Origin of the sequence: Aeribacillus sp. FSL K6-8394 (assembly GCF_038008865.1) — a bacterium.
GTDB lineage: Bacteria > Bacillota > Bacilli > Bacillales > Aeribacillaceae > Aeribacillus > Aeribacillus composti.
This window is the reverse complement of the sequence record NZ_JBBPAA010000001.1, coordinates 288,357-346,027: the sequence shown is the minus strand read 5'-3', so window position 1 is coordinate 346,027 and position 57,671 is coordinate 288,357. Positions and strand designations below refer to the sequence as shown.

Genomic DNA, 57,671 nt, shown 5'->3' with positions numbered 1-57,671 from the left:
ACGGCGATTGTATCGGGAACGTTCGAGAAACTGCCCGTTTGTGAACAAATTTCCGGTGACAAAGCGATGCCATGCCCGTTCGGAAGAAAAGCCAAGCAGCTTCCCCAAAATGTGAATCGCTATGATCACGTCATCTTCTTGCTTTACCAAATGGCGGTTGCGGCGTTGAAGATGCGTCTGAATCAATGACAGTTGAGCGGAGACAAAAAAGAAAATGGCGGCATATTGCTTTTGAATCTTGGCCCGATCTGTAGTAAAATGAAAGTGCTCTTGCATGGGGATTCTCCTTTCGAATGGTAGGTCGCACTTTCATTTTAAGGAGATCCGCCAGGCAAGGGCTATTTTTATGCTTGATCAAGTTTATCTAGCACCACGGGTTTGATAATAATTTTCCAATCTACTTATTCTTTTTTAAAGGGAATGCAGGATGAGTAAAAGGAATAAAGAATATACTGAGAGCAGTCCGAAAATGAAATTTCTTAAATTGATGCAATAAAAAAACAGTTTGCCATCATTAAGCAAATGGCGAGGAACTTCATTTTTCTCTTCAGACTTTTTGAGAGGATTTTTCTCGCATCCCGGACAAATTTTTTATCCTTTCACACTTCATCTATTGCTAGTTTATATTTTCATTGACAAAGTCTTAGTAGTTTTTTGAAAATATAGAAAAAATTTTGTTGAAGTGGTAAAATAAGATGAAGTATGCCTATCAGTTGAAGGATGGTTTTAGCAATGACAGAAAATAAAAAACATGCACAAATTCAGTCTTTGCTTGTAGGATTCTCAATTATTGACCTGATTGCCAAAAACGGCAGTCCGATGAAATTTAACGACATTCATCATTATACTAATATAGCAAAAAGCAATTTATATAAATATTTAAATACCCTTACGAATCTCGGTGTCCTTCATCGGGATAAAGGAAGCGGCTTATACTCTTTAGGGAGCACACTCATTCAATATGGAATGGCAGCTGTCAATCAAGAGGACCTCATTGGCAAAATCACGCCATTTTTGCATGAAATTAATGCCAAATCGAAAGAAACGACTCTCCTTGCCGTATGGACAACAAACGGCCCAATGATCGTCAAAATGATCCATAGTCATTTAGGGCTTAACTTAGGCGGACAGGTCGGAACAATCCTTCCGATCTCCTCGGCAGCCGGAAAACTTTTTGCGGCATTTAAAAACGATCCAAGTGTAAACGTTTGGAAGGAATCGGAGTTGTCAAAGCTAAGCAAACAGGCGAAAGACGAGCTAATGACAGAGTTTCAGCTTATTGCCGATCAAAAAATATCGTTTGCGCAGGAAGCTTTAGCGCCAAGCATCGCTTCTGCCGCCATTCCGATTTTTAATTTTGAGCGGGAAATTTTAGGGTCTATTATTGTTGTCGGCTTTGAAAAATCGATTCCAGACACTATCGAACATGAGCTAAGCGAATATTTGCTTATAAAAGGAAAAGAAATTTCCGCCGTTTTCGGATGGAAAGAAGAATAAAAAAGAGGCTTTCTGCACCCTTTTAAAGTAGAAGTGAGATGGAATTTTAAAAATAGGAATTGATTTTTACTATTTCATATGTTTCAGTAAAAAAGACGGTGTTCGCCTTCTTGTCATTTATAAGGTCAGATGTTATTTTTATCCTTATATGAAAAACCGAGCGTTAAAAAATCAACGCCCGGTTCTTTTGTGTACATACGAAACCCTCTTTTATTGATAACAGAAAATTTTGCTATCATCTTGTCGGTACTATTCTCCCAATAATAATTGATTAATCTCCTCATTTCAGAATCCCACAGCTTTCAAAGCTGTGGCTGACACAAAACTTAATACTCTCTTATTGTTAAATTTAAAATAAAAACATCCATGAGTAATTTTACTCCCCACCCATGCATGAAAATCCATCATTCCTTCCCATAATGGATATGAACGCAAACAGTTTTGAAAGACGTTCTCTTTAATGGTGGTTCGACCCTGTAATAAAAACTGTTTGAGTCCATTTGGTGTTCCACCCATTGTCAGCCCTTTTCGTGTGAAAAGGTGACTACGAACAGAAAAATGCCTAACGTGCAAATGGACTCCCTGTTTGCGAATTTATCGATGGAAGGAGTAAGAATCATGGATGTTCTTTATCATCGTTGTGCAGGATTAGATGTCCATGCCGAAACAATTGTCGTTTGTGCTCTTCTTGGAGAGGAAGAACACGTTCAAAAGGAAGTTGAAACATTTCCTACTTTCACGAAAGACTTGTTTCGTCTTCTGAAATGGTTAGAAGATCGTGGTGTCACTCATATTGCGATGGAGAGTACGGGCGTTTACTGGAAACCTGTGTTCAATATTTTGGAAGATTACTTTGACATTACACTTGCCAACGCTCAGCGAATCAAAAATGTACCGGGGAGAAAAACCGATGTTTCCGATGCAGAATGGATCGCCAAATTGTTGCGTTACGGATTGATCGAGAAGAGTTTCGTACCTCCTGAGAACATTCGAGAATGACGGGATTTAACTCGCTTGCGCAAAAAATGGATCGGGCAGTTAACCGCGGAGAAAAACCGCATTCAAAAAGTGTTGGAATGTTCCAATATCAAGTTAAGTTCCGTGATTTCGGATGTATTTGGTGTATCTGGGCGAAAGCTACTGGAACGTTTAATGAAACAGGGATACATCGAAGAAACCGAAGTCGATGCTTGCATTCACAGGAGTATGAAGAGGAAAAAACAACAAATTCAGGATTCTCTCTTTGGTACATTGACCAACCATCAACTGTTCATGATTCGCCAATCGTGGAAGCACATCGAATCGTTGGAAAGTTTACTTCGAGACATCGAAGAACGAATCGACCAACTCTTACAAGTATACAAACAAGAGATGGAGCTTCTTGTGACCATACCGGGGATCAAGAAGGAAACCGCTGCCGTGATTATCGCTGAAATCGGAGTCGATATGGGACAATTTCCAACGTCTCAACACCTCGCTTCATGGGCGGGAGTCGCGCCGGGAAATCATGAAAGTGCTGGAAAACGAAAAAGTACCCGAACGACGAAGGGGAATCCGCATATCAAATCGGCGTTATGTGAGGCGGCTTGGGCTTTGTCTCGATGTAGGAATCAACGTTTGGCAGCGAAATATTGGTCATTGGCGGCACGCAGGGGAAAGAAAAAAGCACTCGTTGCGATCGCGCACCGAATGCTTACCATCATTTACTGCATCATTTCTCGAAAAGAACCGTTTCGAGAGCAGTAAATAAATTAGTATAACCAAAAAGGTTCAGAAATATACGAGATACCTAAAAATAAGGTAACTCTGCTTTCCTATTGCCTTTTTTTGGTCGTTAATAGGGTATCCAATTTGATTGTGGGGTATACCGCTTCAGCCATGGTTAATTGATTTTCACAGAAAAAAGAGTTTGAGTATAAAAACTCCTATTTTGATAAATCAGGACAGCAACCTGCTCTTATGCTAGTTTACATTTTCCATTAATGGATCTGCGTACGTACCCTCTTTCGGTAAATCCAATTTTTCATCAACTGCTTTCGAAGCTAATAGATTTACTTCCGAAAAAGCTTGATTCTCATGCCGAAACATTGCGTAAATCAACGCAACACAGATGCCGATCGCAGCTATAATCGATAACACAACTCCTATAGAATGCGGGCCAAAGGTAAAATAAGCACCGACATGCTCCCAATTTGTTATAGGACTTGTATTCATTTACTATTCCTCCTTTCCATTTTTATCCTTTTTTAACTAGTTTTGCTCTTTGACATGATCATTTTTAATCTTCCATTTTCTTGAGTAGATGGAATTCCTTCCGGAAAAGCTGTTGCAGATATTTCAGTTAAATCAATACCAAGCATCTCTGCTTGCTTTGGTATTCTCAACATATTAAGCTTTTTCAAAAGCAGTGATGTCCAGTAGCCGGGGAGAAATCCTAGAAGGATCACAACCGCTGCACATACGAGTTGTCCAATAAAAGAGATTTCCGGGCCGTTTATATTGGGATAGCCGGAGGCAAATATCCCGACTGCAAGGACTGACCAGATCCCGATAAATCCGTGGACGGTAATAGCACCTACAGGATCATCAATCCCCTTCCTTTCGAGAAAATTTCCAATGAATGGACACATCAATCCTCCAATGACAGCTATAATAAATGCAAGCGCTGGATGATATAAATCTAAACCCGAACCTACTGAAATAACCCCGGCCAGCCCGCCTGAAGCGACCCAAAACGGTTCCCCTTTTGAACCTAAATATGCCCCTATTAAACCTCCCGCTAATCCCATTAAAGCATTGAATACAAAAGCTGATAAATTGGTGGGAGTACCGTAAATCGTCATCCATTCCCCATTTGTAACAGCGATTATACAGCCTCCGAGGAAGCCGAAAAACCCAACATAAATGAGCATCAGTCCTAATAAAGTGGACGGAAGATTATGCGGCAGAATATTAACAATTTTCCCATCCCCTGTATATTTGCCGATTCTAGGTCCTAAATTGATCACGACTCCTAATGCAAAAAAACCAGCTATTGCATGAATAACGCCTGCAGCAGCAACATCATGATAACCAAATTGCGTTAAAAACCATCCTTCTCCGTGCCAGCCCCAAGAAGCAGCTAAATTCCAAATAACTGATCCAAGAATAGCGGCAAGAATAAGAAATCCACTTAATCGGACCCGTTCGATCAGCACGCCGGATAAGATGGAAGCTGTCGTAGCAGCAAACAGCGCAAAAGCACCCCAGAAAACTCCACTCGCATGATCCGTTATATTCGGACCCATATTTTCACTCCAAGGCAATGCAGCTAATGCCGCTTCACTCATTCTCGGAATCAAACCGTCTGGAAACGCATTGTATATCCACCAGCCAACAAAATAGAAAGCAGGTAACACGACTGCTAACGTCATTATATTTTTCAAAGCCGTCGCCAATACGTTTTTTACACGGGAGATGCCGACTTCAAGAGTCAAAAACCCCGCATGGATCTGCAGCATGATTGCAATGCACCACCAATAGAATACTTCTATTTGGATTGCGGCAAACTGTTCAAATCCCTCCACATGATCATCCCCTTATTCTAAAGATTTCAAAGCCTTTAACCTACCATTTTTCATGCCCTCCTTCTTCTGTTTCATGAAATTATTTTTAAATAACCTAAATATGCATCATGGAGCCTAGAATAGTGTCTTGAAACCTCTAACGATGCATGACACTTTTCACACGTTACTTGTTTTTGTGCTGTCAGCTTGTTCAGATGATAACACTTTACACAAAATACCCTTTCCTCTTTCTCCCCCCATCCTTGTGCCTGGATCTCATCTTCATTAAAACCGGCCCGCAATGCCAGTTTTTTCAGCTCTTTTAACATTGACCATTGAACTGAAAGAAATAGCTTTGTACCGATAAATTGACTTTCAAATATTTTGTAAATTTCCTCACTGGATGTTGATGAAAGGACAGTCGCTTCATTCGGAAAAAATTCTGTCCCCTTATACGAATGAAGGCTGCTATCATTTTTCTTCAATATATAGATTTGTTTCTTCGTCTGTTCTGGAATTTTTTTAATAAACATCAACGTTGGCAAAATCATCGGTTCATCAATGATAAACAAAAATTGTTTCCCAGTGATGAATTGAAATAGATTGCCAGCTTGCTGATTTTGCGCAAAAAATTCATCTGCTTCAGAAGCGCTTGTTTTCCCATCTGCTGTTTTAGTCATTTTTCAACCTCCCTTGTTTGTTTTTCAACATGGTCGAATCGAATAAGCAATTTGTAATTTTCTCAATTCGAATTTTTCGAATATCAGGATATTCTCCAACGATAAGCTGCAGCTAGTTCGAATCAATATTAAGCAAACAAAGCATTGCCGTAACTTGATTTCTATCAAATTACAACAAAGAAAGATAACGGCTAGTTGTGAAGCCCGGACCGTTCGAGCGTGTAAGCATATAAAGAGCATCTGTTAAAGGAATCCGGCGATAAGTTTCAATAACACGCCCATTGACAAATAGATTCTCCCGTTTTTGTTTTAATTGGGCAGCCGTTTGTTGAAAAAGTTTCTTAGATCTATTAAACGAGTCAAAAACGAAGCGTTCTGCTGCTGGACAGCTTGCAATACTCACATCGCCGAAATGAACCCGTCCTGACGGTGAATATGCTATCGCACTGACGATTCGTTGCTGCGCACTGCTGATGGTTTCTTGTAAAAAAGTCGCATGAACGGGTTTGATATCTTCCACAATCAGCCGGGTGATGCCCCGATCGTTAATCGCTTCTAAAATTTGTTCAGGGTCATCCTCCACGATAACCTCTTTATGGGGCGGCCATATATCCATCCAATAATGATCTAAGTGCTGTTTTCCGACATGGAAAATGAAATAATCAGGATAAATTCGAAGTCCGCCCTCCTCATCTGTTAAATCCTGACGATAAAAATCATAAAATCTGGTGACAGCTGCCATAAGCAAGGCGCTAGCACCAGCACTTCCTGCCGGTTCCCGTACGACTATTCCTAGTCGATCATATTGATGAAATCCCGGCAGCAACTCCTCAAAAGAACATTTCACGTCGTTTATCTTGAATTCAAAATCATCGATTCCGATAACCTTTGTTGTGTGCACAATTCCATTTGCTCCTTTCTTGTATGCTCTTAAAGATCTAAAACAAGACTGCCGGATTTTGCCCTTGAAACACATGTTAAAATGACATTGCTTTCTTTTTTCTCCATTTCGGTAAGAAAAAAGTCTCGATGGTCAATTTCTCCTTTTAAAACATGCAGCTGACAGCTGCCGCATCCCCCGATTTTACATGAATATGGCACATCAATATGAAGCTGTAATAAAGTGTCCAGCAAGCTTTTCCCTTCAGGCACCTCAATCACTTTGTTGCTTTTATTGAGTTTTACCCGAAATGGCTGCATCGGTCCTGATTTTGGCGGTGTAAAGAGCTCAAAGTGGATGCTTTTTTCAGAATAACCAATGACTTTGGCAGCATCGGCAAATTCTTTGATCATGGCCTCTGGACCGCAGAAATAAACATGGGTTCCTATCGGTTGATTTTCCATTAACTTTGCTGACATTTTCTTGTTTTCCTTTGAAAAATAAAAATGAGTTTCCTCTGAAAAAAAAGTGGAGAGATGGCGATAAAAGGCACATAATTCCTTTGAAGGAGCGGCATAATGTATTTCAAATGGAGCCTTCTTCTTTTTTAATTCCTTCGCCATCGAAAGAAAAGGTGTAATGCCAATCCCAGCTGCAAAAAACAAATGGCGTTTTGCTTGAAAGCTTAGCGGAAAATAATTTTTCGGATAACTAATGGAGATCTTATCCCCTTCTTTCACATGATCGTGCCAATAAATTGATCCTCCATTTGAATCCTCATTGCGGCGAACGGCAATTCGATAGTAGCCTGTATTGTCCGGATCACTTGTAAGAGAATAGTGGCGTTCGATTAAGCCTGTTTCAGTTTGCAAATAAGTCGTAATATGAGACCCCCCACTAAAACGAGGCAATGGCGAACGGTCTGCTGACACTAGCTTAAAACTTTTAATCGCAGCTGTTTCATGCGTAATTTGTTCTACAATCACTTCAAGTGTTCGCGCCATCATGTAATCCTCCCTTTCATGTTTTTTAAAAACAGCTTCTTCACACGCTATTTTCTTCCAATTTTCCCAATTTCAATCTGTCAAGCTTTTTTCTAAATAGCGAATGATTTCTCCTTTGTATAAACTAAATCCTTTATATTCAGCCATATAGTCAGGTAAATCCTTTAAAACTCGAAAAAAACGTTTCAACCAATCTTCATTTTTTTTCAGCTCATCAAGTGATATTAAATGAGTATGAATACTAAATAAAATCCCATTGCTTCGCGGCATACGAAATAGCCTTTGATCCTCCACTCTTAAGTGGACAAGCTGACCGGCATTTTCTGAAGTTACCTTTTCCTTTTTTGGACCCCATTCATCAAAATTCTCAGGGAACGTGTCAAGGATTGGCTCCACTGTTAAAGTCCAGTTTAACCGTGTCCACGGTTTCCCTGCCTCGATTCTCAAAAGAAAATTGAGGACTTTTTTCGCTAAACCGCTGTCGAAAAAAACCGGTACAGGAGAATGGAACTCGGTGTAAGTCATACCAATATCAAAGGCAATCGACCAATTGGCAGGAAAACACAATTGTCCTGCATCCATATATAAATCACCGTCTCTTTGCCCCATAAAAATGAGATCCTCTTGAACGTGTCTGCCGATAAAATCTAAAGGCTCGTAGGGCAATGTCGATAGATCGCCAAAAGTAAATGTATGTTTCTCATCCAAAAGCTTATTTTCAAACGTCCATTCATGACCATTTTTTATAACCGAGAAATACTCAGGGTAAATAAAGGCAAGTTCATCTATTAAAAATTCCAGCACTTCCCACTGTCCATCGATTGAATGTTCTAAAGATTGAAAAGCACGTTCATGGTGGTTTAATAGTATTTGACGCTTTTTATCTATTTCTTCAAAATATTCGGGAGTAATATCTGCAAGTTTCCCCGATTCTAGAGGCCTCGCATTATTAGAATACCTGTAAGAGTCCTTTTGAAATGGAAATGGGAACCTTTTAATAAGCGGAATTTCTTTGATCATATGTTGGTTAGTCGTTTTTACACTCACTGCCCTCTCTCCTCCTCACGATCAAAACTGGATGAAAGAACCTCCCCATGAAGCCGCGCTACGCAAGGGGAAATTCTTTCATTTGTTTAATTTAAAAATGTTGGCTCCGGCAATCGATGTGCCGTATAAATCGCATCTCCATCGCTTTCAGCATCAAAGATCACTTTCGTTTCAGGGGTAAAGATAAAAACATCTCCCGCTTCCCCTACATATTTGTTTCCTTGTTCATCTCTGACGATGATTTGCCCCTTTATAATTACCTTTACTTCTAAGTAAGTATACAAAAATTCAAACTCTTCCGACTTTTGCATAGAGAAATATCCAATTGTTAAAGGCTTCTCTAATGGGCTAATCGGAACGTCAATAATTTGACTTTTCAAAGCCGGTATACTCAAAACATTGTTCAACTCAATTTTTTCATACGTTCCAGCTTTTATTAGCTGAATTCCTGGCTTTTGACTTAAAAATTGATGATCCATAGCTGTTACCGCTGATTCACTCATTCTTTCCACTCTCCTTTTTCAATTTTTATAATCAGAGTTATGTTATGTTTTGTAACAAAAAATGTATTATTTTATAACTCTGATGATCCTATCATAATAACAACCGTAACGTTCTCACAACCGTTTTTTCTCAAATGGCGGGAATATTCGCAAAAATCTGTAAAATGTTCTGACAATTAGAGCTTTTCCTTTCGGATCATTCAACATGAGCAGGCAATGAATTTTTTTTCTTTGAGAACTTAACATTATTAGCGCCAATAATGAGATCAGCAACGATGTTTTACACGGAAAGGAGACAGGGAGAGTACAGAATCATTGTAAAATGTAATGACAAGGTTTTTGATTTATTCCCACTATTTAGGAAATCTCTGTTTCTTTGAAAGAATCGTCTATGTAAAAATAAAAGCACAATATTCATAATATTGTAATTTTTGTTAACATTCTTAACAGTAACCTTTAAAAAGGAGTGATGTCAATGGTAGTCAATCAGACAGAACTGCAGGAAGAAATTATGCAAATTCCAAAATGGTGGTCTTACCCAGAAGGATTCGAAAAACTAATTGAAAAAGCACATGAATTAGGCAAAAAGGAGCTGCTGCCCCGTGCTTCTATTTCAGACAAGGAGTGCCGTTATCCTCGGGAAAGCTTACAAGCAATTGCGGATGCTGGATTTGGAGCAGTTACAATCCCTGTTGACGACGGAGGCCTTGGCGCTGGACTAACTGGATTTGCTTTGTTAGCCGAAAGTTTTTCTCAATATTGCGCTTCCACTACTATGTGTTGGGTTATGCACACTGCTGCCGTCCAAACGCTTTATACAGCTGGAACTAGAGAGCAGCGGCAGCGTTATATTCCTGGGGTGCTAAAGGGAAAGATTGGCGCATTAGCCTTTAGTGAACCAGCGACTGGAAGCCACTTCTGGAATGTTGTTAGTTCGGCTCCCCGCAAAGGAAACGGATATTTGTTAAATGCGGAAAAATCATTTGTCACCAGTGCGGGCGAGGCGGATTGGTATATTGTTTGCACCAATTATCCAAATAGCATAGAAGACGATCCATTAATGTTTTTAATTGTAGATCATAATCAGAAGGGAATCGAATATTTTCCTTTTTCAGCTATGGGGCTTCGCGGAAATTCAAGCGGACCGATGAAGTTTAAAGATGTCTTTGTCCCTATTGAAAATCGTCTTGGGACTGAAGGCGGAATGAATGTTTATAATGAAAACGTCATTGATCCGCTCTTTTTATTAGGCACAAGTGCTTGCTGGGTTGGTATTGCTCAAGGAGCCTTGAATGCAGCAATTGACCAGGCAAAGAAAAAAGTCCATAAAGATACAGGAAAATCAGTTGCCGGCTACCAAGTCATTCGCCACGAATTGGCAAAAGCGCAAATTTTAATCGATAGTGCAAGAAGCATGCTTTATCGTACAGCTGAAGGGATGGATCAATGTTTAAATAGTGGAAAAGAATTGTCAGAATGCTTATACCCGCTTTGGGAACTCAAAACTCATGCAGCAGATATAGTCATACAAGTTACAAATCAAGCATTACAAGTTTCTGGAGGAAGAGGATATCTAACCGGGCAAGTGGAAAAATTTTTGCGTGACGGTCGAGCAGGTGCAGTCATGGGACCCACAAACGAAATATTGCGTGAATGGATTGGCCGCACGCTAATTGGTGTTCCTTGGTTTGAATAATTTGTATCACTTGATCTGAGATATAACTGTTTGTGCCAATAACTTGTTTCTGAAATGCAAAAAAAGAGATTCGTTAGCCGAATAAATCGCCTGACGAGAGGAGGGAGCCCCATACCCGTCAAGTTAGCGGTATAAAATTTTTTAGGATGATACGCATGTTCGAAAAATCAATCAAAGGATGAAGAGAAAACCAAATGCTGGGCATGCCAAATAACCCTCAAGAAGAGGGTTATTTGGCATTTATATCCATGACCCACACTACCATATCCCCAATTTCTTTAAAAGATCCGATACCGTTTCCTCTCCTTTCCTTCGGTCTTTCCTCGCGTGTTTCCTTAACAGAGACAGGAGAGATGGAAGGGCGGTTTCCATCGCTTGGGGATGCAAAAGAAACCGATGCCAATACGATTGGAGGATATTAAGCGCTTTCCATTCACTGATCTCGATTCCCTCCCGTTGATGCCAATACCTTCGGGCTTGGAACAGAAGAGTCTGCGTGACTAAAATGGCAATCAATGTCCCATATAAGTGGCATTCGAATCGTTCCTTCTTCATCTTTTTGACACGGTCAAGATCAAATAAGGATTTCCAGCCCTTAAATAACAGCTCCACTTGCCAGCGCAGCGAATACAGCTCATAAACTTGTTGCGCATCAAACGATTCTTGTGGTAAATTGGTCAGTAAGATGTGATATTTCTTTTGTTCAAGGGTTTGGCGTGACAGCGCCTTCCCTTTCTTTTTTCCTTTTTCCGCACGTACGCCAGCCGTTTTTCCCATTCTTCCGCCGTGAGACGGCGAAAAATCAGACGCGGAACATACAGGCGTTGGTGTCCGATATACACGTGTTCCACTTCCACGGCTTCCCCCTCGCCCAATCGATTTCCTATCGATTCCCAATCCCATTCGTGCCACTCCCCGTCCTGCTTGATATAGACTTTGATATCGGAACGCAACCGGGTAATATAATAAGCACCTCGAGCATCGATCTCCGCCAGCGTGGCGAGTGAAAAAAACCCAGATCCCGAATGCAAAGGTCATTCGGTAAAATCGTGTGCTGGGTATGATAAGCAAAACGGGCATCGGAATCATTGGCCTGTTGAACGCACAGCTGAAGACAGGTTCCCGATTCTAACACATTAATGGGGGCGTCTATAAGCCGTAAAAACGACTTATTCGACACCCCCTTCTTTTATGCGTATACAATTGAATTAGTCATAGCTTTGCCGTTTTGACAACCAATGAAAAATACATTGCCATGCTAGGACATTTGAGAAGCAATATCGTTTGATTTACCCTTCTCTTCTATCGACTGATCAACATCTGAATAAGCCGGTTCTTGATGAAAGCTTAAATCAAGGCCAAGCAGCTCGTCTTCTTTTTTCACACGCAACGGTGTAAACAGCGAAACAATTTTCAAAACAATATATGTTCCTACTGCCGCAAGCAAAACAGCCACAATCACTCCTATAACCTGATGGAACAGCTGTTCAGGATTTCCATAAAACAAACCGTTATTCCCTGCCGGATTCACTGACTTAGTAGCAAAAAGTCCTGTTGCAATGGATCCCCATATTCCGCAGATGCCATGTACTCCAAAAGCATCTAACGTATCATCATATTTTAGACGTGCTTTCACAAAATGGATAGCAAAATAGCAGATAGGGGCGGATGCAAGTCCAATAATCAAAGCTGAAGGGATTGTGACAAATCCTGCTGCTGGAGTTATGCCAACAAGACCGCCTATTGCCCCAGTGGCAGTTCCTACTAGCGTCGGGCGCTTGCGAACCATCCATTCTATGATCAGCCATCCCAAGCCCCCGGCTGCTGCGGCAACTTGTGTATTGGCAAAGGCAAGAGCGGTAATACCATTTGCACTAAGTGCACTTCCTGCGTTAAAACCGAACCAGCCAAACCAAAGAGTGGCCGCTCCAATAAGAAATAAAACAATATTATGAGGAGCATCATTTTTCTTCATATGTTCATATCTCGGCCCAATTACGAGTGCAGCTGTTAATGCGCTAACACCGGAAAGTATATGAACAACCGTACCTCCAGCAAAATCAAGTTCGCCCATGGCAAAAAGCCATCCGCCTCCCCATACCCAATGAGCCATTGGTGCATAAACAAAGGTGATCCATAAAACCGAAAACATTACCCATGCAGGAAAAGAAATACGCCCTGCAATTCCTCCGGAAATAATCGCAACCGTTATAGCAGCAAATGCACCTTGAAAAATGGCAAATATATAATGAGGGATGGTTAATGAACCAAAAGCAGCCTCTCCTCCTACTCCGTTAAATGCCAGGTAGTCCAGTTTTCCAATGATTCCCCCTACATCCTGTCCAAAGCTTAGGCTGTATCCCCATAGCACCCAAACAATGGTCACAGTTAAAAGACTGACAAAGCTGTGCATCATCGTTGATACAACATTCCGTTCGTTTACAAGCCCTCCATAAAAGAGAGCCAAACCAGGTACATGCATAAAAATAACGATAGCCGCTGCTACGAGCAACCAAGTTGTATCCCCCGTATCAACCACCGGCTCGTTCTCTTGCGCAAAGGCTGAAATCGGAAAAAGGAATAAAAGATAAAGAAGAAAAACGAAAAATATTGAAGCTCTTTTCTTTACGAAACCATCCATAGGAATCCTCCTCCTTACTTTTTTCATTACTCTAGCTTTCGGTAGCGATTTGTTCAAAACGATTTAATCGAAAAAAGGAAATATCATGTTTTGTTTTCCCAAGCGTGACTAAATCTGCTAAAATGCTCCCAACGATGCTGGCAAACTTAAACCCATGTCCGGAAAATCCACCGGCTAACAACACATTGCTGAAGTTTGGATGAAAATCGATAATAAAGTCGCTATCAGGAGTAAGTGAATATAAACAAATTTTACCATCGGTCAGCTCGCCGGCAGCCTGCGGCATATATTTTTCAAGAAAGCTTCGTACATCACGTTCATCTTCACAGTAAGAACCAAATAGTCTGTTCACGGAATCTGGATCACTTTCAATCCCCATGTCATGACGTCCTATTTTTACACCTGTTTTCCGAAAATTCGGAAAACCATAATAATGACCTTCTTTTGTGTCAAAGACAAAAGCAGGAAATTGACCAAAATCATATAGTCCATCCTCCAACGGTGCAAACCATGCAACAGGTTTTCGGATCACTTGGATCGGAAAATCGAGTTCCGGCAATAATTTCGGAATCCATGCACCAGCTGTGATCACTAAATTGGCTGCTTGAAAACGTCCCTTCTCCGTAATGACCTCCGACATATCCGATTGAATGGACAGCTTTAAGACAGGATTGTTTTCCAACAGTTTGGCTCCCAGTTTTAAAGCTTCTTCTTTATAAGTTTGAATACATACTTCACATAACAAAAATCCTGCTTGGGGATCAAAACAGGCAGTAAAATCTTCGGGAATTTGAATGCCTTGCCATTTGTTCATCACCATGCTTGCTGTGAACATTTCAATTGGGAGGTTGTGATGAATAGAGCTTTGAATCGTTTCATTGACAAAAGATGAATCGCGTTCGCCGACAACTAAAGTGCCTGTTTGATAAAATAACGTTTTTCCTGTTTGCTCTTGCAGTTCCATCCATAACCGGTATGCTTCTTTAACTAAATCAACATATTTTTCCCCTTGGCCATAACCAAATCGCAGCATTCTTGTTTCCCCGGCGTGGCTTGCAAAGGAATTTGGAACAGAAAATTGATCAATCATCAACACGCTTTGACCATTTTGGGCTAAATAATAGGCTGCAGCACTTCCTGCAGAACCTGCTCCAATAACAATCACATCGTACATCCCGTCATCATTCATACGAATTCCTCCATATAAATCAATACGATTTGTTTTTAGTAGCCTTTTAAATATTTTTCAACTTCCCATTCGCTGACATAGTCATGATATTCTTTCCATTCAGCCTTTTTTCGTTTCATAAAGGTCTCCATAAATGTTTCCCCTAGTGCCTTGACTAACACTTCATCGCTTTCTAATGCTTCAATCGCTTCATTCAATGTAGAAGGCAATTTGTCAAATTCATTTTCTATCGAATGGAACATGTATAAATTTCCGTTAAATGGATCTCCTGGATCCATCCGCTTTTCGATGCCGTCCAATCCCGCTGCTAAAATCGCAGCAGTCGCCAGGTACGGATTACAGGAACCGTCCATGGCCCGAAACTCAATCCTTCCAGCATCAGGGATGCGAATAAGCTGTGTGCGGTTATTCCCTCCATAAGAAATAAAATTAGGAGCCCATGTAGATCCAGATGAGGAATTTAACGCTCCTAGCCGCTTGTAAGAGTTGACAGTTGGACAGACAATAGCCGTTAGAGCTTTTGCATGATTGAGAATACCTGCAATAAAATGATACGCGACGGCAGATAACCCAAAACCTTTTTGATCACGGACATCTTCAAACACATTTCGTTCTTCCCGCTCATCCCATAAGCTTAAGTGCATATGGCAGCCATTCCCGGTCAGATTGGAAAATGGCTTCGGCATAAACGTGGCGATTAGTCCTCGTTCCTCTGCCATGGTTCTAATCATATATTTAAAAAATGTATGCCGATCAGCAGACGTCACCGCATCTGAAAAATCAAAATTGATTTCAAATTGTCCATTGGCATCTTCATGATCTGCTTGTGTGACATTCCATTTCAATTCATTCATATACTCAATCAAAGTGCCTAAAAATTCGATATTTCTCATAAGCGCCTGCTGTTGGTAACATGGTTTCAATTCTTTATCCTGTTCATCAAACGGGGCAATTTTCCCGTCTTCTCCCTGTTTCACAAGGAAAAATTCCGGTTCCACTCCCGTTTTCATCGTATATCCCATGCTTTTTGCTTGCGTCAGCACATTTAACAAAATCGTTCTCGTACAAAACGGCCAAGGAGTTCCATCTTCCGTTAAAGTTCCGGCAAACCAAGCAATCTCTTTATTCCACGGTAATATAGTCATAGAACGCAAATCAGGGATGCACAATATATCGGGATCATGCGGTCCGTGGCCGAGATCGCCTACAGCAAAACCGGCGAATCCAGCCCCTGATTGGCAGACTGACTGTAAACGGGAGGAAGGAATTAATTTCGCACGTAAAGAACCGTTCAAATCCGAAAAGGAGGCTAACGCCAATTTGATCTTTTTACCTTCGATATATTTTAACGTCTCCTCCAACACCTTGTTATTGCTTTCCACTATACCGATCAATGATCATCACCATCCCTTATTTTTTACACTTTTAAAAGATCTTTAAATGAACTCCCATGGTCAAGGCTTGCAAAATACGGTTTTTTGCCCCCTAATCCTACTAGAGGAACTCCTGTAATATAGGAGGTGACTAATGTTAACGAGCGCAAATCGGTAGGATCTAAATCACTGACTCTGCTTTTTCCGCACGATCTTGCAAAAATTTGCATTTCCATCGTGATCGAATTGATATAATTCTCCACTCTTTCAGCGGCAGCTGTAGGATCTAATCTCGCCATTAACTCAGGATCTTGTGTCGCAATACCGACCGGGCATTTACCCGTATGGCAATGATGGCATGCACCAGGTTCTGTCCCTAAGGCATGGTAGTCTTCTATATAAATTGGCCGCTGGCAATTAAGGGCAATTAACATTGCTGAACCCATATAAACGACATCCGCACCTAGTGCGATGGCTTTCGCTGCATCAGCGCCATTGCTGATTCCGCCGCCGATAATTAGCTTTACTTCGTGCTTCATACCGATATCGTAAAGTGCTTGAGCTGCTTCAACTACAGCGGAAATGGTCGGAATCCCTGTATGATCCAATTGGATTTCCGGTGAGGCAGCGGTTCCTCCTTCCATTCCATCAATGACGACTGCTTCCACCCCAACCTTTGCCGCCAGCTTTACATCATCATAAACGCGTCCGGCCCCAATTTTAATAAAGATCGGCACTTCATAATCAGTCGCTTCCCGAATTTGCTCTACTTTTACCCCTAAATCATCTGGCCCCATCCAATCGGGGTGCCGGCACGGGCTTCGTTGATCGACTCCTGCAGGAAGATCCCGCATTTTTGCCACTTCTTCAGAAACTTTATGTCCAAGAAGCGTTCCGCCCGTACCTGGTTTGGCACCTTGGCTCACGACAATTTCTACCGCATCGGCTTTTTTCAAATCATAAGGATTTAAACCGTAGCGGCTCGGAAGCAATTGGTAGACCAATTTCTCCGAATATTCACGTTCTATCGGATGCATGCCCCCATCGCCCGTACATGTACTGATGCCGCATCTAGTCGCTGCAATGCCAAGCGCTTTTTTAGAATGAGCATTAATCGCCCCAAAACTCATCCCTGCAATCATGATCGGTGTTTCGAGTACGAGGGGACGTTTCACCTTTCCTTCTCCTATAACAACTTTTGTATCGCATCGCTCCCGATACCCTTCCAGCGGTACCCTTGACAGTCCTGCCGGAGTAAAGACGAGATCGTCAAAGGAAGGTAAGTCCATTCTTTTTGTAGCTTGGCCGCGGATGCGATATCGTCCAATCTGAGCTTTTTCTTGAATTTCTTCAATTTTTTCCGGACTCCACACCTTGCTTTTTCTTATAAGATTTCTTTCCATACGCGAAACTCCTTTTTATTAAAATGATGAAGCAAGCCGTTAGGAACAATTTTTTGAAAAGAGGGCGGCGGTTCTATTTGATAGAAATCAAGCAAACTCTTTATCTCATCTTTTTCCTCTTCCGACACTTCCTCTACCTTTGTTCCATTCCCCAGCTCCGCAATTTTCCCGCCAACATAGATCACTCCATCATACATGGAATCTCCCAGCGCTTTCCCAGCATCTCCACAAATAATTATTTTTCCTTTTTGCATCATAAAACCGGTCATATATCCGGTATTACCGCCAATAATTAAAGTCCCTCCCTTCATGCTGATTCCCGCCCTGGCACCTGCCTCTCCTTTGACAACTACGATACCGCCTCTCAGCGAAGCTGCACAGGAAGACGCTGCATTTCCATTTACGACAATTTCTCCGCTCATTAAATTTTCACCAACTGCCCAGCCGCAATTCCCGTTTATGGTCGCTGTCACCTTATCACATAAACTCACTGCATAGTAGCCGACATCTCCGTTATAAATGAGGTGAATCGGATCGGTAATACACACCCCGAGGTTATGGCGCGCGAGAGGGTTTTCAATGACAACCTCCTTTATTCCATTTTTTGCAAAATCCCGAATCATTTGGTTGATTGAAGTCACCGTTTCACTCTTGCAATCAATTACTATACTTTCTTTCACAGATTCCATACCAATACCTCCTCTGCCCCTGGTTCTCTTACCGGCAAGTTTTTTCCAAAACCATTTGTAATTGCTAAGCTTTCAGAAGCAAAAGCGATGAAATCATCAGTTTCCGCAAGCACAATCGGCTTCATACTAAAAGGTTCTTTTGCTAAACCGACTGCTGTCGGCGTAACAGCAATATAGCTAAAAGAGCCGTCTAAATCATGAACAGATGACGTCATGGCTTCTTTTAAGCTGGCTCCTTTCTTCATTTCATCTACTAAATAAACGGCAATCACTTCCGAATCGTTTCCTGTTATAAATTGATAGCCTTTCTTTTCGTAGTATGCTCTCAATTTAATGTAGTTTGTCACATGGCCATTGTGGATAATGGTTAAATCTTTATAAGAATGACAGCAGAGCGGCTGCGAGTGGGAAATATCGACTTTACTCTCTGTCGCCATTCTTGTATGGCCTACCGCAACTTGCCCGTCATATACGGAAAGTTTAAATTGCGCATCTAAAAGATGAGCTCCCCCTAAAGATTTCAACACTTCAATCGATTCTCCGATGTTTGCGACTGAAATGTCTTCGTCCAGCTGACTGATTTCATGAACAATATGTTGTATATCCCCTGAATAGAAAATTTTTGCTCTAACATAGTTGCCATGATCAGATGAATACAGCACATCTGCTTTATCTTTTAAGAAGGAAATGATTTTCTCCCCGTTGCCCCTTGTTTCATAATTCACATCAACATATAAGACGTTCTCTTCCTTTGGATGGAGAATGGCAACTCCTGTTGAATCAGGACCTCTTCGAAACAAACTGTCCAGCATTGCCAATATGACTTCGCCTGTTTTCCTTTTGTGATTTGGATTTTTAAAGATGACACCACCGATCCCGCACATCTTTTTCCCTCCAGTCGTTGAAAATTTTTTGGAACTTTTTGTGAGAGGTTGTGGTTATATACAATATTCCATAATTTTTTCCCAAAAAAAAGCTTATTTTATCGAATATTGAGAAAATTACAAAAACCATGTTACCTTTTCTTCCATAGGATGGACTTTTTCATCCTTTGGTCATCTGTTTGGTACCCAGCCTAGTTCTTCGGAAATTTCATTTGCGGCTCTGATTGTGGTAGATATTAAACCGGCTAACTCATCTTTCGTAAAACGCGTTTCCGGCCCGGCAACACTTAAAGAGGCGATCACTTTATTTTCCCAAGAGAAAATAGGAGCTGCCACACTGGCGGTTCCTTCTGTTGTTTCCCCGAAAGAAATACAATATCCATGCTTTCGAATTAACATTAAATGTCGGTTAAGATGATCCACGTCTTTTATCCTTCCATTTTTTACAAGATCTTTAATCACTTGGCTTCTTGTTTTCTCTTCCAAGTATGCTAAAATCACTTTTTTCGAAGCACCTACGCATAAAGGAAGACGCATTCCAATCGGTTCGACAATTCTAAGCCAATGCGGCGAATCAACACAATCAATAAACACGCCTTCACATCCTTCCGGTACGGTCAAGTACACACTTTCCTTTGTTTTTTGGGCCAGCTTTTCCATAATTGGTACTGCAGCATTACGAACCGATAGATTGTCTCGTATGGAAAGACCTAATTGAAGCAATGTAAGGCCTAGACGGAATTTTCTCGTTTGTTTGTTTTTATACACAAATCCATACTCTTCTAAACAAGTCAGCAATCGGTGCACCGTTTGAACGGGAATACCGAGCTTTTTACTGATTTCCGTAGTACTCCACTCTTCTTTATTTTCGTTCGGCTGAATAGTTTGCAATAATAAAATCGTTTTCCGAATCACCTCTGACATCTAAACCCCTCCTATGTAAAAAAATTTACATAATGAGAATGGAATGTTTGCTTTTATATTAACGAAATAAAAAATGATACAACGTTGTTTTGTCAGATCGGCCAACATACTTTTTATATTTTTTCCCATATAATGAGATTTTTTACCGGAAGAGGTTGAGGGAGGAATTTAATAAACGAGCAAGTTGAGTTAATTTTTCTCTTCTCCATTTTCTGTGGTTCTCTAGAGGCGAACTGGGGATGTATATCGGATCATGTAACAATTTGCGAATTTTTTATCCAAGCAATATACGACAAAATAATCCGTCATTTGGATGCACTTGTTGAAAAAGCGCAAATTGCAGCTGGTTGACCTTGTATCCTGAAGGTCTCATAAAATGGGGGTGTCTAATAAGTCGTTTTTACGGCTTATTGACGCCCCCTTTAATGTTTTAGAAACGTTGATATATCGATGTTTATGATTTTTGTTTTTAATGGGATTTGATTTTCTGGACAGCCCCATGTCTCTCTCGTGTCGTAATGAAAATACCAGCCAAAACGAATAGTACACCAGCCAGGATGCCCTTAATAGTTCTTCTTTAGTTGAATGGTTTTAGTGTACTCGATTACACTTTCGTGAAAAGTTCGTATTGACAACAAATTCCGCTTAGGATAAGGTCAATCCGTTTCGAAATTCACTTACATATTTAAATTGTCGGTTTTGTATAATATTGTCTTTCAGTTACAAAATGCCTAAATAAATCCAAACCTTCATTATAAAATAAATGCTTTGATAAAAATTGAAACGTTTATCCTTTCTTTGCTTTAAAAAAATCCCCTCCCATGTAGACGGTTAGGAGCATAAAATCATTACATTTAACTGTCTACCTGTTAGGGGAAAATACGAGACCTGCTCAATTTTTAAAAATGGTAACATACTTACCATTTTGGAATATAAAATTAAGCAAACTTATCATAACGTTTTTTAGATGCGGCAGCCCCCTCGGAAATCGATGTAGATGACATCCCCTTTTTTCGTTTGCCATACCTTTTAGTGATGTCTCTTTTCATTCTGGCAATAGTCATAATTTCAAATTTGTCGCCGTCATCCAATTGACGGAGGATTTCGATTAGTTCCTGCTCTTCTGGAGAAAGTTCGTTTTTGTCATTTTGTTGATCGATCATTTCGTTTTCACTAACTTTTATAGATGGATCGGCAAAAAGAGCAGCTGAGGCTTTAAATAGATTCATTAGTGCTTCAGGATCTAAGCTGACCGAACTGTTTTCGCCTTTCAAGCATTTTATGGTTAAATCCTGAAATCTTTTAAACAATGGAGATTTTTTAATTTTATCGTCTTCAGCTGAAGCACGGTCAGTCATTTCTTGTAAACAAGAATCTGACGTAAATTTATCATTAGTTTCAGAAATCGGAACACTAGTCAAATAAGCCTCGCCGTATAGCAAGTAATCATTACTCACTCCTAAAACTCTGCTTATTAATGATAGATTCTCAGCAGAAACTGAAACTGCTCCTCTTTCAATTTTGCTTAGTGCGCTATTCGTAATACCAGTAGCTTTTGCCATTTCCTCAAGTGTCAAACCTTTTTCTTTACGAATTCGTCTTACCCGACTGCCCAATTCCTTTTTGAAATCGCTCATTTTCTGTCAACCTCTCTATAATCTTCCTAAAAGAAACATTTTTAGTCCTAAAGGAAAATTTTGTTGATTTTCGTCTTATAGGAATATATAATGTAATCAAAAGTGGTAACCGATTACCTTGTCAAACAAAAATAAAGTGTAAATAGATGTAAAAGTTCGACAATCTGCGTAAGTTTCCTAGTCCATTGGTCCAAAAGAACCGTCATAGGTCATTTCATGAAGGTTACCGATGGACTATATATCCGTTTGAATAATCAGCGCGCTCTATATTAATCATCACAACCGCTTTTGCAGCCTTGAAACTGAACTAGCAGTTGAATCATTGTACAACAATAGCATCGCGATCCAATGATTGGAATAAGCAAGCTGTTGTTCCGGTGCAGATGCTTTGGATGAAACAGGTACAGCGTGCTGACTGAAAAATGCAGCATATCAAATGTTCTATATGCCCGGAAAGCCTTCTGATTATTGATCTTAACAATGAAAGAAATAGACGAGCTCAATCAAAGGCTATACCCATTCGAAGCATCAAGCAGAGTTTTGCTATCTAAAATAGTTCTTTGAGCTTTCAAATTCATACATAAACTGTTGAATCATCTGTCCTTTAAAAATTGCCAATTTGAAGCATCGAGAAAACAACTTGTTCCAAACTACATCAATCAGTTGAAGATATACAAATGGAAATGCTTCACTGTTTTTTAATACCATCTGCATTAAATTCTCCGAAATATAGATAGTCTCTAAATAGAGCTAGTACTGGCATGAATTGAGGAACTTGGTTCTTTTATTTGTCCACAGTTTGGTTTTACAACATGATGAGCAGGCTTAATCTCCTGAACAATCTGGTCGATGTGAAGCTTTAAGGATGATAAAAGCTCCTGCTGCGTTTCTCCGTCCTCGTTATACATGAAAATCTTTCGGAGATAGCACCAGGACATAGTTAATCAGCAATAGATTTTTGAATCAACATCTCATAACGAATTCTAATCCTCAATATAGTTATGACTCCCTTTCATTCTACCAAAATTCGGCATAGGGAAACAGAATGATCATAGAAAGGAGTGATTTTAATGGCGGTTCGCAAACAACGCATCACTCCGTTAGGGTGGAAAATCAAGCGGCGCTTGGCAGAACTTGAAATGACCCATAAGGAGTTTTGCGAGCAGCATAAAATCCCGTTAAGCCGCCTTTCTGAAATTATTTCAGGAACACGTCAAAACCGAAAATATCGCGATAAAATTTTAAGAGAGTTGGAAATCGAAGAGGAGGGTCAACCCCATGCCGAACAAGTGCAGCATGTCGGTTGAAACTGAATAATTTATAACAAATTAAGCAGAAGAAAAAACTCATTTGGTACGATGGTTAAAATGGTGGAAACTATTATTTCTGCTCTAGCCGCTCAATATCGTTTCACTGCCATCCGTACTCGCAGCGTGAATAGGTACATAAAGAAGCTAAATGATATTTAATTGCCTTATACAGCTAGTTAGATAATAGGGTTGGTTATCCAAAATCATCCCAACATTTTTGGAACGGATGATGTAAAATATTTTCAAAAATGTTATGTATTGTTGTATTTTTCGGGATTTATTCGTATTGGCACATGCCTACATGTTGTAACGGGGTGAAATATAGGTGATTTTCAAAAGAACAAAGCAAGAAAATTCGTATTTTAATTTTGATCAAGGGAAAGGCAATATAAGTATCACGAAAGGCAGTGAAATTGAAAGGCAAATCTTAATGATCGACCTAACAGAAAAAGATTTACAGATTATTAATGCTATACAGCCATTCGTAATAGAAAAAATTGATTTAATTGCTGATAGATTTTATAAGAACTTGGAAAAAGAACCATCGCTTTTAAAAATTATTAATGATAACAGTTCGATAGAAAAATTAAAAAAGACGCTTAGACAACATATTGTTGAAATGTTTAACGGAAGAATAGATGCAGCTTTCACCGACAAAAGAATTAAAATTGCCCATATGCATGTAAGGATAGGTCTTCAAACGAAATGGTATATGTGTGCATTTCAGGATCTATTTTTAGCACTTATGGATATTATCCAACAAAACATCATCAATAAGGAAGATTGCTTTCTTGCCATAAGAGCGGTCTCTAAAATTATAAACTTAGAACAACAATTGGTATTAGAGGCGTATGATACTGAATCAATAAGATTAAAGGAAGCAATTGCAATAGAGGAACAAAAAAGGTCAGTTCGTAAAAATGTTGCAAAAGCATCTCAAAATCTGGCTGCAATCTCGGAGCAGACAAATGCTTCTTTCCAGCAATTAATCGCGCAATCAAACGAAATCGTTTCCCTTGCAAAAAACGGAACTAGTCTATCTCTATCCGCACAAGAACGTGCCGAAAAAGGAAAAGAACATATGCATCAACAGACATTAAACATGTCGAACATTTATAGTGCCGTTGATAATATATCAAATGATGTCCATTTATTATTGGAAATATCAAATAAAATGCAAGAAATCGTCGGCATTGTTACTGGAATTGCTGACAAAACCAATTTATTATCGCTTAATGCTGCCATAGAAGCTGCAAGAGCAGGTGAATCTGGCCGCGGTTTTGCTGTTGTAGCTGAAGAAGTCCGTAAATTGGCCGAACAAACTAAGAATTCAGTTTCAAAAGTATCTTCTCTCATTCAAAATACCCAAAAACAAGTAGAGGATCTTACAAAGTCGCTTGAAAAAATAAAAACAGAAGTGAATAACGGCCATCAAAACATGCAAGAAACAGAGAAACACTTTGAGCAAATTTTGGACACAATGGCTAAAACAATGGAGCAAAACAATAAAATCGAGATGGAATTGATATCGTTTGTAAATGTGGTAAATGAATTAGGAAAAGCGTTTGAAGAAGTGTCCCTCTCTGCAGATCAATTGACGATGATTACAAAAGAAATGAACTAATCTTTCGAAGAGAGAGTTGGAAAATTGCCCAATCGACTACTTAAGAGATGCTGTAATTATACTGTGTCTCCCCCTTTGTAAAAGAGTTCTCACCTGTTGCATCGAAGCATGAGAAGCTGGAAAAAAATGCATACTATACAAGAACCGGGAGATGTTCTGTTGGTACGTGTCTCGGTTCTTTTTTATTTGCAAAATAAGTCTGCTTATGCAGTTAATGAAGCGATTTAAAAGGTCGGAAGCATTCAACTATTCGGATGCGGTCATTCACACATTTTAACAGATGAAGTACTTTAAAGCGTGCGGATCAATCCATATCGAATCACCAATACTTAATGAAGGTGCGCTTCGTTCGCCAACGTTGGATTTAATAGTTGATGTGCGAATTTTTGTAGATCTGTTGCGAAAAACACAGTTTAAAAACTCTCAAACTCTTGATAACAAGGTTTTAAAATTTTTTTCAATATTTCCACAAAAATATATAAAAATCAACGTTTAAATATGGAATTTTTTACACTAATTCCCTTATAATCAAAATGATAGCAGCTACTAAGCAATATGAAAGAATATTAGAACAGCTCCAATTAGAACAAGCTGACAAATATACCATTTTATTTAATGGAGGATTTATGATGTATGGTCAATAAAAAGAAGCTTGCGTTTTTCTCCCTGTTATTTTTTATAGCCTTCACAATTATAGGGGACGCATATATTTATTATTTAGATGGAAAAGTATTTGAAAGTGATTTTAAGTATACAACAGATGTGAAAAGTGAGAAGTTAAATCGAGAGTACATACAAGATTTAGACCGACTGAGCAAAGAACTAAATTTAAAAATATATGTCGTATCATCAACCGTTAATTCTAGTAATTCTGCTACCTATACGATCTATTCTACAGAGGAACATAAAAATTATTTTAAAAAAAGAATATTAGTAAAGAATGATCATTCTATATTTAAATCGTTAATTAGCGGCAAGAGAGAAATTATATTTAAACCCTTTAGCGATATTACTGAGATAAAAAAAGAAGAGTACTTTTATGTTTTTGGCACTAAAAAAAGCGTGGAAAAATTGCGTTCTGAAACAATTGATAAATACGGAATGAGCAAACCCGAAGAAAACCGCTATCAAAATGATGCAATATTTATGATTATTTCGGCTTGGACCTTCGTGTTTTTCATTATATTCTTATATACCATGTTTGAGGTGAATAGCCTAAAAAAGGAAGTTTTAATTAAATATTTTAATGGGTCTGATAAGAAAAGTATAATTGTTCCCTTGATGATTACAAATTCAGTAACTATTATTAGCAGTGCTTTTATTGGTATGTTACTAGCGATTTTTATAACTGAATCATCTAAGTTTCTATTAATATCAGTTCTCATGTTGTTTGTTATCGTACTTTCTACAAATATTCTCTATCTTATGCTTCGCAATTTGGATATTAAGAAAACATTTGTAAGAAGCTATTACACATTAGGATATAAAATATTAGCCTTTTTTATATTGTTTATCATAACTGTAACCTTAATCTTAACTTTAACCTTCAATCTGAAGACGATTTACGATGCTATATTAACGATTAACCAGAGGGATCATTGGGAAGAATATTATGATTACGATAATGTCCTCTTTTTATTAAAAAACTATACCGAAACTACGAACTTTGAAACAGATAGAGAATATGCAGTTAAATTTTATAATGATTATCTCGATAAATACCGAATTCATTTATCATTTGATTTTTCAAACAATGGCGGTATTTCGTCAAGTATGGTGAATGTAAATGAGTCTATAGTGTATTTGAATAAATATGCGAAAAAGGAAATTAAAGATTTAGGAATTGATTTAAATAAACTGAAAGAGGACAGATATTATCTCATTTCTAGATATACAGATGCGGAATTAAAAGAAAAAGGTATATTTGATCCATCAACACCTAATGAAATTACCAACTTGTTACAAAATGATGACGGGATTTTTGAAACAATAACTATTAAAAATCCTTACACATTATTAATACATGATATTAATATGGCAAATTTAGCTGATAATTATAAGAAAAATCCTATCATTATTTTTGATACCCATAGTAAATTACCTAGTAATGAAATGGGTTTCTATGTCTTTAATTCATTAGTTAAATTTAACAATGACAATAATTTTGAAGCTTTTATTAAAAAAATTGGCTATGAAGATGAAATTTTCTATAAAAATAACATAAAAGATTTATATTTAGAAAAACGTGCTGAAAAAATATTAGTTTTATTAATCAATATCATTTTAAGCATTATGTTGTTAATCTTATTTAACTCAACTTTCGCAGTCCAAAATCTTGTTTAAATGCTTGATGTAAATGGTTTTGGGAAGTACAAAATTATCATTTGACATTTTTTAAAACATAAAGAAAGACACCTATTCTTTTGGTAAAATATTGGTGACGAAACCAAATCCAAAAGAAAGGTGTCACCACTATGATAACGAATAAAGACTACTTTGCGCAATTACCAAAAGAAATTAAACAAGGATTTTCCGAATTAAATATTGGATATCATTTAAGAAAAGCGAATATTACGAAACTTTCCGGGTATTCTTGTCTTACTGTTTTCAAACTGATTTTTCTTTTAGTCTTCCAATATAAGAACTGGTTTCGTGCTTTTATGAGTAAACGATCTCAGGATCTGCCCGGAAAGGATACAGTCTATCGCTTTTTAAATACACCAACCTATCATTGGAGAAAGTTTCTGCTTTCATTAAGCAGTGAAATGATCCGTCTGCTTCAACCATTAACTTCAAAAGATCGTGTCACAGCTTTTGTGATTGATGATTCTGTCTTTTCAAGAAACCGTAGTAAGTCGGTTGAACTGTTGGCTAAGGTTTTTGATCACTCTACCCATCAGTACTTGAAAGGGTTTCAAATGCTTACCCTTGGCTGGACCGATAGTTTTACTTTTATTCCCGTTGATTTTGCTCTTCTAAGTTCACCGAAAAAGGAAAATCGCCTGCAAGAAATCAATACCAATATTGATAAACGAACATCTGGCTATAAGCGTCGCCAGGAAGCTCTGAAATCAAAACCGGACGTGGCTTCAGCTTTACTTGATCACGCGCTTGAAAAAGGGATTGTAGCTGACTATGTTCTCATGGATTCCTGGTTTACACAAGCGCCTTTAATTGAGAAGATTACGAACAAAGGGTTATTTGTCATTGGCATGGTGAAGCAATTAAAGCAGCGATACGTTTACAATGGTGAACGTTTCACACTGAATCAACTTTACAAATTGGCAAAACCTCACATGGGTAAAAAAGACATTCTCGGATCCGTTTATGCTACTTTAGACAATGGAATTCCAGTAAAAATTCTATTTGTACGAAACCGTAATAAACGGAGCGAATGGCTTGCCATTCTCAGCACAGATACAACATTAGAAAATGAAGAGATCATTCGTATTTACGGCATGCGTTGGGACATTGAAGTCTTCTTCAAATGCAATAAATCCCTTTTAAATTTAGAGAAAGAATTCCAGGGACGTTCCTACGACATGTTAATTAGCCATACAACCATTGTTTTTACACGATATATTCTCATTGCTTGGCAAATGCGAAAAGAGGAGGATCCTAAGACGATTGGCAACCTTTTTTACATCCTTTGCGAAGATGTAAAAGACATAGATTTTATTACTGCCCTTCAATCACTTATTGACCTTTTCCAAACTTTGGCGGAAGCCGAGGTTTCTTTGAACATGGACATCTTTAAAAATCAAATGAATAAATGGTTGGCCACTATACCTAATTATATCAAGCAATGCTTAAATATTTCTGTGTGCGAAAGTTGAGTTATTTAATATTTCTTTATCTACCATTTTAAAAATGGATTTTAATTCTAGAGCCATTGAAATAGCACTTCATAAAGTATTCGGAAAAACTTTTGTTCAAAGGTATAAAGGTGTATTCAGATTGTTAATTGGTGCCTTCATTTTAGGTGTGGGAATTGCCTTAGCGGGAAAAATTATGTTCTATCATTTCTCTTTCCTTTATATTTTTTTCGCGAGTACAATTGTGCTGATAAATACTATTGTCATTCTTTCACTGTTTATAAATAAATTTGAACAGATAAGCATATCCCGCGTATTAAAAGGGGGTATATAAAATGCTGGAAATCAAAAATATAACGAAAAAATTCGGGAATCGTGTTCTATTCGAGGATTTCTCTTGTTCTATCAAGCAAGGTGAATTTGTCGTATTCAGTGGAAAGAGCGGCAGCGGAAAAACGACACTTTTAAATATAATAGGAGGGATTGAAAAGGTAGATGCAGGGAAAGTATTTATCGACGGCTTAGATCTTTCGAAAAACGATGATATTCTTAAGGCATATAGAGAGAAGCTCGGATTTCTTTTTCAAAACTTTGCATTAGTAGAAAATAAGACTGTTGAAGAAAACATTCTGATGATCGACAAGAAATATAGAAACAATACCACTGTTTCAGCAGCATTAGAAAAAGTTGGATTGAATGGTTACGAAAAAAGAAAAATATATACTTTGTCCGGTGGAGAACAGCAAAGAGTAGCCATTGCGCGTCTGTTTATGAAAAAATGCAGTATTATATTGGCAGATGAACCGACAGGAAGCTTGGATAAATATAACGCCAATCTAGTGATGGAACATGTAAAAGAACTTAATAGATTAGGAAAGACCATTATATTGGTTACACACGATGAGGAATTAAAAAAGATGGGAGATGTTATCATTGAATTATAAAAAAGTTATTTTTAAAATAATGATTGGAATTGTTGGCATATTTGCTTTATATTTTGGCATCCACACTTATGCCAATGGCCAATTGATGAAAACATATGCGAAAGGATTCGAACAAAACCCATTAGGTGATTATGCGAAAAACGAATCAGATATGGTTCTTACAGTATATGAAGCCCCCCTTTTCCAGACATATACCAATTTATCAGTGCTGGCTCGAGGAAGCGATCATTAACATGTATCAAAGTGGCATGAGTACGCGTGAAATTAGCAAGTTTATTGAACGAATTCTAGGAAATGCCTACTCCCCAACAACGATTAGTCATATCACGGATGTGGTAAAGGAAGACATTGTAAAATGGCATACACGTCCCCTACCCAAGCGATATTCGGTCTTATATTTGGATGGCTTGTACGTGAAACTTCGTCGCGATACCGTGGAGAAAGAGGTTATTTATGTGGTGTTAGGTGTAAACGAAGAAGGGTATCGTGAAATTCTCGATTTCTTCGTAGGTGGACAAGAAAGTGCCTACGGATGGCAAGAGATTCTTCAACAGCTCTACAAAAGAGGGGTACAAGAAGTGCTTCTGGGCGTATTCGATGGCCTTCCGGGCCTGGAGGAGGCCTTTAAAGCTGTTTATCCGAAAGCCGATGTACAGTGCTGTGTCGTTCACAAAGTCCGTAATACCTTAAATCGTGTTCGGAAAAAGATCAATTTGAAGTGGCAGAGGATCTCAAACTGATTTATCGCGCACCGAATAAGGAAATTGCGTTACAGATGTTTCAACAGTATTAAGAAATATGGAAAGAAAGCATTAATTAGTGCTTTCGGAAAATACGCATTGAGTAACGCAATTAAAAATGTTGCTAAATTAACAGTGAAGAGTAAACACTTAAAGAGTGATAAAAGAGGTTATCAAAAATTTAACACAGATAGCCAATCCACCGCTAGAGGATGGATTAAAGAAGCATTACAAAAAGCCAAAGTTTCTGATTTTAAAATAAATGATAGTGAAAAGTTATCATTTAGATTCGAAGTCAACTTAGGGAAAAAGATTGGAACTAAAGGTGAAACAAAAATAAGAATAGTGATAGGATATGATGGTAAGATATGGACAGCATTTCCAGTAAAATAACTTTTGAATACAATTTTGTAGTTGATAATGGAATTATTTCAAATAAAGATAAACGTGATGTTCCTACCATATTAGCGGTAGAAGCTACACTTACAATAAAAATCAATAATGAGTTATACTTTGAAACAGAACTTGCTATTTTAGAATTCTATAAAGCATTATACGAATGGAAAAACAGAGTCACAGATGAACATATTCCAGAATTCCATTATTATACGATTGAATATGACGATTATGAAGATGGTGCTATTCTGTCTTTAATTCCATTTTCAAATAAAGCAAGAGTGAAATCTATTTGGGCAGAGCAAGATTTGTACAATGTTTTTGATTTAGACTATATCGTAAGGGAATTTATTCAATTAGAGCAAAATCTAAAACGAGATATAGAAAATTACTTTGGAATCGAATTGAAAAAATTCATAAAACATATCCCTTTGATGAAAGGTCCTTATTCGGATGATTATTAGCAAATCGAGTAGGAGGGAGCGATTAACTCCCGTCCTCTCACACCACCGTACGTACGGTTCCGTATACGGCGGTTCAATTAAGATAATTGACGCAAGTCTTTATAACTTCCGTGAATAGCTGTTCTCTTTATGCCAGTGGTCACTCCACCCTCCAAGAGGTCTCCCACGGGATTCACCGCTTCCTCCCTCAAGTGAGGTACTACGTTTTCTGTGTTCATCATGACTCACTGAATGCCAAGGGCTATTCTCTCTTAATTGTTCGGTCCTTCTTAGTTGTTCTAGACCAACTAATACTATGACCTCTGCTGACTTCTGACGGTTCAGCTACTTATCACTAAGTAGGTTATGAAGAGTACTTCACATATCCGCCAGACCTCCCCGGGTAAGTACATGCACTTTCACACCATCTATCCGCCTCATTTACTCGATATGACCTTCGACAGAAAGAGCTTTGTTTTGTTATCCCGAGTTCGACAGTTTTGAGGCCATTTTAGGCAAATGAAAATGGCCAAAATGCTGTTATATCAAAGATTTCGCGATGCGGATCCTAGAAAAAAACACTGAATTTCATAGGCACACGAATTCATAATTTATCCTTTAAAAAAAGCCTAATATCGCTTATAATATAGGCATGTACATACGACGAGTGACACGCAAAAACAAAGACGGAACGACTGTGGCGGATCCCCAGCTTGCTCATAATGAATGGGATCCAAAGGCCAAATAGGCGAAAGCGAAGGTGATGGATTCGTTCGGTCGCGAAGATGAAGTGGATCGCGCCGTCTTGGAGCGTCTGGCCAAAAGCATTTCGCGATTCCTTTCCCCTGACTCATGAATCGTGGCCGAAAGTAAGAGATGAATGCGAGCGTCTCATGCTTGGACATTTTTCTTCAAAAAACGGCGACCTTTATCAACGAACAGAACTGACGGCCAAACAAGCGCTATTCCTTGCGGCTCTAGGGCTGGAACCTCCTCCAAAGATTCTAGGCATCCACCCTCGCGCCTAGATACACGCCCGAAGTGTGCCCAAATGCCTCCGATCCCTTTTGTATCAAGGGGCGAGAGGCATTTTGTTTGCCTAGTGACTGTCGAACTCGGGGTTATGCAAACTCACTCAATTATACCTAGCCTTATATGAGGTTCGTGTTCCTCGGACCGGTGTTTTGCCTCCAGCTTCCTTCAGATTCCGCGTCACCACGGACACCCTTGCGTTAAGCTAACTGCTACTTCTGCCTTCGCAGCTCGGGACTTTCACCCTATAGATTACACCCATGCCGGGCGCACACAGATGATGAAAAATATAAACATATTCTTCAAAAAAAGCAAAATGCTATTAACGAAATAAAATCCGTGGCAAAAAAAGAATGGGGTTTAAACTTTTAAAATGAAAAAGAGAACTAGCACACAAAACATGAACTAGCACCCATTAAAAGTAGCCCTTATGCGTTTTTGTTCAGAAAATAAGATCTGCCGGTCAAACATCGGGGCAGCCTTTTAAAAAAGGTTTCTCAGACTTTTTTATTGATCTTTTGTGAGTTCTGCTCACGTTTGACCGAACCATGTCGTTTAAAACAGGCAGACAGCCTTTGTTCGTTGTCTGCCTTGATACATGCTTAATTTTCAGATAAGGATGCTGCTTCTGCTCTGACAAGCCCTTTTGAAATTTTTCCGGACGGAGTGGTCGGCAGTTCATCTTTAATCACTAAATATTCTGGAAACTTATACTTTGCAAATCCTTTTTCCTGCAAATATTCTTTAATTTCCTCCAGATCAATCGTTTCATTTTCTCGCAAAGAGACGAAGGCGCAGCCCCGTTCGCCTAGACGAGGATCCGGAACACTGACGATTGCCACTTGTTTGATTTTCGGATGCATTTGCAATGCTTCTTCAATTTCTGAAGCATGATATTTTAATCCGCCGCGGTTAATCGTATCTTTCGTCCGTCCGACGAAATGGAGGTATCCTTTTTCATCAAGCCAGCCTTGATCCCCTGTTAAAAAATAGCCGTCTTCCGTAAACGACTGGGCGGTTACTTGCGGATTTTTATAATATTCAATAAATAAGCTTTCTCCTTTAAAAGCGATTTCTCCTATTTCGCCCGTCGGAAGCGGTTTGTGCCGTTCATCTACAATGATGACTTCCCCGACCGGAGCCGGTCTGCCAACTGTTTCCCATGTTAACGAAGCTTCATCGCCCGGACGAGTAAAGGTTCCTGCACAAATTTCGCTCATGCCCCACTGAGCAGCAACATCGCAGTTTAATGTAGCCCTAAGATCTTGAACCATTTTCGCCGGTATTTTTGTTCCCCCAGTTAAAATAAGCCGAGGATTTAAACCGCTTACATTTTGCTGTTCGCACTGTCTTAATAAGTCAATTAAATGTGCGGGTGCAGCAGTCAAAAAAGATACTTGTTCTTTTTTCAATAAGTCGATAATTTCATTTGATTTATATTCTCGATAAAGTAAATGCTTCGCTCCATATCGAAGGCTAATGATAATCATCGGCAGTGAAAACATGTGGCATAATGGAGTTAAACATAAAATGGTATCATTGTCCGTTATTTGATACTCCTTGCCATTTAGCAGATGGCACGGAACAAATGTCCGGAATGTATGAAGAACTCCTTTAGGATTGGACTCTGTACCTGATGTAAATAATATGATGCACGGATCATCAAAAGCCGGTAAGTTTTCATGTATGTCTTGATCAGAAACGGAATCAGGTTCTGATTCAAGCAAAGCTGTGATACTTATGCTGCGGTCATTCTTCTTTTCCCCTGCCACCAAAACATGCTGTAAATGAGGAAGCTGAGCCTTCAATTCATGAGCAAGTTGTTTATGATTGAATCCCTTCCAATTGTCAATTGTTACAAACGCTTTCGCTTCACAATGTGAAAGCATATATTGCAGCTCTTTTTTCCGGTAGTTTGGACTGAGCGGATTAAACACTAACCCAATTCTCGATGCAGCAAGATGTACGACAACAAATTCCCAGAAATTGGGCAGCTGTGCAGAGATGGCATCGCCTTTCTTCAAACCTAGCTGTATAAAATGCCTCGCCAATCTTAATGACAATTGATTCAAATCTTCAAAAGTATAGAAATTGTCCCCTTCTGCAAAAGCAACACGGTCTTTAAATTTTTTTGCCGATTCCTCAATCAATTCATGAATCAGCACATTTTCAGTCATCCGGTTTGCTGCCATTCAAATCCCTCCCATCAAAAGTAGACGGAAAACCGCCTTCTTACATAAATGGCGGTTTTCCGATTGAGTTTGTCAAAAACAACCTTTGCCTTCAGCTTAAAATTAAGACAAAAGGATGTTTTTGACATGTTCAGGAACAGGCACTGCTTTTGGCCGATCTTCTGCGACAGATGTCCATGCTCTCACTTCATGGCCTTCTGCTACAACTTGATCCCCTTTTTTAAACGTATGCTTGATTTTGAAAACTTTGTTGTTAACTTCTACTACTTCAGAATGGACAGCTACCTCATCATCATAAAGAAGAGGTGATTTAAACTGGCAAAATGCTTCCAAAAGCGGTGTAATGATCTTTTCATCCGATTGCAGCTTCGCCACAGGAAAGCCTGCGGAGCGCAGCAATTCATGCGAGGCTTGATCCATCCATCGGTAAAAATTCGGGTAAAACACGATGCCAGCAGCGTCTGTATCTCCCCACACTACTCTAAACGTATAAATATTTTTCATGTTTATATCCATTCCTTTCGCTTCGCTCAAGGCACAAAACGTAATGAAACAATTGTGCCACCGGCGTTATTTTTATTATTCTAAAGTCATAGGGATAACAGTCAACTACAAATCACGCGGAGGTGAGTGGGCCACTCTGGTTGCAGGGTGACCGCATGTTTATATGTGTAGATTGCCTTTCCAAGCACAAATAAGTGTGACTTCGAGCACGCAGACTTATCTTTGTATAAACAACTACTCGTTTATTGCTGGGCAATCAGTCAATGCTGTCTATCCCTATAATTCTCTGAAAGGATCATTCCCTATGGCCTTAAAAATTGTATACCCTATCTGTTGTGGAATCGATGTCCACAAAACCTTTGTTGTTGCCTGTATTGCCTCAACAATCAAAGGAGTTACAACTTACAAACGCCATCGCTTTTCTACCTATACAAAAGGATTGAATGAGCTGTCACAATGGCTTTGTGAAAATAACTGTAAGGATGTCTGTATGGAATCTACCGGGAAATACTGGATTCCTGTGTTTAATGTACTTGAAGCTTCCTGCAACATCACTCTTGCACACCCTAAGTACGTCAAGGCGATCCGTGGCAAGAAAACAGATAAAAAAGACGCCAAATGGATTGCTGATTTATTTAAGCATGACCTTGTGGCTGGAAGCTTTATGCCACCACTTGAGATTAGACAGCTGCGTGACCTTATGCGCTATCGTTTTAAACTGACTAATTTTATGTCAAGTGAGAAGAACCGTCTTCAAAACAGTTTAACCGTGTCTAACATCCAGCTTGGAAATGTTGTTTCAGATACCTTCGGCAAAAGCTCTATGAACATCATTGAAAAGCTCCTTAAGAACCCTTTAGACACTTCTTTTGATATTGAACCTTTAATCCACGGCTCCATGAAGAGTAAACTGCCTGAATTGGAGTTAGCCATTGACGGATTTATTACACCGGAGCAGGCTGAAAAATTAAAGGTGATGAAACAGCACTATGAAGACCTTCAATCTCGTAAAGCTGACCTTGAAAAAATCATTCTTTCCCTTGCCGCGTCCTACACAGAGGAAATGAACTTGATCTTAACTGTTCCGTCCTTTAAGAACATCTTTTCCGCCATTGCCGTGGTTTCAGAAATAGGTGTCAATATGGACGTGTTTCCGACAGCTAAGCATTTATGTTCCTGGGCAGGACTTACACCCACAAATAACGAGAGTGCCGGCAAGAAAAAGTCAGTAAGAATTTCGAGAGCAGGCTGCTACATCAAGCCTCTTTTGGTACAGTGTGCCACCGCTGTAGTCAAAAGTGAAAAACATCCCGAAATTCGAAACCGCTATTTGAAACTCAAAAAGCGCAGGGGTCACAAACGAGCAATTATTGCCATTGCACGTATGCTTTTAACAGCTATCTACAACATTCTCAAAAAGAAAGAACCATATAATCCGAATTTATATAAAAAAGCTGATGTTCTTCCAGTAAACCGTGAAATCACGGTAGAACAAGCTCTTTTATTAGCTAAATCCCAAGGGTTTCGTATAATTACTGTTGCAACCTAACCTTTATATCCAAATATTTCCATCAAGATCATCGATCGATGGCTTATTTTACTATGCCCTCTATTTCAGTGGTCGCCCGTAAGAGATATTTCAGACTTCCACCTTCTAATTCTCATCTGCAAATTTCACGTTTACGGAAAATTCCCCCACACTTCCAACTTGAATGCGGACGACATCTCCATCACGGATCGGTCCGACACCTTCAGGAGTTCCGGTTGCGATAATATCCCCAGGGTTTAATGTCGAATAAGTCGAGGCGACTTCCAAACATTTGTAGCAATCATAAATTAAATGCTTCGTGCTTCCGTCCTGGCGCAATTCTTCATTGACCCAGAGCTTCAATGAAAGATCATTGGGATTTTCAATCTCATCAGCCGTCACGATCCATGGACCGATCGGTGTGAATGTATCAAAAGATTTTCTCCATGTTCTCTCTTCATTTCCCCGGATGGAAATGTCCAATAAGGCGAAATAGCCGAAAATATAATCTTTTGCATCTTCATATTTAACATTTTTCGCTTTTTTGCCGATGACATATCCGAGTTCTGCTTCATGATCTGTTCTTCTGTCTTTAAATGGAAGCAAAATCGGATCGGACGGACCTGAAACAGATGACGGAGCTTTTAAGAACAGCGCAAGTTCTTCAATCGTTCTCGGAGCGTTGTTAAATTGTTTGTTCATCTCCTCTTGGTGCTTTTTATAGTTAACAGGAGCAGCCCATATTTTGCTTGGTGAAGGGACAGGCGCTCTAAAAACTACTTCTTCAAGATCGTACTGTTTTCCTTCTTGAGCTGCCTTTTCCAGTGTATCTTTTAATGAATCAAAATTTTCCATCAGCCTTACTAATGATTCATGCGGCTTTGTTTGATCCCAGTCAGCGGTAGTTGTTACATCTGAAACTTTTTGGCCTGCTACGATTCCTAATCGATTATCATTAAAAATGGCAATTTTCATAGGCACACTCCTCACTTAAATCGCTTCTGCACAATTTTTAATCTATTTACGGGCCTGGAGTAAATACTTTTTCAATTTTTTGATGCCCTTCCGGATGGGCCTCTTCATATTCTAATCCCAGAATGTCCATAACCGGCTTATCATTGAATGAGAACAAATAAGCGTCCTCCGATCCTTCATTGACATGCTCATGCCAGCTCCATGGCGGCAGAATGAAGAAGTCTCCTCTTTCCCATTCAAATTTTTGTCCGTTAATGACTGTATATCCTTTTCCTTCAAGAACATGGTAAATCGCACTATGAACATGACGATGCGCTTTCGTATGCTGGTTCGGCAGCAATCTTTGCATCATCGAACCGATTCTTTCATCTGCCGATCCTCCTGTTGTCGGATTGATGTATTCAATCGCGTAACCATCATACGGATCTTCGTTTTCCTTTGGCGATTTACTCATTTGCTCTAAAACATATTTAGCGCGCTCCCATTTGTAGCCAATAATAGGAGACGGATACCCAGGCTTTTCTTTTTTGCCTTTCGGGACAAACGCACCTTTTGCAAATTTTTCAGTTGAATAATTTTCAGGCGGCTGTTCAGGATAAAATCCATTTTCATAAGGCTCGAAGAAAGAAGCAGCCAAATTTTTCACAAGTCCTACATCCAAACCGTCCAGCCAAATCATCGGTTCAGTTCCTTCATGTTTATGTTCATGCCATGTCCATGCAGGAGTAAGAATCATATCTCCCCGTTCCATGTACACTTTTTCCCCATTCACAGCTGTATAAGCTCCAGAACCTTCAATAATAAAACGGATCGCTCCTTGAGAATGGTGGTGCGAAGGAGCAAATTCCCCCGGCAGCAATAGCTGGATTCCGGCATACAACGTATGTGTCCCATATCCGACTAATCCATGTTTTAATAGATTAGGATTTTGCAAATAAACAACGCGCCGCTCAGCATCTTTTCCAGGTTCTAAAATTTCTCCCGCCTTCATAACATAATCGCGGATCGTTTTCCACTTCCATAAATATGGCTCCACATCATGAACAGGCTCTTTTGTCACCATGTGTCCTAAATCATACCATAGCGGACCTAAATAACTATTTTTCATCCCATCGTAATATTCTTTTAATTCTGTGTCCGTGATGACTTCTTTTTTGCTCATAGGAAACCCTCCCGAAAAATAAAATTGATCCAAAACTAATGATCATGTATGCGTTTCCACCAATCCTAAAAAAATAAAATTTTTTATTTGTTCCTGATATAGGGAACTTAATTACTTAATTCGATATTAAAAAAGAAAATTAATATTGTCAATAGTCAGAATTTATTTTCTAAAAACTAGGCGGATACCTCACTCAGCAGTGCCTGTGCATTCTTTCCTCATTTCAATTCATCTGCTTAATATTTGTCATCACGCTAAAAAAAGGCTTACAGAAAGTTTCGTTCTATTAAACTTTCATGCAAGCCTCATTTGTTTTGATTATAATCTTCGCTAAAATTCTGATACTTCTGTTTTTTCTTCTCCATTGAATGGTTACACCGAACTTTCCGTCTACAGCGTAGGGTCAACTGGCATAACAGCAGCATCATAGTTTCATAACTGTTGAATTTTTCTCAATGCTTCGTGGAAAAATATTTTGGGTCATTGTATATAACCTGAATTACCAATTGATCGACCTCGTGAAATATGAACCAATAAAAGGAGGACGCAATGCTTTACTGCCGGACAATGTATTTTTTATTAACTTTTTTAAACTATTCACGTACTTTCCACTTAATGAAGATAAATTGTAACAATTCCACGGTTTTTCTCTATGTTAGGTCAACTTCCGTAATCGGATAACGCCTCTTCTGCCGTTTTTTTTAAACTTATATGTTTTTCCTCTCTTTTCCGCTCACAAACATCCGCTGATTTCGAAAACTTATTTTCCTAGCTCCTGTTTCATTGAAAGATTTCCAATGGCATGGAAATCGATTCCTTCATTCTGGGAAATATTAAATCCCAAAATATCGAATATTTTTTTGAAATAGAATATGTTCCATTTTGAATACTAGAATCAAAATGAACACATGTTAATGAAATTTATTATTTAAATAGTGAATATTTTAATAGAAAGCGGTGAAAAACAATGGATAGCCTTCGTTTCACCGCTTTCTTCATACCATTTGCACGATTCTTTTATTTTTTTAAAAAAAGGTGTACAATTAGTTTGTTATTTAAAAAGTCTGAAAAAATGATTCTTTTTCAAAGAAGGGACAAATATGGAAGAAGCAAAATTATGGACGAAAAATTTTTTTAGTATTTCAATTTGTAATTTTTTTCTTTTTATAAACTATTATTATTTGCTGGTCACCTTGCCGATCTTTGTCATTCAAGATTTAGAAAGCAGCGAAGCTGAGGCTGGCTTAATAGCAATGGTTTATTTATTTGCTGCAATCGTGACTCGCCCGTTCGTCGACCAATTTATGGAGAAGCTTGGAAAACAAAAAATGTTGATTATTTCCTTGGTCATTTTCCTGATCGCCTCTATTTCTTATTTATTTGTCAGTTCAATTGTCTTATTATTGATCATTCGTTTTCTTCATGGAATCGGTTTCGGGATCGCGACAACCGCAACAGGGGCGATTGTGGCAGATATCGTGCCGGAATCGAAAAAAGGAGAAGGAATGGGATATTTTATTTTATCTTCCAATGTCGCCATGGTGATTGGACCGTTTTTAGGGCTTACCTCGTTAGATCATTGGGGTTCTTTTGTCATGCTCGTCATTGCCCTTATTTGTTCCGTTGGGGCGCTTTTGACCGGGGGAATAGTTAACCTGCATGAAATGAAGCCAAAACTAAATAAAAGAGAACTTTTCAAAGTGAATTTCAGCTTTGAAAAACTTGTAGAGGTATCAGCATTCCGCATTGCGTTGATTGCTTCCTTTTTAGCTTTCGCTTATTCAACCGTATTATCGTTTGTCTCCGTTTTTGCAGAAAAAAAAGAGCTTGGCGCTGGTTCGAATTTGTTTTTTGTCGTGTTCGCAATCGTCCTGCTCATTTCCCGGCCGTTTACCGGAAGGTGGTTTGACCGATTCGGCGCAAATGTTATTGTTATCCCATGTATCGTTTCATTTGCGCTCGGATTATTTATATTGAGCATGGCAAATACGTCCTTCATATATTTGTTAAGTGCAGTATTTATCGGTCTTGGATGGGGAACTTTGTTTCCAAGCTTCCAAACAATGGCTATACAAATTGTTCCCCCAGCGAGAAGAGCGGCATCTCTCAGCACCTTTTTATCGATCTTTGACATCGGCATTGGCCTCGGATCGTTTTTAACTGGAGCAGTTGTTGTCTTTACTGGATTTGAATCTTTATATTTTTACACTTCGCTTTATGTGTTGGTAGGTTTAATTTTATACTGCCTCTTTGTACAGTCTCGTTTTGCCAGAAAGCCGAAAAGTTTGGAGCACGATCGAAAATCTTCTCTTCAACAATAGCCCCCTCAGCTATGGGGGCTATATCATCTTCTTTCAACACATTGCAACGATAATATTTTTTCATGTATATTTAAATTTTGTTCGCAATAAATATTTCCTCACTGCTGAAAATAATGCAAACAAAAGTCTAAATCTTTCTGCAAATGCTCTTTCATTAATCTTTCCGCCTCATCTCCATCATGATGATATATGGCTTTATAGATTTGTTCATGTTCATCAATCAAAAAAGGCCTTTTATAATAAACAACAGTCTTCCTAAATAAATAGATTATGGATTGCATCCGATCAATGATATCAATCATAAACGGGTTGTTGCTTGTTTGAACAATAATATTATGAAATTTTTCATTTGCTTCCATGATTTCTTCAGTCGTTCCGGTTCTTGCTGTGACTATGCATTTCCATAATTCTTCTAAACTTTCTTCACTCATATAAGTTGCAGAATAGCGAGCCGCATATCCTTCAAGCAAAATTCTGACTTGAAAAATGTTTCGCAAGTCACTGTCCGTTGGATTTACTACTTTTTTTTGCAAAATCAGCCCTTCTTGCTCCAACTTGCGAATCGCTTCTCTTACAGGCGTTCTGCTCACACCCAATTCTTCCGCAATTCTTTCTTCTGTCAGCTTTGTTCCTCTTGGCAACTCCCCATTTAATATTTTATCTCTTATATATTCATAAGATTTAATGTATGCATGTTTCGGTGTCTTTTTTGTCAAAGCAATCGTCTCCTCTGAATAATCTCTAATGAATAGTATAAATTGTCATTAACAATATTAAAAGTACACAAGTTTTTTGTATTCATTTTTAATTTTTTTGTATACAAATTTAATTAAATTGTGTACAATTAGACTCGAAAGAAAACGCTTACTACTGGGGGGTTACTTCAATGATTGGATTCATCGGTATCGGCATCATGGGAAAACCAATGGTTAGAAACCTTATGAAAAAAGGCTATGAAGTCACGGTTTATGATATTAACGAGGAAGCCGTTCAACAGTTGGTGCAGGAAGGTGCAATATCATCTGCCTCTCCAAAAGAAGTGGCGCAAAAAAGTAACATCATTTTTACTATGCTGCCCAATTCTGAACATGTAAAAAGCGTCATTCTAGGTGAAAACGGCATTGTGGAAGGCGCTTCCAAAGGTACGATAGTCGTGGATATGAGCTCGATCTCTCCTGTTGTTTCAAAAGAACTGGCGCAAATTTTACAAGAAAAAGAGATTGATATGTTGGATGCACCAGTGAGCGGAGGAGAACCGAAAGCAATCGATGGCACTTTGGCGATTATGGTTGGAGGAAAAGAAGAAGTTTTTAAAAAAGTTTTAGATTTATTTAAATGCATGGGGCAAGACATAACTTTAGTCGGAGAAAATGGGGCTGGCACAACTGCTAAACTTGCAAATCAAATTATGGTCAACGTCAATATCGCAGCAATGTCTGAAGCTTTAATTTTAGCTGCAAAAGCAGGCATCGATATTGAAAAAATGTATCGAGCGATTCGAGGGGGGCTTGCAGGAAGCGCTGTGTTAGACGCAAAAGTGCCGCTCATTTTAGAACGCAATTTCACTCCGGGCGGAAGAATCGATATTAACTTAAAAGATTTAACAAATGTTGTGGAAGCAGCACGTTCTATTGGCACGCCCATCCCTCTAACCTCCCAAGTATTAGAAATGTTTCATGCATTAAAGATAGATGGAAAAGCTGGTGATGATCATGCAGGTTTAATTCAATATTATGAGAAATTGGCAAATTTTGAAGTGAAAAAGGGAGTGTAAGCTATGCTCAAGACGACGGAAGTGATTTCCTCCTACCCTACAGTCGATCTCGACATGATTCAAAACGAGTGGTCTCAATATAATTCGAAATTCAATCACAAAATTATTGTGCTTGATGATGATCCTACTGGAGTACAGACCGTTCACAGCATTCCCGTTTACACGGACTGGTCATATAAAGCAATCGAACAAGGATTTCAAGAAGACAATCAAATGTTTTTTATTTTAACAAACTCTAGAGCGTTTACTGAGGAAAAAACCAAGCAAGTTCATCAAGAGATTGCCGTGACAATTGAAGAGATTTCTCAAAAATACAAACGTCCCTATATTTTAATCAGCAGAGGAGATTCAACTTTAAGAGGTCACTATCCTCTGGAAACTAAAGTACTCCGCGAAACAATTGAGCAAAAAGCAGGACGAAAAATAGATGGAGAAGTTTTAATACCGTTTTTTAGAGAAGGAGGCAGATTAACAGTCCAAAACACTCACTATGTTGACCAAGATGGGGTTCTCATTCCCGTTGGGGAGACAGAATTTGCAAACGACCGGACATTTGGTTATTGTTCAAGCCATTTAGGCGAATGGATTGAAGAAAAAACAAAAGGTGAATATACGAAAGATTCTGTTACCTATATTTCATTAGATGATATTCGCGCAATAAATATTGATAAAATATACCGCCAATTAATGTCCGTATCAAATTTTAACAAAGTTGTCGTTAACGCTTTAGCAGAAGAAGACGTTTCCGTTTTTGCATCCGCCCTGATCAAAGCAATTCAAAACGGTAAACAGTTTTTGTTTCGGACGGCAGCCTCCTTTACAAAAATCATTGGAAATGTAAAGTCCCGTCCACTACTTACAAAAGAAGAATTAATTGAGGAAAATCATAGCAATGGCGGCCTTATTTTGATTGGTTCACACGTAAAAAAAACGACTGAACAGCTAAACCAATTAAAAAAATTGTCAACTCTTCATTTTATTGAGCTTGATAGTCATCTCGTGTTGAATCAAGAAAAATTCAAAAAAGAAATCGATCGTGTCCGCTTGGAAGCAGAACAAAAAGTAAAAAACGGTATCACCACCGTCATCTACACGAGAAGAGAACTTCTGAAATTAGGAGAGGATGCGGAAGAAGAATTACAACTTGCTGTCAAAATATCTGATGGAGTAACCAGCATCGTTTCTAATTTTGCTATAAGGCCTAAATATATTATTGCCAAAGGCGGTATCACATCAAGCGACATCGGTACAAAAGGATTGGGAGTAAAACGTGCAAACGTTGCCGGCCAAATCGCACCTGGTATACCTGTGTGGCAGATTGGCACTGAAAGCAAATTCCCTAATTTACCTTATATTATTTTTCCAGGGAATGTCGGTGCTGCCTCCACACTGAAAGATATTGTAACAAAATTGGAAGGAGTGAAAGAATAATGCTTACTGGAAATATGTTAATTTTAGTATTCATATTTGCTTTGGCATTCTTGTTTTTCCTTATTTTAAAACTGAAAGTTGACCCGTTTTTATCACTCATTACCATTGCTATTATAACCGCACTTATAATGGGGTTCAAATTGAATGAAGTTGCTGGAATTGTTTCAGGCGGTTTCGGAAATACTTTAACGGGCGTCGGAATCTTAATCGGTCTAGGCGTTATTTTTGGAGAATTTTTGGCTGCATCAGGTGCCATTGAAAAAATAGCACAAGCTGTTTTAAAAGGCTTCGGAAACCGCCGATCTGTTGCAGGATTAGGATTAACTGGAACTGTTGTGTCAATTCCCGTATTTTTTGATGCAGCATTTGTCATACTAAGCGGTTTGATCAAAAGTTTATCGAAAAAAACAGGAATATCTGTTGTATCTTTTGTAACCGCTTTAGGAATTGGATTAATCGTTTCCCACAGCATGGTGCCGCCGACACCAGGTCCGCTCGTTGTAACGGAAAATACTAATGCTGATCTAGGGCTGTTCATTTTATATGCCATCATTTGTGCGATTCCTGCAACACTGGTTGGCGGCTACTTATACGGATTGTTCATCGGAAAACGAGTCAATCCTTCAGGCGATATTGACGAAAATGCAGGAACCGATGAAAATAATCCAAAGCCGAAAAAAGAGATCAGCACAGGTTTATCCTTATTCATGCTGGCTCTTCCAATCATTTTAATTTTATTGAATACCATTTCACAATTATTATTTCCAAATACATTAATTTCAGCCGTTTTAGGGTTTATCGGTGAAAAAAATGTTGCTTTACTAATAAGTGTATTAGCAGCTATTATCATCCTTAAGCCATATATTTCTATACCTTATCAGCAACTGTATTCACAAGCCATTAATTCGGCAGGTATTATTATTTTAATAACCGGTGCCGGAGGAGCTTTTGGAGCTGTTATTAATGAAAGCGGAATAGGAGACCATCTAATCGAAACGATGCAAAGCTGGAACATTCCGGTACTTTTATTAGCTTTTATTTTTTCACAAATTTTGCGCGCATCGTTAGGTTCTGCTACTGTTGCTTTAGTGACGACTTCCAGCATTTTAGGACCTGCCGCGGGAGATCTTGGGGTCTCACCCATCCTGCTTGGTTTAGCCATATGCTCAGGAGCAATCGGCCTTTCACTTCCGAACGATTCTGGTTTTTGGGTCGTGAACAAATTCGGAAAACTTACGATAGTCCAAACTTTAAAAGCATGGACGATCGGAGGATTTTTGGCAGGCTTAACATCCCTCATCATGGTTTATATACTCAGCCTGTTTTCAGGAATTTTGCCTGGAATATAAAAACTTTAAGGTTGGCTCATGGATCCGAGCCAGCCTTTTTCAATAAGTGAAAATCGTAAATCATGATCCCATACTAAATACGCTAGAACGTATCAATTAAAAATCATTTAGCTTCTTCCATACGATAAAATAAAAATGTTTTCATTTAGAAATATCAATTGAATTTTTTCAACTCAGTTGACGTGAGCGAATATTGAAACCTTCCCTTCAGCCATTTAATTTAGATAAGAAAAAACAAAACCGTCATGTTATAACAAAATTGTTGATGACGCCTCCTGTTCGATATATTGTTTAACTAATTTATAGCAATCATCAATATGTTTATTTCCTAAATATTTCATCGTTGCAAAGCTGATCCCGGCCGAAACCCCTATTCCAATGAGAGGAATAAGTTTGCTCGTCTGTTTTGCCGCCATCCGGGTTGCAGCTTTTTTCACCAAGCTCAGCACCAATTTTTTGCCAATTGTTCTTCCGATGAGTTCATTTCCTAATGAAGTTGCCAGTACGATAATGAGCTCTTTTGTTTTCGCATCCAATTGATCAACTTGCTCTTTTGATAAACCAAATTTTTTATTGATCTCATTTAGCAGATCTTTCACAAGTGCAGCATCCACCGTCACATCAATACCCGGAATTGGAACAGCTGCAGCAATAGCAGAAACAGATGAACGTCTATTCACTAATTTACGGCATTCTTCCCGAATTTGATCCAATTGTTCGATCGTTTTTGGCAGCATTAAAAAAACCTCCGTTCCTAAATCATTTCTTCTGTCATCGCTTCAATGACTGCATCGCTATGTAAAAAGAAGGCGGCAAATATAATCACCAGCCAATTCAAGGGCAAGCGGCAATAAAACGTTGCAGCCGCAAATTATTTTTGAAAGCTTTGCTTCCCCTTTTTAAGGCTCCTTCTAAAACTTGCGATTAGAAATAGTTTTTGCTTTTTCTCCATTAAATACCCCAATCGTGAAAAAAATCTTTTCTCCGCCTCCTTATAGGAAGAGTATACCATGTTTATAGGCGTTCAGAAATAAAGTCATCTACAAAAAAACCGGAGAAACGAATGAAAGGATGAAGTTAAAAAACTAATAAGCGCTCACAAAAAATTTTTTGTGAACTCAAGATCGTTGAAATTTCCGATTGATCAACACGCTGAACAATGGAAAAACAGCAAGTATTGTTTATTCAATTTTACAATGGGAGCAAAAGGTGTGATTGCTTTATATTTTGAAATGTTTTTCATCGATTCATGCATTTCTATTAGAGGAAAAGCGTAAATTTAACTTTAGTTATTAGCAAATGTGGATCTTAGTAGATTCTGTGATTAACCTTTTATAAATAACAAATAAACGGAAAGCTGACTTTATTAAAGATACAAGAAAATAAACTCTTTTTTGCAAAAAGAAAAAAGCAGGAGTTCATCCTGCTTTAGCTATTGAATCATCTTCAACATAGTAGGGAAAATTTTACAATCTTAACATTACAATTTTAGAGATATGTTAAAAATACTATGAAAATTGATGAAACGTAATTTCAGGGCGGCTGCCAATTCGGATGTTCACTCCTGTTTGTCCAAGACCTTCACTTATATAAAACGGCCGCTCGTTATGGTAATGGAGTCCTTTAATAATGTTCATTCTTGGAAGCTTGCCTTTGTAAAAAAGATGGTACGGCTTTGGCAAATTGATCTGTCCGCCGTGGAAATGACCGGACAGCAAGTAATCAAACGGAATGTTTTCCATTTCAAGAATAACGCTTGGATCATGTGTCAGCACTAATCGCATCCCTTCTTTCACTCCGTGAAAAGCTTTTTGAACATTACTGCGGTTTGTCGTGTAATCATCAATGCCAATAATATTCAAGCATTCTTCTTCAAGCTGAATGGTCACGTGCTCATTTTGAAGTGTTTTTATCCCGTAATGCTGCAGCATTTTTTTCAAAGTTTCAAAGTCTTTTTCCTTTAAAACATAATCGTGATTGCCGAACACAGCATACGTGCCGTACGTTGGATTTGTTTTTCTCAATACTTCCAAGTATGCGGAAAGTTTTGGGATGCTTCTCTTCCGGTCGAGAAAATCACCTGTCAGTGCAATAAGATCAATTGGTTCTGCTGAAATCAGCTCATCTAATTCTTTTGGGCTGATCGATAAGTTTTCAAGGTGTAAATCAGATAGATGGAGTATTTTTATATTCTTTGCAGAAGCTTTCCTATCGGGGCAGCGAACTGTGATTTTCTTAACAGCTACATCCTTTGTATTTTTACTTCCTTTTATTAAAAAGAATATGAAAAGTCCAAGAAAAAATAATATAACAAAAAATAGCATAACCAAACTCCTCTCTCCCCCAAGTATAACGAACTTTCTCAAACGATCCTAGTGGGAGTTAAAGGAATTTGAAAAAAACTCTTAGCTGCAAAAGAGCTCAAACTATTAACAAACCTGCCTTCCGCCTCTGCCGGAAAGACAGGTTTGCCTTTCTTAATTATTTTGCGCATGTCATACGTTAAAAGCTAAAACAAGCATTCATTTTCATATCTACGAAATTCATCCGCTGCTGCCTTGCTGCTCTTTTGCATCAGTCAATCGGTTCTTTGTGCTTCTTTATCTATAAATCGTGCACCTTTCAGCCAGCTAAGTTTTTCCGGTTGTGGCGCTGAACTCTGCAAATTGTTCAAGCTTTGACAAATCGCTAGATGTGCCCTGGATTTTTAAGAAACCATAATTTTACAAATGTCATTTGTAAACTCAACAGGATCTTGGACTGGCAGGCCTTCAATTAGCAAAGCCTGATTATATAAAATGTTTGTGAACAGCTTCAGCTTCTCTTGATCGTTTTCATACGCTGCTTTTAACGTTTGAAAGACTTCGTGATCTGTATTAATTTCAAGCACTTTCTCCGCTTTAATGTTTTGGCTGTTCGGCATAGCATTTAACACTTTTTCCATTTCAATAGTGATTTCGCCGTCTGTTGATAAACAAACAGGATGTGTTTTTAACCGTTTTGATGCTCGCACATCCTTTACTTTATCACCCAAAATGCTTTTCATTTGTTCGAACAGCTCTTTATGTTCTTTTTCAGTTTCTTTTTTGTTTTCTTCTTCGCTAATTCCTAAGTCGCCGCTGGAGACTGATTTAAATTCTTTCTCTTTATATGTCATTAACATTTTGATCGCAAATTCATCGATATCCTCTGTCAAATACAAAATTTCATAGCCTTTATCTGCAACCAGCTCGGTTTGCGGAAGCTTTTCAATTCGTTCATACGAATCGCCCGTTGCATAATAAATATATTTTTGCTCCTCAGGCATTCTTGATACATATTCTTGCAGGGTGACAAGTTTTTTCTCCTTTGAAGAGTAGAACATAAGCAAGTCTTGCAATATTTCTTTATTTGCGCCGAAATCGCTGTAAACGCCATACTTTAATTGTCTGCCAAATGCTTCATAAAACTTTTCATATTTTTCTCTTTCATTTTTTAATAGGTTTTCTAGTTCGCGTTTAATTTTGTTTTGAATGTTTTTCGCAATGATTTTCAATTGCTTGTCATGCTGGAGCATCTCTCTTGAAATATTTAACGATAGGTCCTCTGAATCAACCATTCCTTTAACGAAGCTGAAGTAGTCAGGCAGTAAATCCGGGCACTTGTTCATAATTAACACGCCGTTGGAATACAGTTCAAGCCCTTTTTCATAATCTGCTGTATAGTAATTAAATGGCGTTTTTTCCGGAATATATAAAATCGCCTGATAGCGAACCGTCCCATCTACGCTAATATGAATATGTTTTAACGGTTTATCAAAGCCATAATGCTTTTCGGCATAAAAGTTTTCATAATCTTCATCTGTCAGTTCACTTTTATTTTTCCGCCAAATCGGAACCATGCTGTTGATTGTTTGTTCTTCAACAACCTCTTCAAATTCGTTCTCGTTCTCATTTTTCGGTTTTTGTACTTTGACATCCATTTTGATCGGATAGCGGATGAAGTCGGAATATTTTTTAATGATTTGTTTTAACCGATATTCATCAAGAAATTCGTCATAGTTGTCATCTTCAGTATTCTCTTTGATTTTTAGTATGATCTCCGTTCCGACCTCTTCCTTCTTATATGGTTCGATTGTAAAACCATCAGCGCCTTTTGATTCCCATTTATATGCTTGATCGCTGCCCAGCGCTTTACTGATGACAGTGACAACATCCGCTACCATAAAGGCGGCATAAAAGCCAACGCCGAACTGTCCAATAATGTCATAGCCGTCTTTTAATTCGTTTTCTTTTTTAAAGGCGAGCGACCCGCTCTTAGCAATCGTACCAAGATTTTCTTCCAATTCCTCTTTTGTCATGCCTATGCCTGTATCAACGATTGTGAGCGTCCGCTTTTCTTTATTTGGAATAACTTTTATGTAGTATTGATCCTTTTGAAAGGTTAACGAATCATCAGTCAGTGCTTTGTAATAAATTTTATCGATCGCATCGCTTGCATTTGAAATTAACTCCCTCAAAAAAACTTCCTTTTTTGTATAAATGGAGTTGATCATCATTTCTAATAACCTTTTCGACTCGGCTTGAAACTCTTTTTTTTCCATGACCGCCTCTCCCTTCTAAAAAGCGTATGTGCAAAATGAAGATAAAAATTAGCACTCTAATCAATCGAGTGCTAATCATCATTTTTTTAATAACAAATATTTAATTTTATGTCAACTCCGAATGATTGACCGCTTTGCACTTTTCTTGAGTTTTTCTTTACGAACGATAGGCAACAGTCGTTTTCGAATGAGAAGGGCTTTGCCTTTCCACATAATGGTTGCAAATTTCTTTACCAATCAGGATGTTTTTCGGCACAAAAGCATTCCCTCGCAACTTTCAAGCTTCACTTTTATTGCCAATCCTTCAAGATTTCCCCATTCCTCTTAAAAAATGAAGAAGCATAGTAATCGATCGGTTGATGTCAGGATCTTTTAAAGCCGATAGCAATTGGAAAAAAGAAGTTGTTTCTTCTTTATTGACGCTTGCCGCAGCTTCTTGTATTCCAGCATTCATTCTTGTCGTCATTACCTGCAGCTTTTCGAGATCGATTGTTCCCAGCAGCATCAACAGATTGACGATATTTTTTAAAACATCAATGTTCGGTTTTCTGCTGACTTCCTTAACCACGTTTTCTAGTACTTGATCTTTCCGCGCTAAAAGGGCATTGGCGATTTCCAGAACACCTGCATCGTGAAGCTTCCGTAAACATGCTATGCCTTCTAAAACTGCCTCTTTATTGTCTGCTAACGCTTGCTCGATTTCTAATAAATTTTGCTTTCTTTTTTCTTCTTGTGACACTTCGATTTTTTTGATGGTTGTAATTGGTTTAGCCATGTATTTTCACCTTGCTTCCGGGAAACGTGTAATCGCTGCGCTCCCATTTCTTCTCTACTTTGACCCCAATTTGCGGATTTCTTTTTCCGTTTCGATGGTTGTTTGGCCGAATTGGGGAGTCTCCTTTTTCCTTCAATACGACCATTTTGACGGCAATTTCTTTATATGCCGGTGTGTTCGTATCGCGGTCAGCATGATTGCCTGTTAAACGATTAATAGCCAATTCGCCCGTATCATTCAATGGGATAAAGATTTCATGCTTTTGCACGCGATCCGTTATGTGAACAGGGCCTTTTACAGAGCCGTATTTAGAAATAAGCTTGACAATGGCTCCTTCTTGAATACGGCGTTCTTCAGCCAATTCTTTCGAAATTTCTATAAAAGCGTTCGGGGTTTTCCGGCTGATTCCTTGTGATTTATACGTCATGTTCCCTTCATGGAAATGCTCTAGCAAGCGCCCGTTGTTCACGTGAAGATCATACTCTTCATCTACATCATATAAATAATCGACTTGAAGCGGATAAAGCTGTGCCTTTCCATCGGCAAACGGGAATCGATCTTCATAAAGAAGCGGCGAGTCGGTTCCATCTTTCTCAACAGGCCATTGTAAGCTTGAAAATCCTTCTAAACGGTCATAGGAAACACCGGCAAAAAGCGGTGCGAGCGACGCCGCTTCTTCCATAATTTCTCCCGGGTGCTGATAATCCCAATTGAAGCCCAGCGCTTTCGCCAGCATACAATAAATTTGCCAATCAGGTTTCGAATCTCCAAGAGGCGGCAATGCTTCATACAATCGCTGAATCCGGCGTTCTGTATTGGTAAAAGTTCCTTCTTTTTCTAAGCTTGGGCTGGCCGGCAGCACAACATCTGCATATTGGGCCGTTTTTGTTAAAAATAAGTCCTGCACAACGAAAAATTCCAGCTTTTCAAAAGCGGCGCCGACTTGATTGATATTGGCATCGACAATCCCCATATCTTCGCCAGTCACATATAATGCCTTCAGAGCGCCTTCATGAATCGCTTTAACCATTTGATGATTGTCTTTTCCCGGATTTTTAGGCAATGTCACGCCCCAAGCTTTTTCATAACGGCTGCGGACTTTTTCATCCGCTACCTTTTCATATCCCGGGAAAAAGTTCGGCATGCTTCCGAAGTCACTGCACCCTTGAACATTGTTATGGCCGCGCAGCGGATAGGCTCCAGTGCCCGATTTGCCGTAATTGCCTGTCACTAATAACAAATTGGAAATGGCAGTACTCGTATCACTTCCGCGCTGCTGTTGAGTGACTCCCATCGCCCAGCAAATGACCATTGTTTTAGATTGATGAATCGTTTCAGCAACCTTGATCAGCGTGTCCTTGGAAATTCCCGTCACTTCTTCCGCATATTCCAACGTAAACGGCTCTAAGCTACTTTTATATTGTTCAAAGCCGTTCACTCGTTCTTTGATAAACTCTTCATCATGCCAATTTTGGTCAATGATGTATTTCGTTACAGCTGACAGCCAAACAAGATCCGTTCCCGGCTTTGGCCTGATAAACATATCGGCCCGCTCCGCCATTTCATGCTTTCTTAAGTCAAACACGAGCAGCTTTTGTCCATAAAGTTTTTGCGCTCGTTTGATTTTTGATGCCAAAACCGGATGCGATTCCCCTGTATTGGCGCCAATAATGATGACAAGATCAGAGGAAGCTATGTCAGAAAAAGATCCTGAATCACCGCCATAGCCGACAGTACGAAATAGTCCAACCGTTGCTGGAGATTGACAATATCTTGAGCAATTATCAACATTATTCGTTCCTATCACTTGACGGGCAAATTTTTGCAGTAAATACGATTCTTCATTCGTTGCTTTGGAAGAAGCTATAAATCCTAAAGCATCAGGGCCATGTGCATCTTTTATTTCTTTAAACCGTTTTGCAACATATCGAATCGCCTCATCCCATTCAACTTCTTTAAAATGGTCGCCTTCCCGGATCAGCGGTTTTGTCAGCCGTTCTTCACTATTGACATAATCCCAGCCGAACTTCCCTTTTACACAAGTGGAAATTCCGTTTGCCGGCGATTCCGGTGTTGGTTCAACTTTTAAAACTTTTCTGTCTTTTGTCCATATATAAAATGAACAGCCAACTCCGCAGTATGTGCAAACTGTTTTCGTTTTCTTGATCCTTTCCTTGCGCAGCTCAGCTTCTGTATCTGAGATGGCCATTAGCGAACCGTATCCTGTTTCCACTTCCTTCGTCAAATTAATCATCGATCGTAATGTACCAGGTTCTACATTTGTTAAAAAGCCGGCTTCCCCTAACATTGATTTTTCCATTAAGGCATTGCACGGACATACAGTTACACATTGGCCGCAATTTACGCAGCTGGACTGATCAATCGGCACATCGTTGTCCCAGATCACACGAGGCTGCTCTCTGCTCCAATCAATCGTCAATGTTTCATTTACTTGAACATCTTGGCACACCTCTACACAGCGTCCGCATAATATGCATTGATTTGGGTCATATCGATAAAATGATCCTGAATAATCCACTTCATACGGTTTTGGTTGGAACGGAATGCTTTGATGTTCAATGCCTAAAGCTTTAACCGTATTATGAATTGTACAATCTCCATTGTTTTTATCACAAACTGTGCAATATAATTCATGATTTTTTAAAATTTGATCCATCGCTAATTTTTGAGATTCTTTTACTTTAGAAGTCTCTGTTTCAACAACGAGTCCTTCTTGGACTTTGTAGCTGCAGGCTCGTACAAGCTCCCCGTTTACTTCCACCATACAAGTATCACATGTTTGAATTGCGCCCAAGCTTTCATGATAACAAACGTGCGGTACATCCATTTCATGTTCGAGCAAAGCCTGCAGAAGATATTGATTTTCCCTTGCGGTTATTTCTCCCCCGTTGACCGTAATCGTTACATTTCCCACGATACGTTCCCCCTGTTATTTTGTTATTCTGTTGCTATGTGTATAAATGTTCATTTTATTTTCCCGTATAAACCCAACAGTTGTAATGTTTAAATCTTCTGCCAATTGAAGTGCCAAATTTGTTGGAGCCGATTTTGATAGAAGTATACCGCATCCAATTTTCGAAACCTTCAGCACTACCTCTGAGGAAATCCGCCCGCTGAAAGCGATTATTTTATCATTTAAAGAAATGCTTTCGTTTAGACAGAAGCCATATAATTTATCTAAAGCATTATGTCGTCCAATGTCAGAAAATGTCTTAATCAATCCCTCTTTTGAACATAATGCCGCATGATGAATGCCTCCAGTACGCTTAAAAGCCGATGAAGCTTCATGTAACATTTCCATTAACTGAAAGCATTGTGCGGCAGAAATCATCATGCTGCTCAAAATCGTTTTCGCTGTTTTCACATCATTATAAAAATAAAACTGTCGGCTTTTTCCGCAGCAGGAGCCGATAAAGCGTTTGGAAACAAACTCTTTCTTATCCCCTATCGGCTGATGCAAATGAACATAGGCAAACCCCTTATCCTCATCAATTTGAAGCGCTTTCACATCTGCTTTTATGCGGATTATCCCTTCTGAAGCTAAAAAGCCCAATACAAGCTCCTCTACATGGGACGGCGAGCATACTAATGTGGCGAATTCCTCATTGTCCACAAAAATTGTTAACGGATACTCTATCGCAATTTCATCTATCACCACTTTCTTGTTTTGATGATCAATTTTGATTATTTCTCTTTTACAAATAATTTCTTTTTCCATAATGGGAACCTTCCTTTTTAATCACACCTCTAAAATAAAATATTCGACAGAAGCAGAAAAAATCCTTTTCTTCTTTTTTCTCTATTTGTCCATACAAGGAAACTGTTTCACTGGAAAACCTAAGCTGGGTCAGGCTGGGAAAAATGAGGGGAGAAATATATATCTTTCAAGCGACATCGACTGATTTTGGCAGACTGCTTGTTCGAAAAAATCATCCATTGATCATTGTCTTTTATCGTGCCAAACAGCTGGGGAAAAGCAACTGAAAAATGTAACCCCTCTGCTTTTTCATCTATCCATCTAATAAGCTATTCGGTCATTCCTTAACCAAAATCTACCGTTTGAAATTATTAGCAAATTTTTCACATTCTCTGCTGCCATTTTTCAATGCACGGAATATTTAACTGCTTGCACTTGTGTACGATCGGAGCGCATACCGCCAGAACCGGCGCGATATCCATAAGAACAGCCCGGCAAGTACAACGGATAGGATTGTTGTCATCCCGTTCCATTTTCCAAGCAAAGACAACGCCGGCGTGCTTGTAATAAAGGCAGCTGGCAAAATGTATGTGAGCACGATGCGAAGCCAGCCTCTATACATTCCGATTGGGAACCGTGTTGTTTCAAAAAATGAATTAAAAACAAACGATAGATCATCGATTCGAATAACCCAAAAGGAGGTGGTCATCAGCATCATCCACAGCGCGTAAATCAGGACAAGCGAAGATCCGATACTAATGAAAAACATCACTGCATCCATTATTGTCGGCATATAATGTTTTTGTATTAACGCATAGATGATCAAGCCGATGCCAAGAAGCACATCAATTAAGCGCCAAAACACTAAATGGCGGAAGCTGACATAAAACATGCTGTCGACCGGCTTTGTCAATACATAATCAAACGTCCCCATGCGAATATGCTGCAGCAGACGGGACATGTTGGGCCGCAGGGCAAAATCAATCAATCCTTGCAGCGTATTGAATATACCAAGAAGCAGCAGAACATCCGCATATTTCCAACCGCCGAGGTTATCTGTTTGATAAAAAAATATTTGAATTGTCAAAATAGCCATCCCAATGCCAAACAAACTCGACAGGAAATTCCCTAAAAATTCGCTGCGATATTCGAGCTCCTCCACTAAACAAGTCCGAAAAAATTCACAAAAAATGCGCCAATGTCTTTTCACATTATCCCCCCACAGCTTGGTTTTTCCTTAGACCAGCCTTCCAAAGCAACAATACTGCAAGCATAAAAAACATGCACCAAACTGCAGCCCATCCAAATCCGTACACAATATCCATCCCTTGGACGCTTCCGGTCAAAATGTCGATTGGAAACCCGACCATATATCGAAAAGGCAAATAAAAGCTGATCGTTTTCAAAAACGGCGGCAGGAGCGACATCGGTGCAATGCGGCCCGACAAAAAGAGAGACACCGCTTCAAACATGCCGTACAAAGCCGTCACTTTTGTCACCCAAAAACCTAACAGACCAAATGTGTAGCTGAATAAAAAACGAATGACCGCTGCCAATAAAAGCGCACAAAAGAATAACAGCCACTGCGCCGCACTTATTTGATCCAGCCGCAGCGCCGGAATAAAGACCGCCAATAGGCCCCATGCCGGAATTAAAATGACGAAAAATAACGCTTTATACACGATATTTTCAGCAATGGCCCAATGTATCGGGTGAAACGGACGGACAATTTGATAAGAAAAGGTTCCCTCCCTTATTTCCCGCTCCAATTCCCAAACGTCCCAAGCGCTTGTCATGCGTTCAACAAAAATCAATGCCGCAAAGTAAAAAATAAACTCATTCTCCTGATCAGGATCAATATTCATCCAGACCATCATCGTGATCAGCGGCTGAACCATGGCTCCTGTCATCCACACGATCGTCGCCAGCCGGTAGGCAAACATCTCCACATATTTCATGCGAAGGAGAACAGAGTATTTACGAAACATGTGCATCCTCCTGAAACGCGAGCGTTATCACTTCTTCCATCGGCGGGTCTTCTATATTTAAATCGCGAACATCAAACTGCTGCAAAAATCGGGAGGATACCTCGTGAATGCGTTCCCTCGGCACACGAAGCGTGACTTTACCCTCTTTTGCATCGACTAATTCGCCGTATGCATCCCATGAAATATCGGGAATGGACGAAAGCTGAACCTCTAGCAATTTATACGGCGTCAATTTTTCCGTCAACATGTCCAATTCACCGTCATACAACAGCTTCCCATGATTAATAATGAGCACCCGATCGCACAGCGCTGTCACATCGCCCATGTAATGCGATGTCAACAATACTGTCGTTCGGTGCTCGCGGTTATATTGTCCTATAAAGCGGCGGACTTTTTCCTGCGTATGGACATCCAAGCCGATCGTCGGTTCATCCAAAAATAAAACCTTCGGCCGATGCAAAAGTGCGGCTGCTAATTCGCATTTCATCCGCTGTCCGAGAGACAAACTCCGCGTTGGTTTCGTCAAGAGCTCTTCTAACTCCAGCAGCTCGACAAGCTCATCCAACGTTTGCCGAAACGCACGGTCTTCTATTTCGTATATCGCTTTATTGACGAGAAACGTTTCCATCGGCGGAATATCCCATATGAGCTGGCTTTTCTGTCCCATGACTAAACTCATGATCTTCTTAAATTCCGCTTTTTGTTCAAACGGTACATATCCGGCAACTTGAATGCTCCCGGAGCTTGGATAAAGCAAACCGGCCAGCATTTTAATTGTCGTTGTTTTCCCCGCTCCGTTCGGCCCTAAAAATGCGACAATTTCTCCCGTAGGAATGGTAAATGAAATGTCTCGCACCGCTTCCACAGTACGAATTTCCCTCTTAAACAAACTGCGTACAGCCCCCGTCCACCCTGCTTGCCGAACGTGAACTCGAAATTGCTTGTACAAATGCTTTACTTGAATTGACATAGTGCCTCCCTCTGTTTCTTCGAACACCATGGGATTACGCCATTGAAACAATCATTGTGAAATCGTCTCAATTAATTCTAATCGAAAATCACCAACCTGATTTTTTTTGTACAAATTCGTCACAGAAGTGGAATAATTTTGTATCGTCCCCCTAAAGTTCAGGTCTCTTTCAGGAACTGACACATCAAACGTTTGCTGATACAGCAGCGTCGTAATATCATGATATTCATCGCTTCTCACCTTAAAAGCAAAACGAATTTTATGTAATGGCTCACCGTTTGGTTGATGAACCACTTCCTCTTCATACTCCTCTACTTGTATCTCTACACCATTCAATATTACTTTCTTCACCATACGATCCATCCCTCCAGGGCAGCTGTTTATAAAAAATCATAGCACGAACGCTTCCTGCCCACAAACTAGCATGCTTATGAATATACAACATAAATTCGAAGCTGTTTTGACTCTATTTACCCAGATGAACAGCAGCTAAAAACCCGTGCGAT

48 protein-coding genes and 3 pseudogenes (2 of these 51 cut by a window edge) are annotated in these 57,671 nt (G+C 39.1%); 19 read left to right on the top strand and 32 right to left on the bottom strand.

Annotation, left to right across the window (positions count from 1 at the left end):
• Positions 1-276 carry the beginning of an IS982 family transposase gene (locus NSR00_RS01550; protein ID WP_340786541.1) on the bottom strand. 603 nt of this gene lie to the left of the window's left edge, so 276 of the gene's 879 nt are visible here — the first part of the coding sequence; the start codon lies at positions 274-276; its stop codon lies beyond the left edge, outside the window.
• Positions 277-732: 456 nt separating this feature from the next.
• On the opposite strand from NSR00_RS01550, the gene NSR00_RS01545 reads away from it, so the two are divergent.
• Positions 733-1,497 carry an IclR family transcriptional regulator gene (locus NSR00_RS01545; protein WP_094245469.1) on the top strand — a complete coding sequence of 255 codons (765 nt, stop codon included), beginning with the start codon at positions 733-735 and terminating at the stop codon, positions 1,495-1,497.
• 618 nt (positions 1,498-2,115) lie between these two features.
• Positions 2,116-3,243, top strand: a pseudogene (locus NSR00_RS01540) (IS110 family transposase).
• 216 nt (positions 3,244-3,459) lie between these two features.
• Here NSR00_RS01540 and NSR00_RS01535 read toward each other — a convergent pair.
• From NSR00_RS01535 to NSR00_RS01505, 7 genes are all read right to left on the bottom strand, one after another.
• Positions 3,460-3,711: a hypothetical protein gene (locus NSR00_RS01535; protein WP_063389434.1), complete on the bottom strand. Its 252-nt coding sequence runs from the start codon at positions 3,709-3,711 to the stop codon at positions 3,460-3,462.
• A gap of 32 nt (positions 3,712-3,743) precedes the next feature.
• Positions 3,744-5,063 carry an ammonium transporter gene (locus NSR00_RS01530; protein WP_340786539.1) on the bottom strand — a complete coding sequence of 440 codons (1,320 nt, stop codon included), beginning with the start codon at positions 5,061-5,063 and terminating at the stop codon, positions 3,744-3,746.
• 71 nt (positions 5,064-5,134) lie between these two features.
• Complete coding sequence (locus tag NSR00_RS01525) at positions 5,135-5,722, bottom strand: dimethylamine monooxygenase subunit DmmA family protein (RefSeq protein WP_063389436.1); 588 nt, start codon at positions 5,720-5,722, stop codon at positions 5,135-5,137.
• A 169-nt stretch (positions 5,723-5,891) separates the two neighbouring features.
• Positions 5,892-6,623, bottom strand: a complete 732-nt coding sequence (locus tag NSR00_RS01520; protein WP_340786537.1) for a hypothetical protein — start codon at positions 6,621-6,623, stop codon at positions 5,892-5,894.
• Between the two features lie 29 nt (positions 6,624-6,652).
• Entirely contained in the window at positions 6,653-7,606 is a 954-nt protein-coding gene (locus tag NSR00_RS01515; RefSeq protein WP_340786535.1) for a PDR/VanB family oxidoreductase, read from the bottom strand.
• A 72-nt stretch (positions 7,607-7,678) separates the two neighbouring features.
• On the bottom strand, positions 7,679-8,653 hold the full coding sequence (locus NSR00_RS01510; protein WP_340786533.1) for a heme-dependent oxidative N-demethylase family protein: 975 nt from the start codon (positions 8,651-8,653) through the stop codon (positions 7,679-7,681).
• A gap of 86 nt (positions 8,654-8,739) precedes the next feature.
• The gene (locus NSR00_RS01505; protein WP_066251087.1) at positions 8,740-9,156 is read right to left on the bottom strand and encodes a hypothetical protein; all 417 of its coding nucleotides are present in this window, start codon (positions 9,154-9,156) and stop codon (positions 8,740-8,742) included.
• 475 nt (positions 9,157-9,631) lie between these two features.
• Between NSR00_RS01505 and NSR00_RS01500 the strand changes: the two genes are divergently transcribed.
• Positions 9,632-10,852, top strand: a complete 1,221-nt coding sequence (locus NSR00_RS01500; RefSeq protein ID WP_082830405.1) for an acyl-CoA dehydrogenase family protein — start codon at positions 9,632-9,634, stop codon at positions 10,850-10,852.
• Positions 10,853-11,110: 258 nt separating this feature from the next.
• On the opposite strand, the gene NSR00_RS01495 is transcribed toward NSR00_RS01500, so the two are convergent.
• From NSR00_RS01495 to NSR00_RS01455, 9 genes are all read right to left on the bottom strand, one after another.
• Positions 11,111-11,755, bottom strand: coding sequence for a transposase (locus tag NSR00_RS01495; RefSeq protein ID WP_340786531.1), 645 nt, complete (start codon positions 11,753-11,755; stop codon positions 11,111-11,113).
• A gap of 355 nt (positions 11,756-12,110) precedes the next feature.
• Positions 12,111-13,493 carry an ammonium transporter gene (locus NSR00_RS01490; RefSeq protein ID WP_339199435.1) on the bottom strand — a complete coding sequence of 461 codons (1,383 nt, stop codon included), beginning with the start codon at positions 13,491-13,493 and terminating at the stop codon, positions 12,111-12,113.
• 31 nt (positions 13,494-13,524) lie between these two features.
• Positions 13,525-14,682 (bottom strand): N-methyl-L-tryptophan oxidase, encoded by a 1,158-nt coding sequence (solA, locus tag NSR00_RS01485; protein WP_340786525.1) that lies wholly within the window; start codon positions 14,680-14,682, stop codon positions 13,525-13,527.
• A 35-nt stretch (positions 14,683-14,717) separates the two neighbouring features.
• Complete coding sequence (gene glnT / locus NSR00_RS01480) at positions 14,718-16,076, bottom strand: type III glutamate--ammonia ligase (RefSeq protein ID WP_340786522.1); 1,359 nt, start codon at positions 16,074-16,076, stop codon at positions 14,718-14,720.
• A gap of 23 nt (positions 16,077-16,099) precedes the next feature.
• Positions 16,100-17,458: an FMN-binding glutamate synthase family protein gene (locus tag NSR00_RS01475; protein ID WP_063389442.1), complete on the bottom strand. Its 1,359-nt coding sequence runs from the start codon at positions 17,456-17,458 to the stop codon at positions 16,100-16,102.
• Entirely contained in the window at positions 17,440-18,147 is a 708-nt protein-coding gene (locus tag NSR00_RS01470; protein ID WP_340786520.1) for a GltB/FmdC/FwdC-like GXGXG domain-containing protein, read from the bottom strand. Before NSR00_RS01470 ends, NSR00_RS01475 begins: the two co-directional genes overlap by 19 nt.
• Positions 18,135-19,031 (bottom strand): hypothetical protein, encoded by an 897-nt coding sequence (locus tag NSR00_RS01465; RefSeq protein ID WP_340786519.1) that lies wholly within the window; start codon positions 19,029-19,031, stop codon positions 18,135-18,137. The genes NSR00_RS01470 and NSR00_RS01465 overlap by 13 nt, the downstream gene beginning before the upstream one ends.
• A gap of 171 nt (positions 19,032-19,202) precedes the next feature.
• On the bottom strand, positions 19,203-19,955 hold the full coding sequence (locus NSR00_RS01460; RefSeq protein WP_340786516.1) for an IclR family transcriptional regulator: 753 nt from the start codon (positions 19,953-19,955) through the stop codon (positions 19,203-19,205).
• Between the two features lie 938 nt (positions 19,956-20,893).
• The gene (locus NSR00_RS01455) at positions 20,894-21,592 is read right to left on the bottom strand and encodes a helix-turn-helix domain-containing protein (RefSeq protein WP_340786513.1); all 699 of its coding nucleotides are present in this window, start codon (positions 21,590-21,592) and stop codon (positions 20,894-20,896) included.
• 1,070 nt (positions 21,593-22,662) lie between these two features.
• Between NSR00_RS01455 and NSR00_RS01450 the strand changes: the two genes are divergently transcribed.
• From NSR00_RS01450 to NSR00_RS17985, 10 genes and pseudogenes are all read left to right on the top strand, one after another.
• Positions 22,663-22,899 carry a hypothetical protein gene (locus tag NSR00_RS01450; RefSeq protein WP_063389449.1) on the top strand — a complete coding sequence of 79 codons (237 nt, stop codon included), beginning with the start codon at positions 22,663-22,665 and terminating at the stop codon, positions 22,897-22,899.
• A 328-nt stretch (positions 22,900-23,227) separates the two neighbouring features.
• Positions 23,228-24,526: a globin-coupled sensor protein gene (locus tag NSR00_RS01445; RefSeq protein ID WP_340786511.1), complete on the top strand. Its 1,299-nt coding sequence runs from the start codon at positions 23,228-23,230 to the stop codon at positions 24,524-24,526.
• Between the two features lie 633 nt (positions 24,527-25,159).
• Complete coding sequence (locus NSR00_RS01440; protein ID WP_340786508.1) at positions 25,160-26,869, top strand: hypothetical protein; 1,710 nt, start codon at positions 25,160-25,162, stop codon at positions 26,867-26,869.
• A gap of 131 nt (positions 26,870-27,000) precedes the next feature.
• The gene (locus NSR00_RS01435; protein WP_094245175.1) at positions 27,001-28,362 is read left to right on the top strand and encodes an IS4 family transposase; all 1,362 of its coding nucleotides are present in this window, start codon (positions 27,001-27,003) and stop codon (positions 28,360-28,362) included.
• Positions 28,363-28,676: 314 nt separating this feature from the next.
• On the top strand, positions 28,677-29,285 hold the full coding sequence (locus tag NSR00_RS01430; protein ID WP_340733418.1) for an ABC transporter ATP-binding protein: 609 nt from the start codon (positions 28,677-28,679) through the stop codon (positions 29,283-29,285).
• Positions 29,275-29,517: a hypothetical protein gene (locus NSR00_RS01425; RefSeq protein WP_340786504.1), complete on the top strand. Its 243-nt coding sequence runs from the start codon at positions 29,275-29,277 to the stop codon at positions 29,515-29,517. Before NSR00_RS01430 ends, NSR00_RS01425 begins: the two co-directional genes overlap by 11 nt.
• Positions 29,495-30,075 (top strand): annotated as a pseudogene (locus tag NSR00_RS01420) (IS256 family transposase); the annotation flags it as partial. The gene NSR00_RS01425 and the pseudogene NSR00_RS01420, both read left to right, overlap by 23 nt.
• A gap of 49 nt (positions 30,076-30,124) precedes the next feature.
• Positions 30,125-30,418, top strand: coding sequence for a hypothetical protein (locus tag NSR00_RS01415; protein WP_311067101.1), 294 nt, complete (start codon positions 30,125-30,127; stop codon positions 30,416-30,418).
• Positions 30,394-30,885: a DUF7878 domain-containing protein gene (locus NSR00_RS01410; RefSeq protein WP_066246766.1), complete on the top strand. Its 492-nt coding sequence runs from the start codon at positions 30,394-30,396 to the stop codon at positions 30,883-30,885. Before NSR00_RS01415 ends, NSR00_RS01410 begins: the two co-directional genes overlap by 25 nt.
• A 631-nt stretch (positions 30,886-31,516) precedes the next feature.
• Positions 31,517-31,714 (top strand): annotated as a pseudogene (locus NSR00_RS17985) (IS1634 family transposase); the annotation flags it as partial.
• A 784-nt stretch (positions 31,715-32,498) separates the two neighbouring features.
• Here the strand turns inward: NSR00_RS17985 and NSR00_RS01400 are convergent.
• Together NSR00_RS01400 and NSR00_RS01395 are read right to left on the bottom strand one after the other, a co-directional pair.
• The gene (locus NSR00_RS01400; protein ID WP_340786498.1) at positions 32,499-34,088 is read right to left on the bottom strand and encodes a class I adenylate-forming enzyme family protein; all 1,590 of its coding nucleotides are present in this window, start codon (positions 34,086-34,088) and stop codon (positions 32,499-32,501) included.
• Positions 34,089-34,190: 102 nt separating this feature from the next.
• Positions 34,191-34,592: an acyl-CoA thioesterase gene (locus tag NSR00_RS01395; protein WP_063386378.1), complete on the bottom strand. Its 402-nt coding sequence runs from the start codon at positions 34,590-34,592 to the stop codon at positions 34,191-34,193.
• A 304-nt stretch (positions 34,593-34,896) separates the two neighbouring features.
• On the opposite strand from NSR00_RS01395, the gene NSR00_RS01390 reads away from it, so the two are divergent.
• Positions 34,897-36,141, top strand: coding sequence for an IS110 family transposase (locus tag NSR00_RS01390; RefSeq protein WP_094244418.1), 1,245 nt, complete (start codon positions 34,897-34,899; stop codon positions 36,139-36,141).
• 105 nt (positions 36,142-36,246) lie between these two features.
• On the opposite strand, the gene NSR00_RS01385 is transcribed toward NSR00_RS01390, so the two are convergent.
• Both NSR00_RS01385 and NSR00_RS01380 read right to left on the bottom strand, forming a co-directional pair.
• Positions 36,247-37,095: a fumarylacetoacetate hydrolase family protein gene (locus NSR00_RS01385; RefSeq protein WP_063386379.1), complete on the bottom strand. Its 849-nt coding sequence runs from the start codon at positions 37,093-37,095 to the stop codon at positions 36,247-36,249.
• Between the two features lie 46 nt (positions 37,096-37,141).
• A complete protein-coding gene (locus NSR00_RS01380) occupies positions 37,142-38,257 on the bottom strand; it encodes a cupin domain-containing protein (RefSeq protein WP_066251654.1) in 1,116 nt (371 codons plus the stop codon).
• 1,100 nt (positions 38,258-39,357) lie between these two features.
• Here NSR00_RS01380 and NSR00_RS01375 point away from each other — a divergent pair.
• Positions 39,358-40,578, top strand: a complete 1,221-nt coding sequence (locus NSR00_RS01375) for an MFS transporter (RefSeq protein WP_340786492.1) — start codon at positions 39,358-39,360, stop codon at positions 40,576-40,578.
• Between the two features lie 98 nt (positions 40,579-40,676).
• Here NSR00_RS01375 and NSR00_RS01370 read toward each other — a convergent pair whose 3' ends face one another.
• Positions 40,677-41,294, bottom strand: a complete 618-nt coding sequence (locus NSR00_RS01370) for a GntR family transcriptional regulator (RefSeq protein WP_144597489.1) — start codon at positions 41,292-41,294, stop codon at positions 40,677-40,679.
• 170 nt (positions 41,295-41,464) lie between these two features.
• Here NSR00_RS01370 and garR point away from each other — a divergent pair, with 170 nt between their 5' ends.
• The 3 genes from garR to NSR00_RS01355 are packed head-to-tail and all read left to right on the top strand — an operon-like array spanning position 41,465 to position 45,132.
• Positions 41,465-42,352 carry a 2-hydroxy-3-oxopropionate reductase gene (gene garR / locus NSR00_RS01365; protein WP_130156769.1) on the top strand — a complete coding sequence of 296 codons (888 nt, stop codon included), beginning with the start codon at positions 41,465-41,467 and terminating at the stop codon, positions 42,350-42,352.
• Positions 42,353-42,355: 3 nt separating this feature from the next.
• Positions 42,356-43,783: a four-carbon acid sugar kinase family protein gene (locus NSR00_RS01360; protein ID WP_340786487.1), complete on the top strand. Its 1,428-nt coding sequence runs from the start codon at positions 42,356-42,358 to the stop codon at positions 43,781-43,783.
• A complete protein-coding gene (locus NSR00_RS01355; protein WP_340786484.1) occupies positions 43,783-45,132 on the top strand; it encodes a GntP family permease in 1,350 nt (449 codons plus the stop codon). The genes NSR00_RS01360 and NSR00_RS01355 overlap by 1 nt, the downstream gene beginning before the upstream one ends.
• Positions 45,133-45,380: 248 nt before the next feature.
• Here the strand turns inward: NSR00_RS01355 and NSR00_RS01350 are convergent, their stop codons facing one another.
• The 10 genes from NSR00_RS01350 to NSR00_RS01305 all read right to left on the bottom strand — a co-directional run bounded on the left by NSR00_RS01350 (position 45,381) and on the right by NSR00_RS01305 (position 57,519).
• Positions 45,381-45,869 (bottom strand): hypothetical protein, encoded by a 489-nt coding sequence (locus NSR00_RS01350; protein WP_340786481.1) that lies wholly within the window; start codon positions 45,867-45,869, stop codon positions 45,381-45,383.
• 771 nt (positions 45,870-46,640) lie between these two features.
• Complete coding sequence (locus NSR00_RS01345) at positions 46,641-47,456, bottom strand: metallophosphoesterase (RefSeq protein ID WP_340786478.1); 816 nt, start codon at positions 47,454-47,456, stop codon at positions 46,641-46,643.
• 383 nt (positions 47,457-47,839) lie between these two features.
• Entirely contained in the window at positions 47,840-49,714 is a 1,875-nt protein-coding gene (htpG, locus tag NSR00_RS01340; RefSeq protein ID WP_340786475.1) for a molecular chaperone HtpG, read from the bottom strand.
• Positions 49,715-50,018: 304 nt separating this feature from the next.
• Entirely contained in the window at positions 50,019-50,489 is a 471-nt protein-coding gene (locus NSR00_RS01335; RefSeq protein WP_063386390.1) for a DUF1641 domain-containing protein, read from the bottom strand.
• Complete coding sequence (gene fdhF / locus NSR00_RS01330) at positions 50,482-53,427, bottom strand: formate dehydrogenase subunit alpha (protein WP_340789104.1); 2,946 nt, start codon at positions 53,425-53,427, stop codon at positions 50,482-50,484. Before fdhF ends, NSR00_RS01335 begins: the two co-directional genes overlap by 8 nt.
• Before the next feature lie 12 nt (positions 53,428-53,439).
• Positions 53,440-54,228, bottom strand: a complete 789-nt coding sequence (gene fdhD / locus NSR00_RS01325) for a formate dehydrogenase accessory sulfurtransferase FdhD (RefSeq protein WP_340786472.1) — start codon at positions 54,226-54,228, stop codon at positions 53,440-53,442.
• A gap of 400 nt (positions 54,229-54,628) precedes the next feature.
• Positions 54,629-55,417: an ABC transporter permease gene (locus NSR00_RS01320; RefSeq protein ID WP_327863096.1), complete on the bottom strand. Its 789-nt coding sequence runs from the start codon at positions 55,415-55,417 to the stop codon at positions 54,629-54,631.
• 1 nt (position 55,418) lies between these two features.
• Positions 55,419-56,195: an ABC transporter permease gene (locus NSR00_RS01315; RefSeq protein ID WP_340786470.1), complete on the bottom strand. Its 777-nt coding sequence runs from the start codon at positions 56,193-56,195 to the stop codon at positions 55,419-55,421.
• A complete protein-coding gene (locus NSR00_RS01310; protein WP_340786468.1) occupies positions 56,185-57,165 on the bottom strand; it encodes an ABC transporter ATP-binding protein in 981 nt (326 codons plus the stop codon). Before NSR00_RS01310 ends, NSR00_RS01315 begins: the two co-directional genes overlap by 11 nt.
• Positions 57,166-57,216: 51 nt before the next feature.
• Positions 57,217-57,519 (bottom strand): DUF3219 family protein, encoded by a 303-nt coding sequence (locus tag NSR00_RS01305; RefSeq protein WP_063386396.1) that lies wholly within the window; start codon positions 57,517-57,519, stop codon positions 57,217-57,219.
• 145 nt (positions 57,520-57,664) lie between these two features.
• Here NSR00_RS01305 and NSR00_RS01300 point away from each other — a divergent pair, with 145 nt between their 5' ends.
• A protein-coding gene (locus tag NSR00_RS01300) for a hypothetical protein (RefSeq protein ID WP_130156745.1) crosses the window boundary here: on the top strand, positions 57,665-57,671 show its start. 176 nt of this gene lie beyond the right edge of the window; 7 of the gene's 183 nt are visible here — the first part of the coding sequence; it begins with the start codon at positions 57,665-57,667; its stop codon lies off the right edge, out of view.

Excerpts from the sequence above, each read along its gene's own strand:
- NSR00_RS01440 (WP_340786508.1), top strand. The coding sequence starts at position 25,160 with ATGGTCAATAAAAAGAAGCTTGCGTTTTTCTCCCTGTTATTTTTTATA.
- NSR00_RS01400 (WP_340786498.1), bottom strand. The coding sequence starts at position 34,088 with ATGGCAGCAAACCGGATGACTGAAAATGTGCTGATTCATGAATTGATT.
- NSR00_RS01495 (WP_340786531.1), bottom strand. The coding sequence starts at position 11,755 with ATGGGATTGGGAATCGATAGGAAATCGATTGGGCGAGGGGGAAGCCGT.
- NSR00_RS01430 (WP_340733418.1), top strand. The coding sequence starts at position 28,677 with ATGCTGGAAATCAAAAATATAACGAAAAAATTCGGGAATCGTGTTCTA.
- NSR00_RS01515 (WP_340786535.1), bottom strand. The coding sequence starts at position 7,606 with ATGGCGCGAACACTTGAAGTGATTGTAGAACAAATTACGCATGAAACA.
- NSR00_RS01390 (WP_094244418.1), top strand. The coding sequence starts at position 34,897 with ATGGCCTTAAAAATTGTATACCCTATCTGTTGTGGAATCGATGTCCAC.
- NSR00_RS01490 (WP_339199435.1), bottom strand. The coding sequence starts at position 13,493 with ATGGATGGTTTCGTAAAGAAAAGAGCTTCAATATTTTTCGTTTTTCTT.
- NSR00_RS01305 (WP_063386396.1), bottom strand. The coding sequence starts at position 57,519 with ATGGTGAAGAAAGTAATATTGAATGGTGTAGAGATACAAGTAGAGGAG.
- solA (WP_340786525.1), bottom strand. The coding sequence starts at position 14,682 with ATGAATGATGACGGGATGTACGATGTGATTGTTATTGGAGCAGGTTCT.
- NSR00_RS01315 (WP_340786470.1), bottom strand. The coding sequence starts at position 56,195 with ATGTTTCGTAAATACTCTGTTCTCCTTCGCATGAAATATGTGGAGATG.
- fdhD (WP_340786472.1), bottom strand. The coding sequence starts at position 54,228 with ATGGAAAAAGAAATTATTTGTAAAAGAGAAATAATCAAAATTGATCAT.
- NSR00_RS01500 (WP_082830405.1), top strand. The coding sequence starts at position 9,632 with ATGGTAGTCAATCAGACAGAACTGCAGGAAGAAATTATGCAAATTCCA.
- htpG (WP_340786475.1), bottom strand. The coding sequence starts at position 49,714 with ATGGAAAAAAAAGAGTTTCAAGCCGAGTCGAAAAGGTTATTAGAAATG.
- NSR00_RS01350 (WP_340786481.1), bottom strand. The coding sequence starts at position 45,869 with ATGCTGCCAAAAACGATCGAACAATTGGATCAAATTCGGGAAGAATGC.
- NSR00_RS01545 (WP_094245469.1), top strand. The coding sequence starts at position 733 with ATGACAGAAAATAAAAAACATGCACAAATTCAGTCTTTGCTTGTAGGA.
- NSR00_RS01355 (WP_340786484.1), top strand. The coding sequence starts at position 43,783 with ATGCTTACTGGAAATATGTTAATTTTAGTATTCATATTTGCTTTGGCA.
- NSR00_RS01465 (WP_340786519.1), bottom strand. The coding sequence starts at position 19,031 with ATGTGCGGGATCGGTGGTGTCATCTTTAAAAATCCAAATCACAAAAGG.
- NSR00_RS01335 (WP_063386390.1), bottom strand. The coding sequence starts at position 50,489 with ATGGCTAAACCAATTACAACCATCAAAAAAATCGAAGTGTCACAAGAA.
- NSR00_RS01410 (WP_066246766.1), top strand. The coding sequence starts at position 30,394 with ATGGACAGCATTTCCAGTAAAATAACTTTTGAATACAATTTTGTAGTT.
- NSR00_RS01450 (WP_063389449.1), top strand. The coding sequence starts at position 22,663 with ATGGCGGTTCGCAAACAACGCATCACTCCGTTAGGGTGGAAAATCAAG.
- NSR00_RS01435 (WP_094245175.1), top strand. The coding sequence starts at position 27,001 with ATGATAACGAATAAAGACTACTTTGCGCAATTACCAAAAGAAATTAAA.
- NSR00_RS01470 (WP_340786520.1), bottom strand. The coding sequence starts at position 18,147 with ATGGAATCTGTGAAAGAAAGTATAGTAATTGATTGCAAGAGTGAAACG.
- NSR00_RS01460 (WP_340786516.1), bottom strand. The coding sequence starts at position 19,955 with ATGTCAGAGGTGATTCGGAAAACGATTTTATTATTGCAAACTATTCAG.
- NSR00_RS01385 (WP_063386379.1), bottom strand. The coding sequence starts at position 37,095 with ATGAAAATTGCCATTTTTAATGATAATCGATTAGGAATCGTAGCAGGC.
- NSR00_RS01380 (WP_066251654.1), bottom strand. The coding sequence starts at position 38,257 with ATGAGCAAAAAAGAAGTCATCACGGACACAGAATTAAAAGAATATTAC.
- NSR00_RS01360 (WP_340786487.1), top strand. The coding sequence starts at position 42,356 with ATGCTCAAGACGACGGAAGTGATTTCCTCCTACCCTACAGTCGATCTC.
- NSR00_RS01345 (WP_340786478.1), bottom strand. The coding sequence starts at position 47,456 with ATGCTATTTTTTGTTATATTATTTTTTCTTGGACTTTTCATATTCTTT.
- NSR00_RS01375 (WP_340786492.1), top strand. The coding sequence starts at position 39,358 with ATGGAAGAAGCAAAATTATGGACGAAAAATTTTTTTAGTATTTCAATT.
- NSR00_RS01395 (WP_063386378.1), bottom strand. The coding sequence starts at position 34,592 with ATGAAAAATATTTATACGTTTAGAGTAGTGTGGGGAGATACAGACGCT.
- NSR00_RS01455 (WP_340786513.1), bottom strand. The coding sequence starts at position 21,592 with ATGAGCGATTTCAAAAAGGAATTGGGCAGTCGGGTAAGACGAATTCGT.
- NSR00_RS01535 (WP_063389434.1), bottom strand. The coding sequence starts at position 3,711 with ATGAATACAAGTCCTATAACAAATTGGGAGCATGTCGGTGCTTATTTT.
- NSR00_RS01310 (WP_340786468.1), bottom strand. The coding sequence starts at position 57,165 with ATGTCAATTCAAGTAAAGCATTTGTACAAGCAATTTCGAGTTCACGTT.
- NSR00_RS01525 (WP_063389436.1), bottom strand. The coding sequence starts at position 5,722 with ATGACTAAAACAGCAGATGGGAAAACAAGCGCTTCTGAAGCAGATGAA.
- NSR00_RS01505 (WP_066251087.1), bottom strand. The coding sequence starts at position 9,156 with ATGAGTGAATCAGCGGTAACAGCTATGGATCATCAATTTTTAAGTCAA.
- NSR00_RS01475 (WP_063389442.1), bottom strand. The coding sequence starts at position 17,458 with ATGGAAAGAAATCTTATAAGAAAAAGCAAGGTGTGGAGTCCGGAAAAA.
- garR (WP_130156769.1), top strand. The coding sequence starts at position 41,465 with ATGATTGGATTCATCGGTATCGGCATCATGGGAAAACCAATGGTTAGA.